Origin of the sequence: Streptomyces sp. SAI-170 (genome assembly GCF_049739565.1) — a bacterium.
Classification (GTDB): domain Bacteria; phylum Actinomycetota; class Actinomycetes; order Streptomycetales; family Streptomycetaceae; genus Streptomyces.
In genome coordinates, this window is sequence record NZ_JBMGQD010000001.1 from 8,735,105 (window position 1) to 8,787,731 (window position 52,627).

32 protein-coding genes and 9 pseudogenes are annotated in these 52,627 nt (G+C 69.4%); 22 read left to right on the forward strand and 19 right to left on the reverse strand.

Going from position 1 to position 52,627, the window contains the following annotated elements:
• Positions 1–69: 69 nt before the first annotated feature.
• From RKD23_RS39135 to RKD23_RS39150, 4 genes are all read left to right on the forward strand, one after another.
• On the forward strand, positions 70–204 hold the full coding sequence (locus tag RKD23_RS39135; protein ID WP_424858096.1) for a hypothetical protein: 135 nt from the start codon (positions 70–72) through the stop codon (positions 202–204).
• A gap of 85 nt (positions 205–289) precedes the next feature.
• On the forward strand, positions 290–679 hold the full coding sequence (locus RKD23_RS39140) for a hypothetical protein (protein WP_424858097.1): 390 nt from the start codon (positions 290–292) through the stop codon (positions 677–679).
• Between the two features lie 7 nt (positions 680–686).
• Entirely contained in the window at positions 687–1,661 is a 975-nt protein-coding gene (locus tag RKD23_RS39145; protein ID WP_424858098.1) for a hypothetical protein, read from the forward strand.
• Positions 1,662–1,706: 45 nt separating this feature from the next.
• A complete protein-coding gene (locus tag RKD23_RS39150; protein WP_424858099.1) occupies positions 1,707–5,213 on the forward strand; it encodes a CHAT domain-containing protein in 3,507 nt (1,168 codons plus the stop codon).
• A 25-nt stretch (positions 5,214–5,238) separates the two neighbouring features.
• Here the strand turns inward: RKD23_RS39150 and RKD23_RS39155 are convergent, their stop codons facing one another.
• The gene (locus tag RKD23_RS39155) at positions 5,239–6,483 is read right to left on the reverse strand and encodes a tetratricopeptide repeat protein (protein ID WP_424858100.1); all 1,245 of its coding nucleotides are present in this window, start codon (positions 6,481–6,483) and stop codon (positions 5,239–5,241) included.
• 454 nt (positions 6,484–6,937) lie between these two features.
• On the opposite strand from RKD23_RS39155, the gene RKD23_RS39160 reads away from it, so the two are divergent.
• From RKD23_RS39160 to RKD23_RS39170, 3 genes are all read left to right on the forward strand, one after another.
• Positions 6,938–7,153: a hypothetical protein gene (locus RKD23_RS39160; RefSeq protein WP_424858101.1), complete on the forward strand. Its 216-nt coding sequence runs from the start codon at positions 6,938–6,940 to the stop codon at positions 7,151–7,153.
• Positions 7,154–7,787: 634 nt separating this feature from the next.
• Positions 7,788–8,228 carry a hypothetical protein gene (locus RKD23_RS39165; protein WP_424858102.1) on the forward strand — a complete coding sequence of 147 codons (441 nt, stop codon included), beginning with the start codon at positions 7,788–7,790 and terminating at the stop codon, positions 8,226–8,228.
• Positions 8,229–8,555: 327 nt separating this feature from the next.
• Positions 8,556–8,717 (forward strand): hypothetical protein, encoded by a 162-nt coding sequence (locus RKD23_RS39170; protein WP_424858103.1) that lies wholly within the window; start codon positions 8,556–8,558, stop codon positions 8,715–8,717.
• Between the two features lie 788 nt (positions 8,718–9,505).
• Here the strand turns inward: RKD23_RS39170 and RKD23_RS39175 are convergent.
• A pseudogene (locus RKD23_RS39175) lies at positions 9,506–10,322 on the reverse strand (IS5 family transposase).
• Positions 10,323–10,659: 337 nt separating this feature from the next.
• Here RKD23_RS39175 and RKD23_RS39180 point away from each other — a divergent pair.
• The gene (locus tag RKD23_RS39180; protein ID WP_424858104.1) at positions 10,660–10,980 is read left to right on the forward strand and encodes a Mu transposase domain-containing protein; all 321 of its coding nucleotides are present in this window, start codon (positions 10,660–10,662) and stop codon (positions 10,978–10,980) included.
• Positions 10,981–11,449: 469 nt separating this feature from the next.
• Here RKD23_RS39180 and RKD23_RS39185 read toward each other — a convergent pair.
• From RKD23_RS39185 to RKD23_RS39195, 3 genes and pseudogenes are all read right to left on the reverse strand, one after another.
• Positions 11,450–12,257, reverse strand: a pseudogene (locus tag RKD23_RS39185) (IS5 family transposase).
• 194 nt (positions 12,258–12,451) lie between these two features.
• Positions 12,452–12,829, reverse strand: a complete 378-nt coding sequence (locus RKD23_RS39190) for a VOC family protein (protein ID WP_424858105.1) — start codon at positions 12,827–12,829, stop codon at positions 12,452–12,454.
• Between the two features lie 347 nt (positions 12,830–13,176).
• Positions 13,177–13,994, reverse strand: a pseudogene (locus RKD23_RS39195) (IS5 family transposase).
• A 266-nt stretch (positions 13,995–14,260) separates the two neighbouring features.
• Between RKD23_RS39195 and RKD23_RS39200 the strand changes: the two are divergent.
• The 3 genes from RKD23_RS39200 (at position 14,261) to RKD23_RS39210 (ending at position 16,730) form a co-directional block, all read left to right on the forward strand.
• Positions 14,261–15,373, forward strand: a complete 1,113-nt coding sequence (locus RKD23_RS39200; protein WP_424858106.1) for a PP2C family protein-serine/threonine phosphatase — start codon at positions 14,261–14,263, stop codon at positions 15,371–15,373.
• Positions 15,374–15,382: 9 nt separating this feature from the next.
• Positions 15,383–15,919 (forward strand): MarR family winged helix-turn-helix transcriptional regulator, encoded by a 537-nt coding sequence (locus RKD23_RS39205; protein WP_424858107.1) that lies wholly within the window; start codon positions 15,383–15,385, stop codon positions 15,917–15,919.
• Positions 15,920–16,097: 178 nt separating this feature from the next.
• Positions 16,098–16,730 (forward strand): hypothetical protein, encoded by a 633-nt coding sequence (locus tag RKD23_RS39210; RefSeq protein WP_424858108.1) that lies wholly within the window; start codon positions 16,098–16,100, stop codon positions 16,728–16,730.
• 1 nt (position 16,731) lies between these two features.
• On the opposite strand, the gene RKD23_RS39215 is transcribed toward RKD23_RS39210, so the two are convergent.
• On the reverse strand, positions 16,732–17,466 hold the full coding sequence (locus RKD23_RS39215) for a DUF4142 domain-containing protein (RefSeq protein WP_424858109.1): 735 nt from the start codon (positions 17,464–17,466) through the stop codon (positions 16,732–16,734).
• A 348-nt stretch (positions 17,467–17,814) separates the two neighbouring features.
• Between RKD23_RS39215 and RKD23_RS39220 the strand changes: the two genes are divergently transcribed.
• A complete protein-coding gene (locus RKD23_RS39220) occupies positions 17,815–19,899 on the forward strand; it encodes a peptidoglycan recognition protein family protein (RefSeq protein ID WP_424858441.1) in 2,085 nt (694 codons plus the stop codon).
• Between the two features lie 134 nt (positions 19,900–20,033).
• Here the strand turns inward: RKD23_RS39220 and RKD23_RS39225 are convergent, their stop codons facing one another.
• Together RKD23_RS39225 and RKD23_RS39230 are read right to left on the reverse strand one after the other, a co-directional pair.
• A complete protein-coding gene (locus tag RKD23_RS39225; RefSeq protein WP_424858110.1) occupies positions 20,034–21,431 on the reverse strand; it encodes an FAD-binding oxidoreductase in 1,398 nt (465 codons plus the stop codon).
• Between the two features lie 9 nt (positions 21,432–21,440).
• Complete coding sequence (locus tag RKD23_RS39230) at positions 21,441–24,548, reverse strand: ATP-binding protein (RefSeq protein ID WP_424858111.1); 3,108 nt, start codon at positions 24,546–24,548, stop codon at positions 21,441–21,443.
• A 621-nt stretch (positions 24,549–25,169) separates the two neighbouring features.
• Between RKD23_RS39230 and RKD23_RS39235 the strand changes: the two genes are divergently transcribed.
• Together RKD23_RS39235 and RKD23_RS39240 are read left to right on the forward strand one after the other, a co-directional pair.
• The gene (locus RKD23_RS39235; RefSeq protein ID WP_424858112.1) at positions 25,170–25,676 is read left to right on the forward strand and encodes a nitroreductase family deazaflavin-dependent oxidoreductase; all 507 of its coding nucleotides are present in this window, start codon (positions 25,170–25,172) and stop codon (positions 25,674–25,676) included.
• 102 nt (positions 25,677–25,778) lie between these two features.
• Positions 25,779–26,860, forward strand: a pseudogene (locus tag RKD23_RS39240) (IS110 family transposase); the annotation flags it as partial.
• On the opposite strand, the pseudogene RKD23_RS39245 reads toward RKD23_RS39240, so the two are convergent.
• A pseudogene (locus RKD23_RS39245) lies at positions 26,829–27,211 on the reverse strand (transposase); the annotation flags it as partial. The pseudogenes RKD23_RS39240 and RKD23_RS39245 overlap by 32 nt on opposite strands.
• A 66-nt stretch (positions 27,212–27,277) precedes the next feature.
• The gene (locus RKD23_RS39250) at positions 27,278–27,844 is read right to left on the reverse strand and encodes a GNAT family N-acetyltransferase (RefSeq protein WP_424858113.1); all 567 of its coding nucleotides are present in this window, start codon (positions 27,842–27,844) and stop codon (positions 27,278–27,280) included.
• A 1,173-nt stretch (positions 27,845–29,017) separates the two neighbouring features.
• On the opposite strand from RKD23_RS39250, the gene RKD23_RS39255 reads away from it, so the two are divergent.
• From RKD23_RS39255 to RKD23_RS39265, 3 genes and pseudogenes are all read left to right on the forward strand, one after another.
• The gene (locus RKD23_RS39255; protein WP_424858114.1) at positions 29,018–31,057 is read left to right on the forward strand and encodes an SPFH domain-containing protein; all 2,040 of its coding nucleotides are present in this window, start codon (positions 29,018–29,020) and stop codon (positions 31,055–31,057) included.
• Between the two features lie 76 nt (positions 31,058–31,133).
• Positions 31,134–35,996, forward strand: coding sequence for a DNA repair ATPase (locus RKD23_RS39260; RefSeq protein ID WP_424858115.1), 4,863 nt, complete (start codon positions 31,134–31,136; stop codon positions 35,994–35,996).
• A 920-nt stretch (positions 35,997–36,916) separates the two neighbouring features.
• Positions 36,917–37,205 (forward strand): annotated as a pseudogene (locus tag RKD23_RS39265) (hypothetical protein); the annotation flags it as partial.
• A gap of 47 nt (positions 37,206–37,252) precedes the next feature.
• Here the strand turns inward: RKD23_RS39265 and RKD23_RS39270 are convergent.
• Entirely contained in the window at positions 37,253–37,675 is a 423-nt protein-coding gene (locus RKD23_RS39270) for a hypothetical protein (RefSeq protein ID WP_424858116.1), read from the reverse strand.
• 639 nt (positions 37,676–38,314) lie between these two features.
• Here RKD23_RS39270 and RKD23_RS39275 point away from each other — a divergent pair.
• Positions 38,315–38,722 (forward strand): annotated as a pseudogene (locus RKD23_RS39275) (transposase); the annotation flags it as partial.
• 367 nt (positions 38,723–39,089) lie between these two features.
• Here the strand turns inward: RKD23_RS39275 and RKD23_RS39280 are convergent.
• Positions 39,090–39,296 (reverse strand): annotated as a pseudogene (locus RKD23_RS39280) (IS110 family transposase); the annotation flags it as partial.
• Positions 39,297–39,834: 538 nt separating this feature from the next.
• On the opposite strand from RKD23_RS39280, the gene RKD23_RS39285 reads away from it, so the two are divergent.
• Entirely contained in the window at positions 39,835–40,335 is a 501-nt protein-coding gene (locus RKD23_RS39285) for a hypothetical protein (protein ID WP_424858117.1), read from the forward strand.
• A gap of 89 nt (positions 40,336–40,424) precedes the next feature.
• Here RKD23_RS39285 and RKD23_RS39290 read toward each other — a convergent pair.
• Positions 40,425–41,239 (reverse strand): IS5 family transposase gene (locus RKD23_RS39290; protein ID WP_424858442.1). Its coding sequence is split into 2 segments (ribosomal slippage): positions 40,425–40,516 and positions 40,516–41,239, totalling 816 coding nucleotides; the frame shifts between segments, so codons are not numbered across the junction.
• Positions 41,240–41,298: 59 nt separating this feature from the next.
• On the opposite strand from RKD23_RS39290, the pseudogene RKD23_RS39295 reads away from it, so the two are divergent.
• Positions 41,299–41,586, forward strand: a pseudogene (locus RKD23_RS39295) (hypothetical protein); the annotation flags it as partial.
• A gap of 168 nt (positions 41,587–41,754) precedes the next feature.
• Here the strand turns inward: RKD23_RS39295 and RKD23_RS39300 are convergent.
• From RKD23_RS39300 to RKD23_RS39325, 6 genes are all read right to left on the reverse strand, one after another.
• Positions 41,755–42,276, reverse strand: coding sequence for an ATP-binding protein (locus tag RKD23_RS39300; protein ID WP_424858118.1), 522 nt, complete (start codon positions 42,274–42,276; stop codon positions 41,755–41,757).
• 99 nt (positions 42,277–42,375) lie between these two features.
• Complete coding sequence (locus RKD23_RS39305) at positions 42,376–43,710, reverse strand: L-serine ammonia-lyase (RefSeq protein ID WP_424858119.1); 1,335 nt, start codon at positions 43,708–43,710, stop codon at positions 42,376–42,378.
• Positions 43,707–44,717, reverse strand: coding sequence for a TolB family protein (locus RKD23_RS39310; protein WP_424858120.1), 1,011 nt, complete (start codon positions 44,715–44,717; stop codon positions 43,707–43,709). The genes RKD23_RS39305 and RKD23_RS39310 overlap by 4 nt, the downstream gene beginning before the upstream one ends.
• Positions 44,714–45,982, reverse strand: a complete 1,269-nt coding sequence (locus tag RKD23_RS39315; protein ID WP_424858121.1) for an MFS transporter — start codon at positions 45,980–45,982, stop codon at positions 44,714–44,716. Before RKD23_RS39315 ends, RKD23_RS39310 begins: the two co-directional genes overlap by 4 nt.
• 97 nt (positions 45,983–46,079) lie before the next feature.
• Entirely contained in the window at positions 46,080–47,786 is a 1,707-nt protein-coding gene (locus tag RKD23_RS39320) for an alkaline phosphatase family protein (RefSeq protein WP_424858122.1), read from the reverse strand.
• A 97-nt stretch (positions 47,787–47,883) separates the two neighbouring features.
• Positions 47,884–49,599 carry a S8 family serine peptidase gene (locus RKD23_RS39325; RefSeq protein ID WP_424858123.1) on the reverse strand — a complete coding sequence of 572 codons (1,716 nt, stop codon included), beginning with the start codon at positions 49,597–49,599 and terminating at the stop codon, positions 47,884–47,886.
• Positions 49,600–49,922: 323 nt separating this feature from the next.
• Here RKD23_RS39325 and RKD23_RS39330 point away from each other — a divergent pair, with 323 nt between their 5' ends.
• The gene (locus RKD23_RS39330) at positions 49,923–50,906 is read left to right on the forward strand and encodes a helix-turn-helix domain-containing protein (RefSeq protein WP_424858124.1); all 984 of its coding nucleotides are present in this window, start codon (positions 49,923–49,925) and stop codon (positions 50,904–50,906) included.
• Between the two features lie 764 nt (positions 50,907–51,670).
• Positions 51,671–52,602 (forward strand): IS5 family transposase gene (locus RKD23_RS39335; RefSeq protein ID WP_424858125.1). Its coding sequence is split into 2 segments (ribosomal slippage): positions 51,671–52,043 and positions 52,043–52,602, totalling 933 coding nucleotides; the frame shifts between segments, so codons are not numbered across the junction.
• The last annotated feature ends 25 nt before the right edge of the window (positions 52,603–52,627 follow it).

A 52,627-nucleotide genomic window follows, 5' to 3' on the forward strand; every position in this document is an offset into this window, starting at 1 on the left:
CCGTGCTGGGCGGCCTTTCCCCGGGTTCGCGGAAGTGAGTCGCCCCGTTCACCCGAGGGGTGCTCTTTCATGAGCCACGACGACAACGCGGCCTCGGTGGTGTCCGTCGCCTCTGTCATCCTGGCGGCCCCTGCCCTGGCGGCCGCGTCCTCGTCCGCCAGCGCGGTCTCGCCGGGTTTCGGTGTGGCGCAGGCTCTGGGATGAGGAGGCGGTGCGGCGCTTGAGTGAAGATCCGACGGGACCTCGGTCAGTCGATGCCTTGGGAGCGGAAGCCGTTGGGAGAGCTGGAATGAAGTACGCGATGCTGGTGGGACCGGACGCAGCGCCGGACGGCGCGGCCCGGCTCGAGGTGCCGGACGGCGCCACCCTGGACGACACCGCGGACGCGCTCGACCTGCTGCTCGCGACCCGGGCGACGCCGGACCGCGTGGTCCTCGTCGTGGGCGGCACGGTCGTCGGGGTCACCACTCGGGCCCACCTGAGCACCGTGCGCGCGCTCGGAATCGTGCGGGGCGCGGGCGAGGAGGACCGTGGCCGCCAGCCGGTCGAATCCACCCAGTACATGCTGCTGACCTTCCGCTGCCCGTACTGCGAGCGGACGGCCTGGACCGCCTTCTACGACGAGCGGTACCGGCCGACGTGTGAGACGGACGGCCACGGGCCGATGGAACTGCGGTGAGCCGCCGATGAGCCAGGCCGGCCTTGCCGCCGTCGCCACGGCGCCCGCGGGCCTCGCCTCGGGCAGCTCGGGACGGTTCTTCCTCGTCTCCTACCTCCCCACCTACGCAGGAGCGTTGAGCATCCTGTGGCTGGTCTGGGCGGGCGCACCAGGCGGCGCCCTCTCCATGCGCCGCGCATGGCGCACCGCTGCCGGACTCGGAGTCGGCGAGATCGTGCTCATCGCCGCCGGCATTACGGTCGTCGCCGTCGTCTTCCAGCCCCTGCAACTGGCCATGGTGCGGCTGCTCCAGGGTGGCTGGTCCGACGCCCTCGGCGCGGGGCTGTGCCGCGCCTGGCAGCGCCGCCGCAAGGCCCGGCTCGAACGCCGTACGGTCCTGCCCCCGGCCACGGGCGACGCGACGCCGGCGGAGGTGACGGCAGCCGCCGTGCAGCGGGCCGGTGCGGCCGCCGCGCGACTGCGCCGCCGGTACCCGCTGCCCGACCACCTCCTGCGGCCCACCGCCCTGGGCAACGTCCTGACCGCCACCTTCGACACCGCCGGCCGCGACCACGGCTGGGACGCGGCGGTGGCCTGGTCCCGGCTCTACCTGGTCCTCGGCGACCGGTCACGCGCCCTCGTCGACGACTCCCGCGACTCCCTCGACGGTGCCGTGCGGCTCGCCGTCACCGGGGGAGCCACCGCGCTCATCGCCGCCGTACTGCTGTGCTCCAGCGGGTGGTGGCTCGCCCTCGCCCTGATCCCGCTGGCCGTCGCCCGCCTCGCCTACCACGGAGCCGTCGAAGCGGCCGTCGCCTACGGAGACGCCGTACACACCGCGTTCGACCTGCACCGCTTCGACCTGCTGCGGGCTTTGCACCTTCCGCTGCCGACTGGCCTCGACGAGGAGCGCACCCGGGCCTCGGCCCTGTGCGCGTCCTGGCGACAGGGGCTGCCGCCCCCGGACACGTACGAGCACCCCGAAATACCGCCCGCCGTCTGACCCGTTGAGGCACCGGCCCGCGCCAAAGCGCCCTACCGTGGCCCCATGTCAGCGATGGGGGAGCGCCGCCGCAACGACCGCGTCCAGGCTCTGCACGAGCGCGGACTGCGGGAACTCGACGACTACCTCCGTTCCCGGGACCCCGCCGCCCTCGAACGGGCCCGGCTCGTGTTCCACACGACCGTGGCCTCCCTCGGCCCGCACACCCCCGACCGGCACGTCCATTTCCGCAACCTCGCCTACACCGAGGAACTGACGTACGAGGAGAGCGGCGCCCCCGGCCCGCTGCAGGACGCCGTCACCTTTTACCGCCAGGCCCTCGCCGAGGCTCCCGTCGACCACCCCTACCGGCCCGCCTACGCCTACGGGCTCGGACGCGCCCTGCGCCGGCTGTACGGAGCGACCGGCGACCCCGCTCCCCTCGACGAGTCCGTCGAGTGGCAGAGGCGGGCACTGTCCGGCGGACCGGGGGCCCGGCTGGAGGCCGCCGCCCAGCTGGCCGGTCTCGCCGAGACGCTCTTCGACCGCAACCTCCTGACCGGCGACCGGGGGGACCTGGAGGAGTGCGTGGCGCTGTACCGCCAGGCCGTACGGCTCACGCCCGAGGTCGAACAGGAGGACCTCGCGATCCGGCTGGTCAACTTCGGCTCCGCGCTCGGCGCGCTCCACCAGGCGACCCGGGACCCCAGCCACCGCGACGAGTCCATCGACGCCCACTCCCGGGCCCTCGCCCTGCTGCCCGCCGACCGACCGCAGCAGCGGCAGGCCCTTCTCGACGCCCTCGCGCAGGCAGTACAGGGCCGCTACGACACCACCGGCCGGCTGGAGGACCTCGACACGGTGATCGCCCTGCGCCTGCGCGCCGTCGCGAACACCGACCCCGGCACCACCGACCACGGCGAGGCCGCCCTGCATGCCGCCGACGCGCTCCTGGACCGGGCCGAAAGGACCGGCCGGCCCCACTTCGCCGACCAGGCGATCGCCGTACTCCGGCGCGCCGTCGCCGGCCGACCCGCCGACAGCGCCGAACGCGCCGTGTTGACCGGCGTACTCGGATCGGCGTACGGCACCCGGTACGACCTGACCGGGGAGGCCGCCTCCCTGGACCAGGCCGTCGCCCTGCTCCGAGCGGCCGTGGACACGCCCGGTATCGGGCACCACAACGGCTGCGGCCTGCGCACCAAACTCTCCGCCGTCCTGCGGACCCGGCACTTGGCGCGCGGAGACCTCGCCGACCTCGAAGAGGCGATTGCCGTGCACCGCGACGCACTGGCCACCGGGGCCGACCTGGACGCGGCACACCGGGCCCTCCACCAGGCGAGCCTCGCCGCGGGCCTGAACCAGCGCTTCGGCGTCCACGGCGACATCACGGATCTCGACCGGTGCGCCGAACTGTGCCGCCAGGCCCTGCTGGTACTGGCCGAGGGGGACACGAACCGTCCGGTCGTCCTCATGCTGCTCGGCGACAGCCACCTCGCCCGGTTCTTCCACACCGCCCGTCCGGAGTCGCTGGGCCCGGCGTTCGGAGCCTTCCGGCAGGTCCTCGACGCCGCCGACCCCAGGCTGCGGGCGGCCGCGATGGGCAACCTCGCCCGCGCCCTCCTCGCCCGCTTCGACCACGCCGGCGGCACACCAGCCGACCTGGACGAGGCGATCGGCCTGCAACGCCACGCCATGAGCCTGCTCCCCACCCAGCGGGACGTGAGCGGATACAACCTCGCCCAGTCCCTGCGCAGCCGCTACGAGATCACCCACGACCTCGCCGACCTCGAGGAGGCCGTCGCCCTCCTCCGTACCGTCATACGGGACCGCCCCCGCGACGATCCCGGCCGGAGCGCGCCGGGCACGGCCCTCGCCGAGGGCCTGTACAGCCTGCACCTGCGGACCGGGGATCGCGACCTGCTCACCGAGGCCCTCACCGTCGCCCGCGACATCACCACGGTCACCTCCGCCCCGGTGCGCGAACGGCTCGCCGCCCACGTCACCTGGGGCCAGGTGTCAGGCGTACTGGAGGACTGGGAGACTGCGTGGCACGCCCTGCGCACGGCCACGTCGCTGCTGCCCGAGCTGGCGACGCGCAGCCTCACCCGCAGCGACCAGCAGTACGCTCTGGCCCGCCTGCCGGGCATCGCGGCAGAGGCCGCCGCCTACGCCCTCCAGGCCGGACGGCCCCAGGAAGCTCTGGAAGTCCTCGAACACGGCAGGGGAGTGCTCCTCGGCCGGCTGCTGCGCACCCGCGACCTCGACCTCGACCGGCTGCGCCGACAAGCACCCGCCCTGGCCGACGAGTTCCTGCGGCTGCGCGAGGAGGAGACCGGCGGGCCGGCCGGCCCCTCCGTACCGACGGCCACCACCGAACAGGCCGTCGAACGGCGTCGTAGCCACGCCGCTGCATGGCAGCGCCTGCTGGGCCGGATCCGGGCACTGCCGGGGTTCGACGGCTTCCTGCGCCCGCCCCCGGCCGAGGAGATCCTCCGCCAGGCGGGCGACGGACCCGTCGTGCTCCTCAACATCAGCATCCGGTGCGACGCCGTCATCGTGGCCGATGGCACGATCGACGTCCTGCCGCTGAAGGTGCGCTCCGGCACCGTGGCCGAGCAGGTAGCCGTCTTCCTCGACGCCACCCGCGCCGCCTCCCGGCCCGGAGCCTCCCTGGAGGAAATCTGGTCCGCGCAGGAGACCCTCTCCGGCGTACTGGAATGGCTGTGGGACACCGTCACCGGACCTGTGCTCCAGCGTCTCGGCCGCACCGAACCGCCCGCCCCCGGGGAGTCGCCCCGGCGGGTCTGGTGGTGTCCGCAGGGCACGCTGGGCTTCCTGCCGCTGCACGCCGCCGGCTACCACGGCGCCCGGGCCGATCGGGACCGGCCGCGCTGCGCACTCGACCTCGCCGTCTCCTCCTACACCCCGACCATCGGCGCCCTGCACCACGCGCGCCGACGTCCCGGACCCGCCCCGTCAGAGGCGCGGCCGCCCCTGGTCGTGGCCATCCGCGACACGCCGGGGGCAGCGCCCTTGCCGAACGCCCCGCACGAAGCGGAAGTGGTGCGGACGCTGCTGCCCGGAACCACCCGGGCACCCCTGCTGGCCGACGCCGAGGCCACCCGCGACCGGGTCCGGGAGGCCCTGCGCTCCAGCCCGTACGTCCATCTCGTCTGCCACACCGTTACCGACCTGCACGACCCCTCCGCCTCGCGCATCCTCACCCACGACCACCTCGAAAGGGCGCTGACCGTCGCCGACATCTCCGCCCTGCGGCCGTCGGGAGCCGACCTGGCGTACCTCTCCAGCTGCTCCACCTCCGGGACCCGCCCCGAGCTCGCGGACGAGGCGATCCACATCACCAGCGCCTTCCAACTCGCCGGATACCGCCATGTCGTGGGCACGCTGTGGCCCGTGACGGACGAGATCGCCCCGTGCATCGCCCAATCCTTCTACAGCCGGCTCCCGCACGGCGCCGCGCACGCGCTGCACGCGGCCGTCCGCGAGGCGCACACGGAGCATCCGCTGCTCCCGTCGCTGTGGGCAGCGCACATCCACATCGGTCCGTGACGCCCGCCCGCGCTGGCCTCGTCTCCTAGCCGCGAGCGGCACGGACCATGCGCAGGTTCTCCCGGGCCTTCGCCGTGCGAGGGTCGGCCGCGCCGTAGAGCCGTTCGTAGCCGGCGACGACGAGGCGGCACTCCTCCTCGGCCTGGGCGTGCCGGCCTGTGTTGAAGAAGGTGGCGGCCAGGCTGGTGCGGTACTTCAGGACGTCCGGATGGTCGGGGCCGTGCAACCGTTCCATGCCCACGACGGCCGCCCGCAGCTCCGCCGCGGCCTCCGCGACCTTGCCGAGCGCCTGGAGCATGGCGCCCAGGGTGGCGTGTGCGGAGAGCGTGTCCGGGTGGTCGCCCCCCTTGATCTCCACCGACTGCCGCACCGCGTCGCGCATCGACCGCGCGGCCTGGGCGACATGCCCCAGGTGGTACTGGACGGCGGCGTGGTTGATCCGGGCCGTCAGGGACAGCTCCGACTTCCGGCCCAGCAGCCGCTCGGCGTCGCGCAGCACCGAGAGGTAGAGCGCCCCGGCCTCCTCCAGCGCGCCCCGGGCTCGCAACACCCCGGCCAGGGTGTTCCGGCTGCCGAGCGTGTCCTTGTGCTCAGGCCCCAGCACCCGCGTCCGGCGTTGGAGCGCAGTGCGCGCCAGTCGCTCCGCCTCCTCGTGCCGCCCCAGGGCGAGCACCACGAGGGCCAGATCCCCGAGGGCGGTGAGCGTGTCCGGGTGGTCCGGGCCCAATGTCGCCTCGCGCTGGGCGAAGACGGAACGGCGCAGCCGCTCCGCGTCCTCCGGCCGTCCACGCTCCCGTAACAGGGAGGCGAGAGCGGTCTCCGCCGCGAGGGTGTCCGGGTGGGCGGGTCCCAGGTCCGCCCTGCGCTCCGCCACGACCCAGCGCAGGACCTCCTCCGCCTCGTCGAACTCTCCTTCCTGGCGGAGGTGCTTGGCCAGCTCGAACGAGAGCCGTACGACCTCCGGATGGTGCGGGCCGTGTTCGGTCGCGAGATGCCCCAGCTTCATGCGCGTCATCCCGGACGGCGTCAGGGAGAGCTTCAAATTCACCACGGGGACGCCGTCCTCGCCCTCGTGATGGGTGATCCGGTACGAGCCCAGGCCCTCCAGCTCACCCTCGTCGGCCGTCCCGTCCGGTGCCGGTGACGGCCCGGGCACGGGGGCCGAGGAGGGCTGACTCCGTGCGGCCGGGCTCTCCGTCACCGAGCGCGTGCCCCGCCCGCGCCGACGGAACGGCCACCTGCCCCGACCCGCCCTGTCCGTCTCGGTCATCCCCACTCCTTCGTCGACCGAGGGAGTCGTTCCCCGTCCACCGACGGTCCACCCCCGCACGTCCGCCCTCATCACCGCACGTCCAGCCGGAGGATCCTGTCGTCACCGGGACCGGGCGCCCCCCCCGTGTATCGGTCTCGCTGGTCGTCAGCAGGAGCCCGCCGTCGCCCACCGCCACCACCGTGCGTAGCCAGCCGTACTCCTTTCCGAGTCCATCGGCGACATCGACGCCATCACCTGCGCGGCCCGGTTCTACGCCGCCATCGCCGAGGGCCAGTCCGTCCGATTGGCTCATCTGATCAGCCAGGCCGCCGTCGAAATGAACGGGGTGCCCGGCCATGACCTGCCGACCCTCGCCTGTGCGCCAGCCGTGCACCGGGCCGCTGCAAAGCTGGTGATACCGCCACAGGCGTGAACACCTCTGCGTATGCGCCCAGCCCGCGCGATCACGTGAGTGAGCCTCGGACCGGTGCGGTCCGAGGAGATCCTCGACGAGACGGTCGACTGCGCGATGACGACCGAGGTGCTGGCGTTGAACGGCGTGCGGAGCCTGCGCGACCCGAGCACAGCGGCGGAGCGCTGCCTCCGGGCCGTCCGGCACTTCGCCCTGGCGGTCGCTCTCGCCTCCGCCGACCTCGACGACACCACCGACGCCGCGCCCACGCGCTGACGGACAGGCCCTCCGGGCCAGCCCGGGCCCGGAGGGTGTTGCCGCGGACCCCGGCGGCGATGCTCTGCCCATGACCGTCTCCTGCCGCGGCCGCGATCGCTGCGGCCCCGAGCGCGACACCCCCCGCATCCGCCTTCAGGAGCACCATGTCTGAGATCACCACCCGGTCCGAACCGGGTACCGTCGCGCTCTCGCTGATCCGGAAGACGGCACTCGATGACCCGCTCGACACGCTTCCGGAGAAGACAGGCAGCCGCTAGCGAACTCGTCGACGCCGAAGGCGTCTCGTACACCGCTGCCCGCCGGCGCCCGGCCAACCGCGCCGCGAATTTACCTGGCTAGCCCGAGCCGCACGGCGGCCGCCGCATAGCTGGCTGTCCGGTGAGCTAACTGGGTCACCTTGCCCACACGGGGCGGATGTCTCCATGGGCAGCTGACCCGGGCTTTTGCGGCAGGGTGAAAGGGCGTTGGCCGTCACGCCGATGCTAGGCAGGCTGTACCTGCTCGTGAGCGAAGAGAGCTCGGCGTCCGTGGAACGCCGAGGCGATCAAAGAGACCGGGCGATTCGGCAGTTATCGCCCTCTAATCGACGGGAGGCGTCCATATGCGCGGCGCGATACGAACCGCAGTAGGCGTGGCAACCGCCGGCCTGCTGGTCCTGGCGATGGCCAACCCGGCATCCGCCGTCACAATGGAAAACGACACCGCAGTACGTGACACATCGGACGCCGGAGACGGCTGCATCACCATGGGCAACCTCTCGGCTACGGCCTGCTTCAAGCCGTATGGCGACGTCGTATTCGCCGTAGACATGCTGCCCGACGGATACTCGGTCTACGCCCTGTGGCAGAACGAGCTTCGTAACAGCGTCGGGACATGGGGGCTCTACCGCAACGGAAAGTGCAGCTGGTCGGGGAGCGCCCCCAGCAAGGGGTCCTGCAACAAGGACATGTACGAACACAGCAGCTCAAATGCATGGGGCGGCAAGGGGAGTCGGGTGCGCGTCAAGGCATGCACCAACGATCTCGGAGACGACACGTGCAGCGGCTGGAGCAGTTGGATCTACAACCAGTGAGATCTTTGCACCCTCACCGTATAAATGGCCCGCCTTGTGCAGCGCCCAGGGCAACCAAGCTCGTGAGCTGACGACGCAGTTGATGCCTCAGGCCGTGGCCCGAAGGCCCGGCACCGGGGAGCATCGGTACAGCGGTTGACGCTCAGTTTGGCATTGACGTCCGGAGCCGAACATGACTCGAACTTGATCGGGGTTCTCGCAGTTCAACAGACGTGACAGCGGCCTTCGTCCGATCCTGCGCTCCGTCACAGAGGCGGAGGAATCAGCGCGGAGGCCGTGGTCGTGCGTGTGGGGCATCAGGGCGTCCTTCGGGATACGTTCGCGGGAATGTCGCGCTTCCGGATGGAGCTGTACGCGAGTCTGACCGCGCGGAGCGACGCGTTGTTGGGCACGGACGGGCCGGTGCGGACGCTGGTCGACCTGGCGCTCGCGCCGGAGCACCGTCGCGGGCACGGGGCCCTCTACGGCGGCCTCACCACGGGCGGATGAACGTCGCCCGGCTGCGTCGCGCGCTGGCGGGGTGCTGCTGCCGATAGCAGCCGGCGGCCGGATCGTGCTGGCCGCGGGCGTCTTGCCCGGGCTGCGGCCGGACGCCAACACCTGCGCTGACCGGTCCTTCTGCCACACCTTCGGCAGCGAGTTCATCTTCGGCGATCCCTCGACGTGGGGCGCCGAGCAAGCCGTGACGGTCACCGATACCCGCAGGTACGGGAAGGTGACCGCGCAGGCGTGGGTCGGCTGCATCCGTGGAGAAGCTGCCGAGTGGCGGGGTGAACAAGCCGGTCCGGCTGTGGTGGTCGGGGACCGGTGCCCACGGCGGACGGTGTGAACAGCTGCTGGCAGTCTTTCCTCCGCCGCTTCGCTTTGGAGCACACGTTCCGCCTGTTCAAGTAAACGCTCGGCTGGACGAGACCCCGGCTGCGCAACTCAGAGGCGGCCGACCGGTGGACGTGGCTGGTGATCGCTGCCTCTGTCCAACTCCAGGCTCGCGCCACCGGCGAGGCATATACGCGGCCGGCTCACCGCAAGAAAGGCACCAAGCCTCGACGCACAGAATGACCTGCGGCCCGAAGCCCAGTCTCGCTGTCAGACACGCTCCGTTTGCGGCCGCCCATGAGCATGAGCGGAGGCACCTGCATGTCACACCGGCGGAACTGCACCGGGCCCTCAGGGACCCCGAATGGGCCCTGGATCTCGCCGAGGAAATTCAGGATGCGCAGGAGGAGAGCGAGCCAGCGCCGGAAGAAGCCCGGCACTTCACCACGCACTAACTGGCCCTAACAAAGCCTTCGGACATGACGATGGGTGATCAGGCAGACGGCAAGTCCGAGGAAGGTTCGTGGATGTCGTCGCGTCGTTCCCAGCGGATCCGCAGGCGGCGGAAGCCGTGCAGCCAGGAGATCGTTCGCTCGACGACCCAGCGGAACGTGCCCAGGCCGGTGCCGTGCGGCTGTCCCCGCTGGGCCATCGCGGGCCGGATCCCGCGCTGTCGCAGGAGCCGTTGGTATTTGTCGTGGTCGTAGCCGCGGACGGCGAAGAGCATGTCGGGCCGTCTGCGGGGCCGGCCGACGACTCTCGCCACCGCCGTGATCTTGTCCAGCAGGGGCAGGAGTTGGGTGACGTCGCCCACGGTTTCCGCCGGTCAGCGACACCGCGGGCGGGATGCCCTGGCCGTCGGTGATGATGTGCTGCTTGCTGCTCGGTCGTGCGCGGTCGACCGGACTGGGACCGCTTTTGGGCCCCGGCGTGCGGCCCGGACGTGGGAGGAGTTGATCACCGCCCGCGACCAGTCCGCTGATTCTTCAATCGCAGCTTGTTCAGCAGTAGCTGGTGGAGCTGGTCGCAGACGCCGGCCTCGTTCCAGGCCGCCAGGCGGCGCCAGCAGGTCATGCCCGAGCCGAAGCCGAGCTCCTGGGGCAGGTACTCCCACTGGATGCCGGTGTGCAGGACGAACAAGATCCCGCACAAGGCCTGACGGTCGAGTACTCGAGGCCGCCCTTCCACCTGCTTCGGCGGCGGCTCGGGCAGCAACGGCTCGATCTGCGACCACAGTTCGTCCGACACGATCCATGGCCGCGACTGACGCTTCCTCATGACCACATCAACGAACGATCAAGCCGACAGCACATGATCAACCCGCTTTTGTTAGAGTCAGTTAGGGGCGTTGGTGTGCTGGGCCACGATTCATTGCGGTCATCGCCTCCTGGTCGTCAACGGCGAATTGGTCAGGACGGCAGCATCGAACCTGGACGCCGATGACATGCACGTCTTTGCCCTGCGAGGCGCGCCCTGCGGGACCGGACCGCCCCCTGCCGCCGCAGAGCCGCGAGACTGAAGTCCCTGCCCCACTACGCAGTCATCGAGGTCGAGCGAGCCCTGAACGGCGACGGAGTGGCGGCACTGGGCGGAGGCAAACTGAAGGTCGGACGTCGTGCACAACGGAGTACTGGTCAAGACCCTCGCCTCTCCGATCCTCGCCGACCAGCGGACAAAACTGCGTGGCGCCCGGGCTCCTCAGGACGAGCTGCCGCCTACCGCACCCGGACCGATCAAGGTGGAGCGCAAGGTTCCAGCGGACGGCGTCGTTATGGTCACCCGCCAGCGACTACGCATCGGTCGCACCTATGCGGGCAAGATCGTGACGATCCACGTCGAAGACACTCATTTCCGCGTCACTCTCGACGGTGCCGAGCTCGCCGTCCACCCCCGCCGCGAGCAGCGGCCTGTCATCCGCTTCAAGGCAAAGATCTAAGCTCCAAGAATTGGACCAGCTGAGTCCTGCCGCCATGAGGCCGCCGGGAGGGCCGGGATTGCCCCTATCGCGGTTCGAACAGATGCCGACCACTGCCCGGCCGTCCAGGAACTCCTGCAACTGTTAGACAGGTCCGGAGACAGTCAACCAGCTCATGAGCCTGAAATGTCCACCAACTCCTGAGACCTCACACGACACTCGTTGGCTCGCAGCACAACGGCGCACTCATGGAGCGAGTCCAGCAGGAGCGGCTTTTCACCATCGGGTCGCGTCAATTCGGCGGAGCGACCGATGCAGCCATGAGGTTGAGAACACTGGCCGATGCAGTCATGCACTGATCGTCGGTCCTCCTGGTACACGCCTCACGATCCTGACCAGTTGTCTCTGCAGCCGGACGGCCACTACACGCCCAGTCTGGGTCGCTGCCAGATCAGGGGCGCCAACGCCTTGAGAGGCCTTAGACGTCATTTCACTTGGTCAGTCGGCGGTGACATATAAGGGTCGCGGCGATGGCTGTGAAGGCAAGGAAGTGTTCCGGCTTGCGCTCGTAGCGGCGGTGCAGGCGGCGGCAGCCGGACAGCCAGGACACTGTTCGCTCCACCACCCAGCGGTGCCGGCCCAGCCGCTGGGACGACTCGATGCCCTTGCGGGCAAGGCGGTGCCTGATGCCGCGGGAAGCGAGCCATCGCCGCAGGTGGCGGTAGTCGTATCCCTTGTCGCCGTACAGCTTGCCGGGCCGCCGACGTCGCGGGCCGCGACGCGAGCGGATGGGTGGGATGCCGCGGACCAGCGGGACGAGGGCCTGGCTGTCGTGAAGGTTGGCGGCGGAGATGCCGATCGACAGGGGCAGGCCCTGGCGGTCGACGATGAGTTGGATTTTCGATCCGTTCTTGCCGCGGTCGGTCGGATTCGGTCCCGTCAGTTGCCCCCTTTGAGAGCCCGGACGCCGACGGAGTCGATCGCGCACCGCGACCAGTCCAGCTCGCCCCGGGCTCCGAGTTCGTCGAGGACCAGGCGGTGGAGTTAGGCCCCCACTCTGGCCTCGGTCCACTCGGTGAACCGGCGGAAGGCCGTCACGCCTGACAGTCCGAAGCCCGGTGGCAGTTGGTTCCAGGTGCAGCCTGAGGTGCCACGAAGATGATGGCAGCCAGCACTTCGCGGTCTCCTCGTCGACGGTGTCCTCCACCCTGTGGGCGGCCCGGCGCCGGCGGCACCACCCGCTGGAACAACGTCCACAGGTTTTCCGGCGCCATCCGCTCGACAAGCGCAGCAGTCATCACCCCAGACTGCCGCAAGATCACGCCAACTGAAATGGTGTCTTAGATGCATCGCACAAGCCTCATCGCGGCTGCCTCACATGCGAGCGGAGCAGCATCCGCACTATAAATCTGTGCAACTAGATCCACGGACTTCGGCAAGAAGGCACTTGTCAACTGACAGGCGATGTTGGCCTCCTCACAATGGCGGTCTTTCACTCGGGAATAAGACAGAAGGGATGCCCCTCGGGGTCAAGCGCGACGATCCACGGCCCAAAGGGAGACCCTTCATCAGCTCCTGGCTGATGCTTGGGCACTTCACCGCCGAGCCGTGTCACGAGGGCGAGAGCCGCCTCCGTGTCGTCAACCAGCACGTCAAAGTGGAATCGCTTGGGCGCATCCAAGCCGTCAGGCCACGAAGGCGGACGGTACCCATCAACATGCGTGAAGAAGACGGTGGAGTGGCCATCACTGATTATGGCGTGACTCTGCTGCGAGGCCAGGATTGTCCATCCCAAGAGTTCACTGTAGAACGCAGCCATGGACTCGGGATTAGAGGTATCCACGGTCACCGCACTGAGCTTCTGGGCCATGAGGCCTACTTCCTTCACGCTAGACAACTAGTCTGTTCGCTGCTGCCGTCGTTGCGACGGCAAGCATGCACGATCACATGCGATTCCATTTCAACCGGCGGTGATACATGGGTGCATCCGGGATTCCCCCTAGTGACGTCCCGTTGAGTCCCCGGAGCATGGCCGCTCTGCCGTTGGCAGGTGCTGGTAGGCGTGCACGCAGCGATTCGCCGGGGTCGGTCACAGGAGCTTGTCGCCTCACAGCCGCGGGTTGATTCGCAAGTCGTAGGCTTCGCGGGCGTCCAGAACGTCGTCGATGTGCTCTTCGGCCCAGGCCCGCAGCGCCGTGAGGGGGCCTTTTACTGGCCCTAACAAAGTCTTTGGACGTGGCGATGGGTGATCAGGCAGACGGCGAGTCCGAGGAATGCCTCGTGGATGTCGTCGCGCCGTTCCCAGCGGATGCGCAGGCGGCGGAAGCCGTGCAGCCAAGAGATCGTCCGCTCGACGACCCAGCGGAAAGTTCCCAGGCCGGTGCCGTGGGGCTGGCCGCGTTCGGCGATCACTGGGCGGATGCCCCGTTCACGAAGGAGCCGTCGGTACTTGTCGTGGTCGTAGCCGCGGTCGGCGAAGAGCATGTCGGGCCGTCGGCGGGGCCGGCCGACGACTCCGGCCACGGCCGGGATCTTGTCGAGCAGGGGCAGCAGTTGAGTGACGTCGTTGCGGTTGCCGCCGGTCAGCGACACCGCGAGCGGGATGCCCTGGCCGTCGGTGATGATGTGGTGCTTGCTGCCCGGTCGTGCGCGGTCGACCGGACTGGGTCCGCTTTTGGGCCCCTGCGTGCGGCCCTGACGTGGGAGGAGTCGATCACCGCCCGCGACCAGTCCAGCTGGTTCTTCGACCGCAGCTTGTTCAGCAGCAGCTGGTGCAGCTGGTCCCAGACGCCGGCTTCGTTCCACGCAGCCAGGCGGCGCCAGCACGTCATGCCCGAGCCGAAGCCCAACTCCTGGGGCAGGTACTCCCACTGGATGCCGGTGTACAGCACGAACAGAATCCCGCACAAGGCCTGCCGGTCGGGCACTCGCGGCCGTCCCTCGACCTGCTTGGGCGGTGGTGCGGGCAGCAACGGCTCGATCAGCGACCACAGTTCGTCCGACACGATCCACGGCCGCGACTGACGCTTCCCCATGCCTCACCAACGAGCGATCAACCCGACAGTCACATGATCAAACCGCTTTTGTTAGAGCCAGTAAGGCCGAAGCTTGGCCCTCCATGGCGTCCACCAGGTCGGCGCGCCGCGAGCGGGCGCTGCAAGCGCGGTGCCCGCCGTCGGGGTATGTGGTGAGAAGGCTCAGGCCGCGAGCGATCTTTGCATAGTCTAAAGGTGGGAGGGTGTGCGTGCAGACGCACAGTGCGGCCTTCCGAACGAGCACCGCAACGTCGTTGGAGAGTGTCATGCCCGATCGCAATCAGTCATCGGATTGGACGGTGCTGTCCTGCATGCCGGTTGTAGTGATGGCGGTGGTGGCGGTGATGGACGTCGTGGCGGGGCCGGGGGTGGGCTTCCTGCCACTGGTCTCGCTCGGGCCGGCGTTCGCCGGACTGGCCGGCGGGTGGCGTCGTACGGCGGTGATCGGGCTTGCGGCGCTGGTGCTGTGCGTGGGACTCGGGCTCTACGACGGGCTGTTCGAGGAGCGCCGCGGATACACCGCGATGGCCTCGGTGGCGGGCGTCACCGGCGTGGGCATCGCCGCCGCGGTGACGCGTTCACGGCGGGAGAGGGAGCTGGCCGGCGTGCGGTCGATCGCGGAGGTGGCCCAGCGGGTGCTGCTGCGGCCGGTGCCGCTGACCGCGGGCCCGCTGCAGGCGGCTGTGTCGTACACCTCGGCCGTTGCGGAGGCGCGTATCGGCGGCGACCTGTACGAGGTCGTGGCCTCGCCGCACGGCATCCGGGTCATCGTGGGCGATGTGCAGGGCAAAGGCCTGGCCGCGGTGGAGACCGCGGCCGTTGTTCTCGGTGCCTTTCGGGAGGCCGCGCACGACGAGCCGGACCTCGTCGGGCTCGGAGAGCGGCTGGAGCGCAGTGTGGCCCGGGAGCTGGAGGGCGAGAAGTTCGTCACCGTGATCCTCGCCGAGATCGGCTCGCGGCACGAGGCGGTCTTCCTCAACCACGGCCATCCGGCCCCGATGGTCGTACGCCGGGACGGAACTGTCGACTTCCCGCAGCCGCCCGCCTACGCCCTTCCGCTCGGGCTCGGCGCACACGGGGCGGAGGGCCCGAGTCCCTACCGGGTGGACTTCGCACCGGGCGATCAGCTCCTGCTCTACACCGACGGCGTCACCGAGGCCCGGGACGCGGACGGCCGCTTCTATCCGCTCGGTGAACGGGGTCACCTGCTGAAGGATCCGGACGCACACCGTTCCCTGGAGGCCCTGCGCGCGGACCTGGCCAGGCATGCCGGCGGGCCGCCCCACGACGACGCCGCGATGCTGCTGCTCAGGTACCACGGTCATGGGGAGGGAAAATCGTCCCGGCCGAGTGAGGGAGAGGGGGTCACGTCACGATAGAAAGGAGCCATGCCGGAGCGTGAGACCCCCATAGGGGCATTGGACGATGTGGACGCGGTGACCAGCGCGGTGCTGACCGCCTCCCGCCTGCTGGTCGCGGTCTCCGCCCGTTCCCTCGCCGCGGTCGAGGAACGGGTGACGCTGCCGCAGTTCCGGATGCTGGTGGTGCTGTCCACGCGCGGCGCCACCAAACTGGTCGCTCTGGCCGAGCTGCTCCAGGTGGCACCCTCCACCGCGATGCGGATGGTCGACCGCCTCATCGCCGCGGGTCTCGCCGACCGCCAGGCCAACCCCGACAACCGCCGCGAGACCCTGCTCCGGCTCACCGATGAGGGGCGACGCACGGTCGAGGAAGTCACCGGCCGCCGCCGCGCCGAGATCGCCGGGATCGTCGAACGGCTCACGCCGACGCGCAGGCTGGCCCTCATCGAGGCCCTGACCGCCTTCAACGAGGCCGGCGGAGAGCCTCCGGCGCCGGCACGGGGCGGTGTGGAGCCGCATCCGCTGGGCTGGGTCGTGGATCTGCCGGTGACCCGCGACGCCTGAGCCGCCCGCCTGAGCCGCCTGGCCATGGGCGGCCACCGCTCCCATTTTGCATAATGCAAGGAAGAGGCGCGGGTGCGTAAGGGGACCTACCGGAAGGCTTGTTTTGGAGGGGACGCTGATGCGGCGGAGGCGAGGGTCCCCGCCCCGACCCCGGCCCGTTCCCCGCCTTGCCGCACATATGCGCGACACGGTGTGGGGGCCTGCCGAATTCCAGGGGCTGCCGCCGTGGTGGCTGGTGGCCGAGGGGCTCGTGGCCGGCGGGCTGACCGTGGCGGCGGTCACCGGGTCCGCGCTGGCCGGTGCCTGGTACGGCATCCCCGGCCTGGCCGACGGTGAGGGCGGCCTGCTCTGCGCCGCCGCGATCGTCCTCTACCTCGGTGTGATGCGGGCCGGCCGGGCACTGGTCGGCATCGTGGCCGTCCTCGGCGTCTGCCTCGCGCTGCAGGCACCCCCGGCCGCCGCGGGCGCGGTGCTGGCCGCGCGCGGGCGGCTGGAGTCCGTGGTGGTGACCTCCGTCGACGGCGCGCCGGCGGCCGGGCCCGGCCGGGGCCGTTACCTCTGCTCGGTCGCCGACCGGGACGGCTTACCGCTGGAGGTCCGTATCTGGCGCGGCTGCGGCAAGGACACCCGGCCCGGCGACGCGCTGGCGGTCGTGTACGACACAGGCGGGACGGTGCCGCCGCGCGGCGTCGCGGCGGGCGGGCTCTCCTCCGGGCCGCTGCGCAATCTAGGCGGCTGGGCGGCGGCGTTCGTCGCGGCCTGCGTGGTCGCCGTCGTGCGTTCCTTCCGCCTCGACCACGACATGAAGTGACTCATCCGACCGCCGGTGCCGGGGACGTCGTGTTCACATCGAGGTCGGGGCGTGGGGTGAGCGCCAGGACCGGGGCACCGGGCTGGGGCGGGGGAGGGGTGAGCTGGTCCTGGGGCAGCTTGGGCGGGGTGGTCTGCTGGAAGTTGACCTGGTCGTGGTTGACCAGGCCGGTCTTCTCCAGGACGGTGATGTGGTCCAGCACGGTGTCGTTGGCGAGGTCCGCCAGTCGGCGCACGAGGGTGTTCTGGGTGCTGGCCCGTATCTTCGCGATGGCCGGGAAGATCTGACCGTGGGTCACGCGCATGATGTTGACCGCGGTGGAGTCGAACTCCGTTCCGCTCTTGGAGGCCACGGTCGCCACGAACTGCTGCTGTTGCGGACTGGCCTGGTTGGGCAGCGTGATGCCGAGTTCCGGAGCGATCTGACGGCACATCTTGTCGAGGCCTGCGTGTCCGACGATGAGGTGTTCGCCGGCCTCCTTCATCTCCTTCGTCGTGCCGCGCCGCATGGTCAACTCCCCGAGGGGGTACTCCCACAGACCTGCCGCGCGGACCTTGACCACGAAGTCGCGGTCCGCCTCGGTGAGCGGCCCGTAGCGGGTGTTGGCGATGATCCGGGAGGTGTCGGTCGCCGTGTGCTCCACGCCGAGCATGGCCGGGTAGGCGAGCGCGGCGAGGGTGAGCACCATGGCCCCGCAGACGATGGCGGTGCCGAGCGTGTTCCGGGAGATGGGCATGGGGGCTCCTGACGAGTGCGGTTGTGCCAGGAGGTACGGACGAGCGTGCCGAAGGCGTCATTGCACTCAGAAAATTTTGCATTCGGTGTGCCAGACGAGAGGCGCCATAGGGATACATGCCTCAAACTATCTCGATTCAGAGTGATGTGAGTCACTCGTGCTCCCGGCAACGCTTGCACAGTGCAAAGCCCTGCGTAGAGTGAGCCGTTCGTGGGACCGGTGTGTCTCATGTGACTGCTTCTCCGAGAGCACCGATTCGGCCTGCATGGCCTTCTCTGGGGTGGGATTCGATTGAGTCGTCGTACTCGACGTGGTCGTTCTGTGTCGCACGCGTACAGGCCGTTGAGCCTGAAGCGGCGGGCGTGGCTGACGCTCGGCGCGGTCGTCCTGGGCGGAGGAGGTGTCGCGACCTACGCCGCGGCGAGCCCTTCCGCCGAACAGGCGGACGCGGGGCAGGACAGGAGGCCGGTGGAGGTCTATGACCTCGCGCTGAATGCAACTGCCGCCGGAGAGCGGGAACTTCCCCGTACCGACACCAAGCAGTTCTCCCTCGTCGGAGTTTCCTGGACCGGCGCCGCCCGGCCGCTGGAAGGCACCGCGCAGGTGCGCACACACAGCCTGGAGACCGGCGCGTGGACCGGCTGGCACGACCTGGAGCTGGACGCCGCCCCGCCGGAGAAGCCCGAGTCGGGCATGCGGGGAGCGTCCCACCCTCTGTGGGTCGGCCCGTCGGACGGCGTGGAGGTCCAGGTCGTCCACGAGGACGGCACCACGGCCGCACTACCCAAGGGACTTGAGGTCAACCTGGTCGACCCGGGTGTGGTGACCGAAGCGGAGACGAAGATGGACGCTCCGGCCCCGGCAGCGTTCGTCGCCGAGGAAACCCCGTCCTCGGCGCCCACCGCTCAGCCGTCCACCGTCCCCCAGCCGCCCGTCACCTCACGAGCCGACTGGGGCGCGGACGAGTCGATGAGCCCGGATCCGTCGGAGTACAACGCCGACGTGAAGGCGGTGTTCGTCCACCACACCGACGGCGCCAACGACTACGACTGCGCCGAATCGGCGTCGATCGTCCGGGGCATCTACGCGTACCACACGCAGGTCAACAAGTGGAACGACCTCGGCTACAACTTCCTGGTCGACAAGTGCGGCACGATCTTCGAGGGCCGCAAGGGCGGCATCGACCTGCCGGTGCTCGGCGCCCACACCTACGGCTGGAACCGCGAATCCGCCGGCATCGCCGTGCTCGGTGAGTACGGCACCACCAGCGCCGCCGACGCCGCGCTCGCCGCGATCTCCCGCCTGGCGGCCTGGAAGCTCGGCCAGTACGGAGCCGACCCGGCCGGGACCGTGCAGCTCACCGCCGGTGCGAACCAGACCAACTACTTCGGTACCGACTACGTCGCGGGCACGAAGTACACCTTCAACCGTGTCTCCGCCCACCGCGACGGCTACAACACCCAGTGCCCGGGCGACTCCCTCTACTCCCAGCTCCCGAAGATCCGCACCTGGGCGGCCGGCCCCGTGGAAGGCCTGAAGATCGCCTCGCTCGGTGACGCCACGGCGAAGGGCACGACGTACTACACCAAGGGCACGCCCCTCGTACGCTGGGCGGCCACCACGCCGGGTTCGCTCATCAAGAACTTCCAGGTCCTCGTCGACGGCCAGGTCGTCGCCACCACCTCGGGCGCCGGCTCCGCCAAGCGCATCACCCTCGCCCTGGGCAGCCACACCGTCGCCGTCCGCGCGACGCACCAGTCGGACAGGACCACGACCACGGCCCCGCTGACCGTCGTCGCCGAGACCACCGCGCCGACGTTCACCAGCGCGCCGACGCTCACGCTGCGCACCGGCACGGTCAACACCACCGCCGTCCCGGTCACCCTGAGCTGGAAGGCGACCGACGACCAGGCACTGCGCTACGTGAAGCTCCTGTCGCCGGCGACCGCCACCTTCAGCTCCGCCGCCTACCTCTCCAACCGCACCGCCCCGTCGGGCACTTCGGCCACGTGGTCGATGCGGGCGTACGACTACGCCGGCAACTACCGCAACGCCTCCGGCACGTACACCCCGGGGATCCTCCAGGAGAGCTCAGCGGTGAAGTCCGGCAGCTGGAGCACGCGTTCGTCCAGCAGCTACCTCGGCGGCAAGTCCTACTCCAGCGGATCGAGGGGCGCGAGCCTGACCTGGACGTTCACCGGCCGGTCCGCGTCCTGGGTGGTGTCCCGGGCATCCAGCTCCGGTCAGGCGTACGTCTACGTCGACGGCGTCCGGGTCTCCACGGTCGACCTGAAGTCGTCCACGACCCGGTACCGGCAGGCCATCTGGACGAAGACCTGGCCGACCAGCGCCAAGCACACCGTCAAGATCGTGGTCGTCGGCACCAGCGGCCGGCCCACCATCACGACCGACGGGCTCGTCTACATCAAGTAGGCATCCACACCGCAGATCAGTGACGGCTGCGGCACATGTGCGGACCGACCGTCTGCCATGTTGCCGCAGCCGTCGGCTGTTTTCCTGCGCGTGTTGTCCTCGCTGGGCGACCTCCTCGTTCAGCCGTGGCTCATTCAGCCCACTGGAGCGGCATGGCTGGGGCGGATGTTGTGGTTGAGGCGGAAGAGGTTGATCGGGTCGTAGGTGTTCTTGAGCGCCACGAGGCGGGCGTACTTGTCCTCGCTGTAGGCGTCGCGGACACGGTCGGCCTCCGGTGTGAAGTTGAGGTAGGAGGCTCCGGTGCCGAAGGGGCGCATTGCGGCGGCGAAGGCGCGGGCGGCCATGATCATCGGGCTGTCGTCCTGTGGGGTCGCCCACACGCAGATCGGGTGGAAGAGGTAGCGGGCGTCGCGGTGAGAGAACGCGGTCGCCCCGTCGGGCACCGCAGCGACCGCCTGCCCCACACGGAAGATGATCATCTCGCTCAGCGGTGCGCCGCGCACCGTCAGGTCGACGCCGTGCGCGAGGAAGGTGTCGATCGCCTCGTCGCTGAGCTCGCGCATGTACTCGCCACGCCAGTAGCTGCGCAGGCCCGGGGGCGCGAGCGGGTCCAGGGCCGACTGGAAGGCCGTGTACGGCATCGGCCCGATGCCGTCCATGGCGGGGCGGAGATCCTTCAGCGGCTGCACCACGTCGGCGCCCGTGCCGGTGTCACCGACGTACATCGCGGCCATGCCCAGGACCGGCTTGCCGCGCAGCTCCTCGGGAACGAACGGCTCAGGAGGTGCGATGAGCAGGACACAGGCAGACGAGAGCTCGTCGGGTGCGGCGTCGACCCGGTCCCGCCAGCCGCGCAGCACCTCGGAGGCGCGCTCGACCGGGAACATCGCCAGCCCCGCGAGGACGGTCGGGCCCAGCGGGTGCAGCCGGAACTCGAACTCGGTGACGATGCCGAAGTTCCCTCCGCCGCCACGGATGCCCCAAAACAGTTCGGGGTGCCGGTCCCTGTCGGCGCGCACGACCCTGCCGTCGGACAGCACGACCTCGGCAGAGACGACGTTGTCGCAGGCGAGCCCGTACTTGCAGGACGTCCATCCGTAGCCACCGCCGGTGGTGAAACCGCCGATGCCGGTGGTGGTGACGCGTCCGCCGGGCGTATGGAGACCGTGTGCCTGGGTGGCGCCGTCGAGCTCGCCCCACAGAACGCCTCCGCCGGCTCGAGCGGTCCGCCGCTCCGGGTCGACCGAGATCGTCTTCAGGCCGCTGAGGTCGATCAGCATCCCGTCGTCGCAGGTACTCAGCCCGGCGACGCTGTGGCCGCCGCAGCGGACCGCCACGACGAGGTCGTGGTCCCGGGCGAAGTCGACGGCCGCCGCCACGTCCGCGGTGTGCGCCGGGCGGGCGATGACCGCCGGGCGCTTGTCGACCATGGCGTTGAAGACTTGGCGCGCCTGGTCATATCCGGGCTCGCCCGGCCGCAGCACCTGTCCACGGAACCCGGGGCGCAGTGCGGTTGCCGGATTGGTGGTCATGGCTCCTCCTCACTCCCTGTCCGGCTCTCTTCCCAGGCCACCACCGTGGCCCGCGAAGCGTTCCGCGAGCGTTCCCCGGACCCGCTGTGCGAAGGCGCATGCCCGTTGGCGCCGCGCCACCGCCAGGGCCCGACCGAGTTCCGCCCGTACCTGGTGCGGGGGAGCGCCCTGTGTGGCCAGAAAGGTCGCGCGCAGGCGTCTGATCTCGGCCTCCCACAGCTCCGCGCCTCGGCCCATGCCAAGGGCCTCGTCAGCGAGCGCGAGACCGGCCGCCGGCTCGCCCGCCACCGCGTAGTCCTCCAGCAGCAGGCGTGTGGTCACGCCCGGCACGCCCGGTGCGGGTGCCAGACCGGGTCTCATGACGTGCTCCCGTACGGCCCGCACCCGTGCCAGTCCGGCGGCCGTGCGGCCGTCGACGACATCGAGGTGGCCCGCGAACGCCTCTGCCATCAGCGTGATCTGTGCGGGAGCGTCGTCCCGCGGGCCGGCGGCGAGCGTCCGCACACACCGGCGTATCCGTTCGGTGTCGCCGCGGTCCAGGGCGAGGATGGCGGACCACACCGAGACGGTCGCCCGGCTGTAGGGATGCGCGGACTCGCCGGCGGCGTGGAGGGCGTGCTGGACGAGGTCCTGCTGGTGGTCGGCGTCGTCGGGACGGCCCAGGAGCCAGAGCGTGTGGGCCAGCCGCAGCCGGACGAGGAGTTCGGGGTCCTGTCCGTAGCGCAGCACATGGGCGTGGCGCAGAGCGGGCCGGAAGCGTCGCATGGCGGCCTCGAAACGGGCGCGGGCCGCCGTCAGGTCTCCCGGCCAGTAGGCGGCGATTCCCAGGATGTAATCGCTCTCCACCGCTAGGACCGGGTCGTCGTCCCGTTCGGAGCGGGCCTCCAGCTGTGTACCGAAGGCGCGCGCCGACTCCCACTCGCCGCGGGTGAGGGCGGCCAGCGCGAGGGACCACACGAGCGGTGGCTCGGGTTCGGTGCCGAGCAGGCCCGCCAGGCGCAGGGCGCGTGTGTGAACCGTCGCCATCCGCTGGGACCCGTAGCCCTCGCAGGCCACGAGGGGTGCGGGCAGCGCCGTGAGCAGGCGCAGTCGGAGCCGGGCGGTGTCCGGCCCGGGCGGCAGGCAGTCGGACAGCGTCAGGGCGCGCTCGAGCGATCGGACGGCGTCGGTGTGGGCGTGCAGCCACTGGGCGTTCTCCGCCGCCCGCGCATACCAGCGGACCGCTTCGACGGTGGCGCCGGCGCTGTCGTAGTGGCGCGCGAGCTGCGCCGGGGCGGGGTCTGCCCTTCGTTCGAGGGCCCGGGCGATCGCCAGGTGGGCCTGGCGCCGGCGGGGTGGGCTGAGCGAGGCGTACGCGGCGTCTCGGATCCTGCCGTGGCTGAAGTCGTAGGCGTTGGGTCCGTGCGCGCGGATGATCCCGCGGTGCCAGAGCTCGTCCAGGGCGCTCACGAACACCTCCTCAGCGAGCCCGCTCGCCGGCGCCAGAACGTCGGCGGTGAAGGCGCGGCCGATCGCCGCGGCGACGCCCGCGAGGGCGGCGGCCGGCCTCGACAGTCGTGCCAGGCGCGCTGCGATCACCGCCTGCACCTGCGATGCGGCCGCGGGCGCGTCGCCTTTGAGTGCCTCGACGACGAACAGCGGGTTGCCCTCGCTGTCGTCGTGGAGGCGCTCAAGCCGGCTCTCGTCCAGCCGCGCGCCGGTGATGCGTTCGGCGAGCAGCGCGGTGTGCGCCCGGTCGAGCCGGTCGAGCTCGATGCCGGTGAAGCGTCCCGTCGCCTGCAGGACGGTGATCAGACCGGTGAGCGGGTGGCCTCGGTCAACCTCGTCGGGCCGGGCGGTGGCCACGACGAGCAGCCGTGTGGACGGCGCCGCACGCATGAGGTGGTGGATGACACGCAGTGACTGCGCATCCGCCCACTGGGCGTCGTCGACGGTCAGCAGCAAAGGTGTGCCTACGGCGAGCAGTGCCTGGCTGATCGTGTCGCACAGCCGTCGTCGCAGTTCCGCCTCGGGCAGTGGCACGGGCGGTGGCACACGGGAGGCAAGCTCGGGCAGCAGCCGCGCGAGTTCCGTCATGTGCGACCGGTCCAGTCGGGACATTCGCCTGGCGACCGGCGGGGAGCGCAGCCACGTGATCGCCACCCCGTACGGCACCTGGTCCTCTGCGGGATAGGCGCGTGCCGCTACTGTCACCGGGCCTGCCCGCGCGCGCATCTCCTCGACCAGCCGCGTCTTGCCGATGCCCGCCTCCCCGTTGATGAGCACCATCTGGGCTCGTCCGGACGCCGCGGCACTCCACACGGCGGTCAACCGGGCCAGCTCGGCGTCGCGCCCGACGAACGGCGACCTGCCGGAGGCCCTGGTGCGGGTGGGGGACGGCGTCCTCGGGGCGGTTGCCGGGTCGGCCGGTGTGGGGGCGACGAGCGACTGGTAGAGGGCGCGGGTCCGAGGCGACGGCTCGATCCCGAGTTCGCGGTCCAGCACCGTCGCGCAGGCGTGGTAGGCGCGGACGGCCCTGGCCCGATCCCCCGCCTCCCGGCACAGCGACATCAGTAGCCGGTGACTCTCCTCGCGCAGCGGATCATGCCCCACCAGCCGCTCGGCACAGCGGATGGCCTCAGGCCAGCGCCTGTCACGCCGGTACGTACGGGCAAGCACGTCGAGTGCTTCCAGGTACAGCGATGAGAGCCGCTCCCGTGCGCCTGCCAGCCACTCGTCGTAGTGGCCCTCCAGCAGGTCGCCGGCGTACGTCTCGACCGCCTCCTCGAACCTGCCCGCGGCCAGCGCCTGCTCGAAGTGCTCCACATCCAGCCACAGGGACCCGCCCGGCCGCCATTGGAGGCTGCGCGGCCCGATGTCGATCAGTCGGTCCGCAGCGGGCAGCGTACGACGCACTGTGTAGAGCACTTTGCGTAGATTCGTGTGCGCCTGGTGCTCGGTCGAACCGGGCCACAACAGGAAGGCGAGGTGCTGACGGGGCTGTGGTGCATCGCGGTGCAGCAGCAGGTAGGCGAGCAGCGATTCGGCGCGAGCGGAGTCCAGCGGGCCCAGTCGCTGTTGTCCGAGGCGCAGGTCCATGCCGCCCAGCAGACGCACGCGCAGGCCTTCACCGTCCATCAGCGGGCTCCTGGGCGTCGGCCCCGGTGCCCGGTGCCGTCCTCTGGCGCGCGGGCCTCTCCAGTACCCCCGCCCGTCTCGGCGTCCATAACTCCAAGGTGCGGCTTCTGGCGGGCTCCCGCGAGCCGTCGAGGACCCGCCATCTCCCTGTGAGGTGACTCCGTGGTCCACCGGGCGGACCGTGCCCACCGGCACCGACAGGCTCGCCGAACGGAGGAACAGGCGCGGGAAGCCACCGGTGCGGGACGCACCCGGCGCCATGACAGAGCCTGCCGCGAAGCGCTCAGTCAGCGGCGCGGCAGCTTGTCCAGATGCGGCTGCCGTTCGACGGCCAGGTGGGGAGCCGTCGCCCTCGCCCAGTGCGAGAGATCATCAGGCCGGCGCGTCGGTCGGACGTCGGAGTCCGTTCCGGGATGCCGAACGCGATACCGCTGACGAGCGGACGGGAGCGGAGAGGTCTGAGGCGCCTCTTGGTGAGCGGTGCGGTGGGCGGTCCTGGGGCTATGGCGGCGACCTCCGCCATGATTAGACTATGCAAAGGTTCCGTCTCGGGGCACTTGCCATGTGGCTTGCCTGCGCTGGTCCTGACCGGCGGGATTCCTGACCGGTGAAAGGGGTGTCGTGTCGCCTGGGAATGCCAGAGCCCTCCGCCGGCCTCAACTCCCCAGAGGATGGCGGCGCCTCAGCGTCCGACTGCCGATTCTTCTGTTCCGTGCGGGGCTCGGCCCGATCTTCCGGAAGCGGCTGCTCCTGTTGCATCACACCGGGCGTGTCACCGGTCTCCATCGCCTCGTGGTCCTGGAAGTCGTGTCGTACGACGCTGTCGAGAAGTCATGGACGGTCGCCGCCGGATTCGGCACGAGGGCCGACTGGTACCGGAATCTGAGGGCGCAGCCGAAGACCGTGATCCAGTTCGGCAACCGACACCATGCCGTCACTGCCCACTTTCTCGACGTCGAAGAAGGGGGCGAGCTCATGGTCTGCTACGCGCGGCAGCACCCGAGAACGGCTCGCCGTCTGTGCGCGTTCATGGGACTGCCCACATACGGCAGCGAGCAGGCGTTCCGGGAGGCCGGTCGGGCCATTCCCTTCGTCAGGCTGGATGCCTCCACGCCTTCTCGGCCCTGACGAGTGATCGATCGGGCCGATCCGGTCTTAGCTTGTCCTACCTTCCAAGCGTGGGTTTGAGACGGTCATTCGTAGGATCGTCGGAACCCAGGGGCTCGGGGTATGGCTGTCAGCTTGTCGCCGTTGGATGGCTTAAATTACTTGGCCGCCCGGAGCCCCGCGACGACTCGACCGCTGATTTGGGATACGCGACTCGATCGCTGTGTAGGACAACGTCGGCGAGGTCCTCTGCGGGACTGCTGTGACGACGAGCTGGCGGAGGTGACCGTGCCCGAGATCTGGGCCGGGGTGGACATCGGTAAGGAACACCATCACTGCGTAGTGATCGACGCGGGAGGCGAACGCCTCTTGTCGCGGCGAGTCCTGAATGACGAGTCCGCGCTGCTGGAGCTGATCGGTGACGTACTCGAACTGTCCGAGGACGCGTTGTGGGCGGTGGACATCAACCACGGCGGAGCCGCTTGCTCATCGGCCCGCTGCTCGGCCACGACCAGCCGATGGTCTACCTCACCGGGCTCGCCGTCCACCAGGCATCAGCCGCCTACCCAGGTCAGGGCAAGACCGGCGCCAAGGACGCCTTCGTCATCGCCGACCAGGCCCGCATGCGCAAGGACCTCGGCGTGCTCCGACCGGGCGATGAGATAACCGTCGACCTCAAGATCCTGGTCCGACGCCGCACTGATCTCGTCAACGACCGCACACGCCAGATCAACCGGCTCCGGGAACAACTCCTTGAAATCTGCCCAGCCTTGGAGCGAGCACTCAGCTTGACGAACAAGGGGCCGATCCTCCTGCTGACCGGCTACCAGACGCCCGCCGCCATCCGCCGCAGCGGAGCCAAGCGCATCGAGACCTGGCTGAAGAACCGCAAGGTCAAAGGCGCCTCGGTGCTCGCCCAGGCCGCCGTCGAAGCGGCACAGGCCCAGCACACAGCACTGCCCGGCGAGAGGCTGGCTGCCTCGATGGTGGCTCGCCTCGCAAAGGGAGTGATGGCCGTCGAAGAGGAGATCACCGAGCTCGACGCCCTCATCGAGGCCCGGTTTCACGAACACCCGCACGCGAACGTGATCCGCAGCCTGCCCGGCATGGGCGCCATGCTCGGAGCCACCTTCATCGCCGCCACCGGCGGTGACATGAAGGCCTTCGGCACAGCCGACCGGCTGGCCGCTTTCGCCGGCCTGTCACCGGTCCCACGCGACTCCGGTCGCGTCAGTGGCAACATGCGCCGAGAAGTCCAGGGCGTTCGCGCTGCGGAGTTTCGCAAGGAGAACCTCGTGCAGCCGGGACCACTCACCAGCCTCGTTCGACTCGGCCAGGCGCCGCCAGCAGGTCATGCCCGACCCAAAGTCCAGTTCCTGCGGCAGGTGCTCCCAGGAGATCCCGGTGTGCAGCACGAACAGGATGCCCTGGAACACCATCCGGTCCGCAGGCCGCTTGCGTCCCGGATGCCGCGTCCGACGCTCGACCCTGGGCAGCAGCGGCTCGATCACCGCCCACAGCTCGTCGTCAACTTCCCGCGGCTTCAGCCGAGCCACTGCGCACCCCCAGATCACCGGTCCCGGAGCGATCCAAACACCTTGAAGATCATTTCATCAGGAGTTCTAAGCCTGATCGGTTCGATCAGGCTGTGGTGTCCCGTCCGCGAAGCCATGATCCGCAGGTTGTGACGGGCGTTGAGCGAGCCAGCCGGAGACGCGCGGTCCGCCGCTGATGGCAGTACCTTCGAGCACGGTACGCACGTGTTCGAATCCCTGGCGGAGGTAATACGTCTGCAAGGCCGTGTTGGTCGTCCAGGCGTCCAGCCGCAGCCACTCGGCCCCGGCCCGCCAAGCGCGGTCGCCGGCCCAGTCGAGAAGGCGACCGCCGAGATTCTGGCGCGCGTGGGTGTGCGCCACACTGAGCTTCGCGAGGAACAGCGAGGGCTCCGCCAGCTCCTTGGCTGTCCACAGACCCTCCTCCGACTCCGGTGAGAGTGTGATCGTCGCAGCGGTCAACTCGCCGTCCTTCACCATGAAGACGGCTCCCGCTTCGACGCTTGCCAGCAGTCTCTCGACAGGATAAGGGCGCTGCCATTGATCGCTGCCGAGCTGGGACAGCCAGGCTGCCGCATCCGCCCGGAAGGCGAGCAGCACGTCGACGTCACAAGGCTGGGCAGGAATGATTCTCACGGGGACCAGCGCAACACAGCACTCCTTCGGGCGCCATGCTCCGGACGATGCAGACCGCATAACGAAGTGTCCCGCTCCAGAGATCCTTCAGGGCGCCTGACCGAGGCTGCGTTTTGCCATGTTGGAGGCAGCGATCCGTGCGGCCGCCGCCGGCGCCTGTGGCCGCGCTGACGCGCGTCACGGGCTCCTTGGACGCCCGATGGGGCAGCGGCAACACATGTTGATCACCGCCGCGGTTGTGCTTGCATCAGGATGCACGCCGAACGGTTACCTCGTCACCTTCGGACTCGTCATGACCGTGACGGAGTCCGCGGAGGGAAAGTAACGACATGACCGGATCAGGTCCGCACGAAGCACTTGCGAGCGGCCGCCATCGAGCTGCCCACGGCCGGAGCGGCACTTGCGCGCGATCGTGCCTCTCGGTGTGGGCGTATCGATGGCCTGTTCGGCGGCGGCGAGTACGTGACTTCCCGAGGTGGGCGAGAGGTTGGGTCGGGTGTCTCGGGCGGCGGACGGGCGCCGGAGTACAGGGACGCTGGCCGCTCGTGTACGCGCTCGGGGTTTCGCATCGTCCACGAGGACCGCTGGGGCCCTCCGAAACTCGGCTCTTTCCTGTTCCCGGCGGGCTGCCGAGGTGACCCTGGCCAGCAGGCCCGCCATCACACCGGCGGACAGAGCGGCCAGCCACGGGACGACGCGCCAGGCTGCGACCACGTGGATGCGCTGCCCCAGTACTGAGGGGCACAGCGGCTCGACCGTTCACTGGGTCGCGTTCAGGCATTAAGGAAGCGTAAAGATTGCCGGAACACGGCAATGCGCTCCCAGGCCTGCCCAGTTCAAGATGGCGATGGCAGAAACACGGGGGAGTGGTCCCGGTGCCGTGGCCTGGCAATGGGCACGCGCGCCGGGACCTGGCGCAACCGGATCGGGGGTGAGGACATGGCGCAGTCCGCAGACCATCCCTCGCTGTTGCCCGCCGCCCCCATCAGCCCGGCATCGGCGAGCGTTCGTGTCGACACGGCAAGCGGCACTCCGTACGACCCCGGCAGTCCTGGCGCCCGCGGCTGAGCCGTCGCTGGCCCCGCGTCACATCTGACGCATTCGCCCGCAGCAAGGCGGGCAGTTCGCCGCGCCGTCGAGGCGCCGACTCTTCGCAGATTCAGAGGACTTCCTATGACTATCTCCACCGCGGGCATTGGTGTGCTCGTCTGTCTTCTTCTCGCAGCCCTTGTGCTGTTCGTGGTTGCTCGCCTGTTCCGCAAGGTCGAGCAGGGCAAGGCGCTGATCGTGTCCAAGATGCGCAAGGTCGACGTGACCTTCACCGGCCAGGTCGTGCTGCCGGTTCTGCATAAGGCCGAGGTGATGGACATCTCGGTGAAGACCATCGAGATCACCCGCGCTGGCAAGGAAGGGCTGATCTGCAAGGACAACATCCGCGCCGACATCCGGATCACGTTCTTCGTCAAGGTCAACAAGACGGTGGAGGACGTCATCAAAGTCGCCCAGGCCGTCGGTACGGCGCGAGCGAGCGACCGGAACACCTTGCAGGAGCTGTTCCACGCGAAGTTCTCCGAGGCGCTCAAGACCGTCGGCAAGCAGATGGACTTCACCGACCTGTACACCAAGCGCGAGGAGCTGCGGTACCGGATCATCGAGGTCATCGGCGTCGACCTTAACGGCTACCACCTGGAGGACGCGGCGATCGACTACCTGGAGCAGACGCCGATCGGCCAGCTCGACCCGGCCAACGTCCTCGACGCCCAGGGCATCCGCAAGATCACCGAACTGACCGCGGTGGAGCACGTGCGCACCAACGAGGCGCAGCGCGGCGAGGAGAAGGAGATCACGCGGCAGAACGTCGATGCCCGTGAGGCGATCCTGGAGCTGGAGCGCCGGCAGGCGGACGCCGAGATCAAGCAGCGCCGGGAGATCGAGACCGTACGGGCACGGGAAGAGGCCGAGACGGCGCGCGTCGCGGAGGAGGAGCGGCTGCGGGCGCAGAGCGCGTTCCTCAAGACCGAGGAGCAGCTCGGCATCCAGCGGGAGAACCAGGCCCGCGAGGTCGCGGTCGCGCAGAAGAACCGCGAGCGGGTCATCGCCGTGGAGAGCGAGCGCATCGAGAAGGACCGCCTCCTGGAGGTCATCGCCCGGGAGCGGGAGACCGAGCTGACGCGGATCGCCGCGTCCAAGGAGGTCGAGGCGGAGAAGCGGGAGATTGCCGAGGTCGTCCGCGAACGCGTCGCGGTGGACCGTACGGTCGCCGAGCAGGAGGAGTCGATCAAGAAGCTGCGCGCCGTGGAGGAGGCGGAGCGGCAGCGGCAGGCAGTTATTATCGCCGCCGAGGCCGAGGCGCAGGAGCGGCTGGTCAAGGACATCAAGGCAGCCGAGGCCGCCGAACAGGCCGCCGTGCACCGCGCGGCGGAGGAACTCACCCTGGCCGAGGCCCGGTTGAAGAGCGCCGAACTCGACGCGCAGGCCAAGCTGCGCCTTGCCGAGGGCATTCAGGCCGAGGCCGCCGCCGAGGGCTTGGCCACCGTCCAGGTCCGCGACAAGGAGGCCGAGGTCATCGAGAAGGCCGGCCGCGCGGAGGCCGAGGCCACGCAGGCCCGCATGCTGGCGGAGGCCGAGGGCGCCAAGGCCAAGGCGCTGGCGGAGGCGGAGGCCATCGGCGGGAAGCTGAAGGCGGAGGCCGCCGGTCTCACCGAGAAGGCCGCCGCGATGGCCGCACTGGACGAGGCGTCCCGCACGCACGAGGAGTACCGGCTGCGGCTGGAGGCCGAGAAGGACATCCGGCTCGCCGGGCTGGAGGTCCAGCGGCAGGTCGCGGAGGCGCAGGCCACCGTACTGGCCACGGGGCTGGAGAACGCGGACATCAACATCGTCGGCGGCGAGTCCGTCTTCTTCGACCGGCTGGTCGGGGCGATCGCGCTCGGCAAGGGCGTCGACGGGTTCGTGCAGCACTCCGAGACCGCGCAGGCGCTGGCCAAGCCCTGGCTGGACGGGACGTCGAGCTTCACCGACGACCTGAGCCGCGCCTTGGGCTCCGTCTCCACGGCCGATGTGCAGAACCTGACGGTGTCCGCGCTGCTGATGAAGCTGATGAGCGGCGGCGGAGCCGACGCCGGACAGCTGAAGCAGCTGCTGGACAAGGCGGGCGAGCTGGGGCTCGCCGACACTCCACTGACCGCCCTCAACGGCCACGCCAGGGTCTGACCGGCCACGGTCCGGAGCTGCCGCACAGGGGAGGGCAGCTCCGGACCGTTCTTTTCGACGCGATGAGAGGGACCCCATGACCACCGGCCTGGACACGGGTACGTACGAGGTGCTGCGCGACCGGCTCACCGCGCAGGCGGCCGAACTCGCCCGCCGTGCCGAGGCGCTCAACAGCCGCCGCGCCGAGGAGTTCGGCTCCACCCGGCTCGAACTGACCGGCACCGAGCGGCTGCGCACCGAGCACACCTGCGTGCCCCGCGACATCGTCTCCGTCGGCGACACCCTGCTCTTCGGCCACAACGTCTTCCTCGGCCTGAAGCCCGAGACGACGGTCAGGGACGTCTTCGCGCTGCACGACCGCGACCTGAACCGGCTGCCCGACGACGCCGTCCCCGGCCTCCTCGACGACCCCGCCTTCGTCCGCGAGTTCACCGCCCTCTACCGCTACTACCGCCAGGCCCACCTGCTCCAGCTCCGCCGCCTCGACGGCAAGCTGCTCGCCGTCTTCCAGACCGGCGAGACGGCCGCCGACATCCGCGTACTGCGCTGGGCGCTCACCGACGACGGACAGGCGACGTTCCTCGACGCCCGAGGCGACCGTGACCACGTCTTCCCGCCCGCCCATGACTTCGAGTGGACCCCGGCGACCCGCGAGGACCACGTCCTGGGCCGTCATCCGCATGTCTCCGTCCAGGGTGAGATCTTCGTCGGGACGGTTGGTGGCACCCTCACCGTCAAGACCGAGAACGACACCGAGACCGGCGAGGGCATCTACACCGAACCCGTCGACGAGCCGCTGCAGTCCCTCGCCGACGCCGAGATCGCGCACGCGCGCGTGGGCGCCCTGATCCTCCTGCGCATCCGCCCCTACAAGGAGGACACGGACCGCTACCTGGTCTTCAACACCCTGACCAGGTCCGTCGTACGCCTCGACGGCATCGGACGGGCGTGCCGCCGGCTGCCCGAGGACCAGGGCATCGTCTTCCCGGGAGGCTACTGCCTGGCCACCGGCACCCATAAGACATACGAACTGGACATGGCCGACCTGGAGTTCGAGCGGGAGGTTCGCTCGCCGAACGGAGAGGACGTGCTGTACGTCTTCCACGCGCGCGTGGAGGGCCGCAGTCTGCTGCTGCCGTACAACGTGATCCGCAAGGAGGTCGCCAACCCTCTGTCCTGCCACGGATGGGCGCTCTACGACGACGGCGCGCTCGTCGTCCTGCGCGCGGACGGCGACGAGCCGCAGCGCGTGCACCCGGTCCAGTTGTGGACCTCCCCCTTCGTCTCCGACCTGCACGCCGCCTCTCGGCCCATCGGCACCGGCCCGCTGGCCCGTGTCGGCAACGCCGACCTCGTTCGCGGTATCTCGGACTGTCTGTCCATCACTCGGGCGGTTACCGAGACGACCCCGACGAGCGAGGTGTACGAGGCACTGGCCGCCGCCTGTGTGCGGGCCACTGACTCCTACCACTGGCTGGGAGAGCCGGAACTCGGCGACCTTCTGACCCCACTGGCACAGGTGCGGACAACGGCCGAGCAGGTGCTGTCGGAGTTCGAGACGGTCAAGGCCCTCACCCGGCAGGCGGCCGATGCCCTCGCCGAGGCCGCGGCGAGGGTCGCCGGAGTTGTACGACGCCTGCGCGGCGAGGCACCCCGCAGCGCCGACGCGTGGGTGTCCGGGCTCACCGAACTCCGCCACGCCCAGGGCCACCTGCTCACCCTGAAGGACATGCGGTACGCGGACACCGCCCGCATCGACGAACTCGCCGCCGACGTCGACTCCGACCTCGCCACCTTCGGCGGGCGGGCCGTCGCCCACCTCGCGCAGGAGGACGCCTTCGCCGGCCATCAGGCCGCCGTCGAGCAACTGGTCGCCGACGCCCAGGCGATCGCCACGGTCGCCGAGGCCGCGCCCGTCGCCGCCCGCATCCACGAACTCAGCGACGGGCTGCGCACGGTCACCGACGTCGTCGCCGGGCTCGACATCGGCGACGCCACCGTCCGCACCTCCATCCTGGAGCGCATAGCCGAGGTCCTCGGCGGCGCCAACCGAGCCCGGGCCACACTCGACGCGCGCCGCCGCGAACTCCTCGACCGTGAGGGACGTGCCGAGTTCGCGGCCGAGTCGGCCCTGCTCGGCCAAGCCGTCACGGGCGCGCTCGCGGCCGCCGACAGCCCCGAGGCGTGCGACGACCAGCTCTCCCGCCTGCTCGTGCAGGTGGAGACCCTGGAATCGCGGTTCGCCGAGTTCGACGACTTCCTCGCCGAGCTCGCGGACAAGCGCGACGAGATCCAGGCGGCGTTCTCCGCCCGCCGGCAGACTCTCGCCGACGCCCGCGCCCGACGTGCCGAGCGCCTCGCCGACTCCGCCGGCCGCGTCCTGGAGACGGTCAACCGCCGTGCCGCAGCGCTCGCCGACGCGGACGCCGTCACCACGTACTTCACCTCCGACCCGATGCCCGCCAAGGTCCGGCGCATCGCCGACGAGCTGCGGGAACTGGGCGACCAGGTGCGGGCGGAGGAACTGGACGGCCGCCTGAAGTCCGCCCGCCAGGAGGCGCTGCGCGCCCTGCGCGACCGCATGGACCTCTACGCCGACGACGGCCGCACCCTCCGCCTGGGCACCCACCGCTTCGCGGTCAACACCCAGCCGATCGACCTCACTCTCGTCCCGCACGGCGACGGCCTGGCCCTCGCCCTGACCGGCACCGACTACCGCGCCCCGGTCTCCGACCCGGACTTCGCCGCGACCCGACCGTACTGGGACCGGCCGCTCCCGTCGGAGTCCGCGGAGGTCTACCGCGCCGAGCACCTGGCCGCCCGGCTGCTGGAGGAGCACGGCCCGCAGGCGCTCGCCGAGGCCGACGACCTGGCCGCCCTGGTCCGGCAGGCCGCGGAGACGGCGTACGACGAGGGCTACGAACGCGGCGTCCACGACCACGACGCGACCATGATCCTCGCCGCGCTCCTGCGCCTCCACGAGGGCGCCGGACTCCTCCGGCACGAGCCCTCGGCACGTGCCGCCGCCCAGTTCTTCTGGGCGCATGGCACGACGGCCGAGGAACGCGACACCTGGACCCGGCGGGCGGTCTCCATGACCCGGGCCCGCGACACCTTCGGTCTCGCGCCCGCCCTCGCCGACCTGGAGGCCGAACTCTCCGACGCCATCGGCTCACAGGCCGCGGCCGCGTATCTCCTCGAGGAACTGACGACCGGCCCCGACGGCTTCGTCGTCAGCGCGGGAACCCGCACCGTGCTCGACAAGTTCCGTCGCACGGTGGGCACTTCGGCCTACGACGACGATCTCGCCGCCCTCGACGACCTGGCCGCACGCAGGCAACTGGTCGAGGTGTGGCTGACGTCGTACACCACCGCGACCGGTACGGACCTCACCCCCGGCGACCTGGCCGAGGCGGTGGCCGCCGAGCTCTGCCCCGACCTGCCCCGCTATGAGTCCGACGCGCCCCTGACCGAGACCGTCGGGGGACTGCTCGGCACCCACCCGCGCATCGACAACCGCACCCTCACCGTCCGCGTCGACGAACTCCTAGCACGGACACGGGAGTTCCGTATCCACGAGGTTCCCGCCCACCGGGCCTACCAGCGCCGCCGTACCGCCCTCGTGGCCGCCGAGCGCGGTCGCCTCCGGCTGGACGAGCACCGGCCGCGCGTGATGTCGGCGTTCGTGCGCAGCAGGCTCATCGACGAGGTCTACCTCCCGCTCATCGGCGACAGCCTCGCTAAGCAACTCGGCACGACCGGCGAGTCCAAGCGCACCGACATCGGCGGTCTGCTCCTGCTCATCTCCCCGCCGGGCTACGGCAAGACGACCCTCATGGAGTACGTCGCGGACCGCCTCGGCCTGCTGCTGGTGAAGGTCAACGGCCCTGCGCTCGGACACACCGTCACCTCGCTGGACCCGGGGGAGGCGCCGAACGCGACCGCCCGCCAGGAGATCGAGAAGATCAACTTCGCGCTGGAGGCGGGGAACAACACCCTTCTCTACCTCGACGACATCCAGCACACTTCGCCCGAACTGCTGCAGAAGTTCATCCCGCTGTGCGACGCCACCCGCCGCATCGAAGGCGTACGGGACGGCGAGCCGCGCACCTACGACCTGCGCGGCAAGCGCTTCGCCGTCTGCATGGCCGGCAACCCGTACACCGAGTCCGGCAGCCGCTTCCACGTGCCCGACATGCTCGCCAACCGCGCCGACGTGTGGAACCTCGGCGACGTCCTCACCGGCAAGGAGGACGCCTTCGCGCTGAGCTTCGTCGAGAACGCCCTGGCCGCCAATCCCCACCTCGCCCCGCTCGCCGGCCGCTACCGCACCGACCTGGAACTGCTGCTCCGCCTGGCCACAGGCGACTCCACGGCACGAGCCGACCGGCTGACCCACCCCTACCCGCCCGCAGAGGTGGAACGCATTACCACCGTCCTGCGGCACCTCCTGACCGCACGCGACACCGTTCTCGCGGTCAACGCCGCCTACATCGCCTCCGCCGCGCAGTCCGAGGCCACCCGCACGGAGCCACCCTTCCAGCTCCAGGGCTCTTACCGCAACATGAACAAGATCGCCCAGCGCATTCAGCCCGTCATGAACGACACCGAGCTGTACGCCCTGATCGACGACCACTACGCTGCCGAAGCGCAGACCCTGACCACCGGCGCCGAAGCCAACCTGCTGAAACTGGCCGAGCTGCGCGGAACCCTCACCGCCGACCAGGCCGACCGCTGGGCGGGGTTGAAGGCGGCCTACGCCCGCACGCAGACGCTCGGCGGACCCGACGACGACCCGCTCACACGCGCCGTCGCCGCCCTCAGTCTCCTCGCTGACCGGGTCGCCGCGGTGGAGACCGCGATCACCCGTGCCACTGACCCCCGCACCATGCTCGCCACCCCACAAGGCCGGCATGCCGCCAGCCGTAAGGAGCGATGATGACGCCTTTCCTGGTCCCGCTCGCCACGGCCGTATTCATCGTGGCGTTGAACACGGCCGTCCTGACACGTCGAGACCGACGCCGCTGGACAGCCGGTACGGGAGACATGCCGCCCGACACCACCGCGTGCGGAGGCCACGAGACGCGCAGCGGACCAGCAGGAGCTGGACCGGTGGCGGCAGGCCAGCGGAGCCGACGTGATGGAGTTCCCGACAACCAAGGTGCCGATGCCCTCAGCGCGACGCAGAAGGCCATGCTCGCGCGGTAGGCCCGCCGGTCGGTCGAGGGCGAGACGCTCGCGCAGGTCGAGGAGGCACGGAGATGGCCCGGCTGCGGTACCGGCTCGTCTCCAAAATCGTGCTGGAGCAGGTATGCCCGGACGTTGTTTGCTGTTTCCTCTGGCTCGCCGAGGTGGGACCAGGAGCGGAAGTCGTAGTGGTTCTCCCTATGCGGCATCTTCGCTACCTTGTAGACGAGCCTTCGCCACCGCGATGGGGGACTGGGTCGTGACCAGGGACAGGTCACCCAGCCAGTCGAGGTTCTTCGGGACCCGCACGCCGAGCGCCCACGCCGCGTGGTGGTCGGCATGCTCACGGCCGCTGTCGCCGTTCTGACCCCGGAACCCGCACCGGCAGTCATGATTGAGGGAAAGCCTCGGGCCGCGGGACATGGAACTGGACCGGGGTGGCGCGCTGACTGAGGTCCTGATGGCGGCCTCCGACCCAGGGTTCTCGGCCGCCGGCAGCGTGGGGCGCACCCACAACGTCCGGCCGTCGCCCGGCTGTTGAGATGCAGCCCGCTTCTCCTGGCCTTGCCGCGCAGGAGCCGCAGAGTCACGGCAGGGGGCGCATGGAAGTCAACGCCGTGCAGCAACTCCCGCTCACCCGGGGCCAACCAGTCGTCCACGGGCAGCTGCCGAATCGGCGCGTACCGGCTCGGTCGGCTGAAACTGTCACAGATCTCGCCGAACCGGATGGCGGCACTGGCTCGATTACGCATTGGAGTCGAAGGCACCGGTGCTGGAGCGGGCGGCGGAGCCCAAGCGCATGGCGATGCTCACCGCGGTGATGCGGCACCTGGAGGCAAAGGCGATTGACGAGGCCCTGGACCTGTTCGAGGTCCTCATGGCCACCCGGCCGCTGAACACGGCGAAGCGGAAGACGGAGAAGGAACGGCTGGAGACGCTGCCGCAGCTGGAAAAGGCGTCGTCACGCTTCCCACCTCGGTGGTCGTGCCTTCCTGAAACCTGGGCCTGTCAGTGCCCGTAGCGCTTGCAGGCCAGGTACGTGGTGTAGGGCTCGATGTTCCCGTCATCAAGGCAGACGCGGACGACGGCGGCTCCCCCTTCAACGTCAGCCGGCACATTGAAGCTGAACGTCTTGCTCTCCCCGCAGGCGACGTCGTCGCTGGAGACGTGGCTGATCTCGTGGTCGGCGCTGTTGAGGGTGAAGCCCGTGGTGCCACGGCAGTTTTCGGTGCTGACTGACTTGTGCTCACCGCTGATGGTGACCGAACGGTTGTACCAAGTGATGGTGCCCCTGGTGTATGTCTGGCCGTACGTCACGTCGAAGGTACTCGTGGGGTAGGCGGTGGTTGCGGCGTCGGCAGCCGGAGCCGCGCCCAGCACCCCTATGGCCAGCGTCGCGGCGGTGAGGGCTGTGGCAGAGCGGATACGCAAAACATCTCCCGTTGATGATGCGGCGCCGCCGTGCGGCGGCAGACGCCCAAGTATCGGCAGACGTACGGGCGTTGTCCACGGGGCGTCCCCCCCCCCCCCCCCGCAACGCAGAATGGCCCGGCCCGCTCCAGCGAAATCGGGCAGGGGGCCGGGCCTTGGTACTGCCTGGATCAGCGGCTCGCGACCACCCGGAAGTTGACCTCATTTAGAGAGATGGCTTTGCGCTCGCAGCCATGGCTGCGAGCGCAAAGCACACGGTCAGGGTGTCGAGGACGCCGCAGGTGCCCTGCGACTGGAGTTGGAGGCGGTGTGGGTCGCGGCGTGCACCCGCACCCGCCTGACGATCGCCCTCGCGGGCCGGGACCCGGATAGAAGGCCCGATCAGGCAGCGCGAAGACGAGACGCAGGCGCCCGCGCGTGCACCCCTACGGGCCGTAGATCTCCTCACAGAAGCACAGGTCGAGGAGGCCGCGCCGGTGACGTGCGATTCGAGCTCGACCTGAACGCCACCTTGCCGCAGGCGGCCGGATACCCAGGGTGCGCCCAGGCCACGCAGTACATCACCATCGCCAAGAGCACCTGGGCGCAGCAGATCGCACAGCTCGGTCCGTCCGCGGCGTTCGAGATGGCCGTGCGCATCTCGCTCTGGCGCCCGAACACCGCCGTGGGCACAGAGCTCTGTACGGCGGACTCAACCAGGGCCGGATCGACGTCGCCCGGCTGCGTCGTGCTCTGGTCGGGGTGCCGCTGCCGAGAGCGGCGGTCGGTCGGCTCGTGCTGGCGGTGGATGTCTCGCTGTGGCTGCGTCCGGACGCCAATACGTGTGCTGACCGGGTCTTTTGCCACACCTTCGGCCGGGGCGAGGGCAAGCATCAGATGGTGCCCGGCTGGCCGAATTCGGTGGTGGCCGCGCTGGAGACCGGCCGCACGTCCTGGACGGCGGTGCTGGATGCTGCCCGTCTGGAGCCCGGTGTCGACGTCGCCGCGGTGACCACCATGCAGATCCGTGAGGTCGTCGAGCGGCTTGTCGCGGCCGGTGAGGACCAGGAGCAGCGCGACCACCACAGCGAGCACGGCGATGACGGGCATACGAGCGAAGCCAAAGAGACAGAACCTAAAGGCTGTTGCAGATCCGGATCAGCGCTCGTTTCCCGCCATGATCTAGTCCGTCACGCGAGACGTTCTGTCCAGTTTCATGGCGACTGGCGACGCTCGCTGATCTCCCGTGCCCGGCATTGCACGATCTTCGCAGCCGTTCTGCAACAGCCTTTAGATGTGTTCTGCGCTTTCCTCCGGGAGATCGGGCGACGCTTGGGCAAGCCGGTCCTGATGGATCCGGAGGGCGACTACGGTCATCCGGTACTCGGCTTCGATGTCGGGGCCGATCGGGTCGTCCTTCTGGCTGAGCCGCTGGTCATGTGACTGCGACCGCAGGCCGGGGCTTGTAGAAGGTGCCGTCACGGAGTATCGCGAAGAGGACATCGGCCCGCCGTCTGGCGAGGCAGAGCAGAGCCTGCGTGTGAAGTTTGCCCTGGCTGATCTTCTTGTCGTAGTAGGCCCGGGACGCCGGGTCGCCCAGGGCGGCGTACGCGGAGAGGAAGAAAGCCCGTTTGAACTGCTTCCTAGCACCCACGTCTCCGCACCGATCTGCTCCGCCACCGCAGCCCCTGCCCCTTGGCTTGCTGACAGATCGTCCATTCAGCGGCGTGCCTGCAGCAGTTGAAGGCGCCTCGGTACGCTTGTCGGAAGGGGGCGTCATGAGCGATCAAGGTTGGTATGACGACAGCAGCTACGGGGCCGCACTCCAGCAGGCTGCGCGAGCGACGCGGTGGGGCTGGGCAGCGATCGCCGGTGTGACCGGGCTCCTCGCTGCCGTTGCCGTAGCCCTGGTCGTTTTCCTGCTGGTCGTTGCTGTTGTTCTCGGATACACGGCTGTTTCTGTGTGGTAGAGACTGCTCGACTGATCCGAAACGGATCGGGGCGCGACGATCTGAGGCGAGCCGGCGGCGGGGAACGGCGCCGCTACGCAACGTCGAAGCCAGTCGCCATCGACAGCTAAGAAGGCTCAAAGCGACAGCTTCAGTGGATGGTTACGTGCGCGGGTGCCTCCATGGTCGTCTCCGCCGTCGCCCCGGGCGACTTGTGAAAGGTGACAGTGCGTGGGAAGCCTGTTGAAAGGCATCTCCGGCGTCCGCTGGCGACAGCTGCGCGACGCGCGACAGCTCACCGCCGGGGACATCCCGCCGCTGCTCTCCCGGATCGCGTATGGAAGCGAGGACGCTGCCCGCCTTGCGATCGATGAACTGGGGGACCGCGTCTGCGCGTTGGGTTTCGTGGTCGGCGAGGCGACCGCCTTTACGGTCCCATTCCTTCTGGAACTCGCTGAGGCCCCCTATGCGCCCTGCAAGGCCGAGCTGCTCGATCTCCTGCAGAGCATCTACCAGACCGACAACTGGCACTCTTCGGCCGCGGCGGCTGGCGGCCCGAACCGCACGAACTTCCGGGAGCAGCCTGCCTGGGAGGCGGCCGCCAGGGAAGCCGTGCGTGCAGGCCGACCGGTCATCGAGGGCCTCGCCTCATCCATACGACCGGAAGAGGCCGAACCAGCACGGAAACTGCTGTTGACGATGGACGAGGCGCCACCGTTCCCGGACCTCTGAAAGGGAGTCGCAGGTCCCGAACCGCACAGCCTCGAAAGAGCCCAAGGATGACGCTCAAAGATCATTGCGGGACGGGCTTACTGATCGTTTCAGAATGAGGTTCGGAGTCGTCTCAAGCAAAAGATCCTGCAAGCGAGTTGAAGCAGACCGAGGTGGAGGTCGGCACGAATCTCGTAGCGGTCCGGAGGCGCTTGAACTGGTGGAGCCAGGCGAAGGTTCGATCGACGACCCAGCGGGTCCTGCCCAGACCGGAGCCGTGGGTTGCGCCCTTGCGGGCGATCTTCGGTGTGATGCCGCGGGCCCGCAGGATGCGGCGGTACTTGTCGTAGTCGTAGCCGCGGTCGACGAACAGCCGGCCCGGCCGGTGCCTCGGGCGCCCGCGGACCCCGCGGATGCGCGGTATCGCGTCCAGCATCGGCATCAGCTGAGTGACGTCATGACGGTTCCCGCTGGTCAGCGAGATAGCCAAGGGCGTTCCGTGGCGGTCGGTGATCAGGTGGTGCTTGCTGCCCGGACGTGCCCGGTCGACCGGCGAAGGTCTGGTGTGAGCCCCCCCTTCGAGGGCCCTGACATGGGAGGCGTCGATGGCCGCGTCGTCCATGTCCAGCAGGCCCGCGGCCCTCAGCTCGGCCAGCAGCACCTCGTGCAGCTGCGGCCAGACACCAGCCTCGGTCCAGTCCCGCAGACGCCTCCAGGCCGTCACACCGCTGCAGCCAACCTGGGCAGCCGGAACATCCGGACAGCGCACGCTCTTGCACAGCACGTAAACGATGCCCCGCAGCGCGGCCCGGTCATCCGCCGGCAACCGCCCGGGATACCGGCGCCGCCGAGACGGACGAGCAGGCAACAGCGGGGCCACACGTTCCCACAGGTCATCAGGCACAAGATCAGCAGAAACCCAAATCCTGCCGACAGAACACCCAACCGCCAAGCCTTACAAAGAACTTCATTCTGAAACGATCAGTTAACCGGCTGCCCGTCCAGCCCACACCCGGCGGCTATCCCATGGTGCAGATGCCGAAAGAGGGCGTGGAAGATCTTGGGCTGATCAGGCTGGACGTGCTCGGCATACGGATGCAGTCCGCGATGGCCCACGCCGTCACCGAGATCGAACGCGCCACCGGCCGACACGTCGACCTCGACGACCCCCAACAGGTCCCGCTCGACGACCACTTCGCCTTCAAGCTCATCCAGGACGCCCAGACCCTGGGTCTCTTCCAGCTCGATTCTGTGTCAAGTCCAGGCGTGTTGCCTTCTACTGATTGAATTAATGCCTGCGGGGTTGCCGTGCTGGTGGGTCTGCTGGCGCGTGGAGTCGTAAGGGCTGGGTGGGGTGACTGCTGGGGCAGGATGCGGCTTGCTCCTGTCTCATCCCAAAGTCACCCGCGCGAGGGCAGCAGAGCACGCGCGAAGGCCGGATCATCTTCTTGTTGGGAGGATTTGTGCGAGCAGGCGGGTTCCGGCAGGCGTGATCGACCAGCGGACGGTGTCGGACAGGTCGTCCGCCGCGGCGCTGTCGTCCGGCGAAGCTGCCTCCAGGGCGGGGGTTGGCGAACGTGGGGCGAGGATCGCCCAGCAGCGTTTGCCCGAGGCAGTGAGTTCGCTGCCGTGGGTGAGGCAGAGCGCGTCCACCAGGGTGAGGCCGCGTCCGCTTTCGTCGTACGGTCCTGCTGTTCGTGGTTGCGGCGGCGCCGGGCTTGGGTCGGACACCTCGATGACCAGGAGGTCTTCTTCCAGGGTGATGACGGCGGTCAGTCGGCTGCGGACGTGCAGGGCCGCGTTGGTCAGCAGTTCGGATGCCACCAGTTCGAGTCGGGAGTGCAGGTCCTCGTCGAGGGGCACGTTCCAGGTCCGCACGGTTTGTGTTATCCGGTGTCGTGCTGCGTGGACTGCTTCGGGTGTGGGTGCGACGTGGAAGCGGGCTTGGGCGGCGTGGTGCATGAGCTGGTGTCTCCGAGGGGGAGGGTGCGGCGCCGGGTGCGAGCGGCTGTGCGGATCGCGGCTTGGTCATCTGTCATGGCTGATTGCGCGAGTGAGGGGTCAGCACTGGATGACGTGGATGGCGAGGCCGCCGCGGGCGGTTTCCTTGTAGTCGGTGCTCATGTCGGCGCCGGTTTCCCGCATGGTCTTGATCGCGGTGTCGAGTGAGACGACGTGGTGTCCGTTGCCTTGGATGGCCAGTCGGGCGGCTGTCACTGCTTTGACGGCGGCGACGGCGTTGCGTTCGATGCAGGGGATCTGGACCAGGCCGGCCACGGGGTCGCAGGTCATGCCGAGGTGATGTTCGAGTGCGATTTCCGCCGCGTTTTCTGCTTGGCCCGCGGTGCCTCCCATTCTTTCGGCCAGTGCGGCTGCCGCCATGGCGCAGGCCGAGCCGACCTCGCCCTGGCAGCCGACTTCTGCACCGGAGAGGGAGGCGTTCTCCTTGATGATGCTGCCGATGGCGGCCGCGGTGAGCAGGAAGCGGACGACGCCTTCGTCATCGGCGCCGGCGACCCGCTGGCGGTAGTAGTGCAGGACCGCGGGGATGACGCCGGCGGCTCCGTTGGTGGGCGCGGTGACGACTCGGCCGCCGGCAGCGTTCTCCTCGTTGACGGCCAGGGCGTGGAGCACGACCCAGTCCATGGCCCGCAGAGGGTCGTCGCCAGCGGCTGTTTGCAGGGTACGGTGCAGTGCGGGGGCGCGGCGGGGGACGTTGAGACCGCCGGGCAGGGTGCCTTCGCGTTCGCAGCCTCGGCGTACGCAGCCCTGCATGACGTTCCAGACCGCCAGCAGGCCGGAATACACCTCTGTCCGGGGGCGCCAGGTGGTCTCGTTGGCGAGCATGACATCGCTGATGTGGCGGTCTCCGGCGTGTGCCAGGAGTGTATCGGCCGATCCGAAGGGGTGGGGCAGGTGCCGGTTGCGCGCGCCGATCGCGGGCTGTTCGCCGAGCAGGAATCCGCCGCCCACGGAGTAGTAGGTGTGGGTGTGGATGGTCTGTCCGCCGGAGTCGCAGGCGGTGAAGGTCATGCCGTTGGGATGCAGAGGAAGGGCGCGGGAGCGCAGGACCAGGTCGTAGTCGGCCACCGGGCCGCCCAGGAGGGGGACTCGGCGGTCCGCCCGGAGACGGTTGACGCGTTCGTCGGCGGTGGCGACGTCGACGGTGGCCGGCTCCTCGCCCATCAGTCCGAGCAGGACTGCTTTGTCGGTGCCGTGGCCGAGTCCGGTCGCCCCGAGCGATCCATAGAGGTCGATGCGTACGGAGGCGACCTGGGCGAGCAGGCCGGCGTCGGCCAGGTGGGTGGCGAAGAGACGGGCGGCGCGCATCGGCGCCACAGTGTGCGAGCTGGACGGCCCGATGCCGATGGTGAATAGGTCGAACGCGCTGATCACTGGGCCCCCACCTCGGCGGTGCCCAGGGCGGCAGGTGACTCGGCGTCGGGGATGAGGATCTCCGGCCTTCCCGTGCCGTCGGCGGGGACCTTCCAGATATCGGAGTGATTGCGCCCGCGGGGGATGGCGTAGGCGACGGTGTGCGGGTCGATCCAGGCGGCCTGGTCGTCGACGTTGCGGGTTTCTGCGAGGGGAGTGACCCGGCGGGTGGCCACGTCCAGGACGGACAGACGCCAGCCGCGGGCCGGGGTGCCGCCGTGGGCGGACTTGAAGGCGATACGGGTGCCGTCGGGGGAGAGCGAGGGGCACTCGACGTTGTCCATCAGCGCGGTGAGGCGATGGGTGGCCATGTCGCCGAGGACGAGGTAGCGGTGGCCTTTGGTGGACATGGTCGCGTAGAAGCGGCGGTCGTCAGGGGTGAAGGTGACGCCCCAGAAGTTCAGGTCACGGGCCCGGTAGGGCCTGTCGGCAACAGTGAGGGCCCAGTCCTCCAGAGTGGGTGTCAGTTCCTGGGTGTGGGTGTCGAGGATTCCGGCACGGGTGGAGAAGCGTCCTCCGTTGTAGGAGTCACCGGTGACGAAGACGGTCCAGGCGACCATCCGGCCGCTGGGTGACACCCTGGCCCGGTTGGGCACGCCCACGAGGGGAATCTCACGGATCGTCTGGAGATGGTCGTCGACCACGGCGAGTTGGTAGGTCGTCAGCCCTGGGTCCAGGCGCAGGCAGACGCCGGTGCCGCCAGCCGCGTACAGCCTGCTGCAGGACAAGGGGGAGACCGTCCTGCGGCCGCCGGGGGCTTCGGCGGGCACGGAGACCAGGTGGCCCCGGCTGCCTGGGGCGGTGCTGCGTGCCACCAGCCGCGGGCCCGGGTCAAGGGAAACGTAGCCGGTCGCCGCCTGCGCAGGTGATCGCGAGGGCGTGGCGACGACAATGGCCGAGGTCGCCAGCCCTGCCAGTGCCACGAGACCGGCGACGGTGGCGGTGACGCGGATGCTGCGGCTGCTCATGCTTCGGCCTCCTCGGGCTTGCGGCCTGTCAGAAGTGCGCCGGTGGTGGTGACGGCCAGCAGCACGAACCCGGCGGCGGCCCCGGTCGCGGCGGTGCTTCCCCACGTGGCCCAGGCGAAGCCGAAGGTGAGGGAGGAGAGGAAATAGGCGAGGGCCTGAACCGTCTGCACGCAGGCCAGTCCAGTGGTGCGCAGGCCGGGGGGCAGCAGCGGGCCGGCCAGGGCCATTAGTACGCCATCGGTGGCTGCGTAGAAGGCGCCGTAGCAGCACAGCACCGCTATCGTGACGGGGGCGCCAGACAGGGGGCTGCACAGCAGCAGGTAGACCGCCAGGAGCGCGCCGTACCCGGACAGCAGCACGGTGCGGCGGCCGTGCCGGTCGGCGAGCGCGCCCAGGGGTGCGGCCAGCAGGAGGTACACGAGGTTGGCACCGACGGCCAGGACCGGGAACCAGCCAGCCGGCGTGGCCTGCCGTCGCATCAGCAGGAGGTAGACGAAGCCGTCGCCGACGGTGGCCAGTCCCAGCAGTCCGGCCGCGTACATCAGTCTCCGCACGGGCGCGGCACGCAACAGGCCTCCTGCGGCGCGGAGGCTGACGGGGGTGGCCGGGCGGTGCTCGCCGCGGGGGTCGCGGGTGAGGGTGGCCAGGGCGAGCAGCCCGGCGGTGGCGATGCTGAAGCTGGTCAGGAACAGGGCATCGAAGGCGGCCGGGTCGGTCGTGCCGACGGCGGCCAGGACACCGAGCGCGGCCAGGGGGCCCGCGAAGGCGCCCATACTGTCCATCGCCCGGTGCACGCCGAAAGCCTTACCCAGTACGGGCTCGGGGACGGAGAGGGTGATCAGCGCGTCGCGGGGCGCGGTGCGCAGGCCCTTGCCAGCCCGGTCGGCGACGATCACCGCGCCGAGGGCGGCTATCGAGGAACCAGCCGCTGCCAGGCCCAGCTTGGCCAGGGCGGAGATCCCGTAGCCGGCCGCGGCGACGGCCTTGCGTCTGCGGAAGCGGTCGGCGACATAGCCGCCGACCAGACGCAGCAGAGCGGTGGAACCGGTGTAGAGGCCGTCGATCAGGCCGTAGGCGGCCGGGCTCATGTGCAGGGTGAGTACGAAGTACAGCGGGAGGACGGCGGTGACCATCTCGGCGGAGACGTCGGTGAGCAGGCTCACGAGGCCGAACGCGAGGACGTTGCCGCCGACCGCGGTGGCGGTGTGGCACAGGCCCCGGCCTGAGCCCTCACGCGGGGATCGGTCGATGGTGGACAGGTACACGGCCGGACTTCGCCTCCTCGGGGCGTGCGGTGGGTGAAGGGGTGCTGGAGGCCGAAGCGAGTGGGGCGCTGCGGCCTCCAGCCGATGGAGGGATGCGTCAGCCTTGGGTGAGGGTGAGGTTGTCGAGCTGGGCTTCGAAGAGGCTGGCGGTGCCGGCGTCGGCGGCTTCCAGGAAGATGCGGATGGTCTTGCCGGCGAAGGCGGACAGGTCGGCGGTGGCGGTCTGCCACTGTCCGGCGACTTCGGTGGCGGAGCCGGTCTTTTCGAAGACGGTGGTGGCCGTGGTGCCGTCCAGGACGCGGATGCGCAGGTAGTCGTCGCTGCTGGAGTTGTCGCCGTGGGCGACGTTGTAGGTGAAGCGCAGGGTCAGGGGGCCACTGGAGGGCAGGGTGGTCTGCGGGGAGAAGATGGTGGTCTTCCCGCCGTCCAGGTCGTTGTCCCCGTAGGCCGATCCGGCTGCCGCGCCGGTGGTCAGTGCGTACGAGCCCGACGCTGCGGTCAGCTGCTTGACCTGGTTGCTGTAGGTGGAGGTGGTCTGTTGTGGGATGCCCCGCTCGAACACCCCTGATGTCGCCGTATCGGTGCCCGCCGCGTTGACGCGCCAGCCCTTGTCGGACTCGAAATCGTCCGAGAACACCGTGGTGCCTGTGCCGGTGGTGGTCACCGTCCAGATGAAGGTCGCCGATGCGGTGGCGCCGGCGGCGTCCTTGGCGGTCACGGTGACCGTCGAGGTTCCGGCCGCGGGCGGGGTGCCGGCGATGCGGCCGCTGGTGGAGTCGAGGGAGAGTCCGGCGGGCAGCCCGGCGGCGGACCAGGTGTAGGGGGTGGTGCCGCCCGATGCGGCCAGCTGGAGGGAGTCGGCTTGGCCGGCGGTGCTGGTCTGGTTGCCGGGGTTGGTTACGGCCAGTGCGGAACCGGTGGTCGTCCAGGCGTCGGTGACGGGCGACTTGTTCGCTGCGCTGCCCAGCGGGGGCAGGCCGTACATGTCTTCGAGGGTGCGCAGCACGTTGTAGTGGTTGATCTGGGTGCTGGACTGGTAGCCGGCCTTGACGTGGGCGCCTGCGAAGACGGTGTAGATCTGGTTGACGGAGGTGAAGTTGTCCTCGTCGAAGGTGGCGATGAGGAGGCTGTTGTGGGTCTTGGCCCACTGGACGTACCCGTCGAGCTTGTTCTTGATCCAGGTGTCCCCGGTGCCCACCGAGCAGTCGTGCATGTCGTTGCACATGTCGGGGATGACGAACGACACCGTGGGCAGCTTGGTGTAGTCGCTGGGGAAGGTGGAGTACGGCACGTTGTACGCGGCGCCGCTCACGGTGGGGAAGTCGACCCAGGGGGCATGCTTGCGCCGGTAGTTGCCGCTGCTGCAACCGGTGTACCCGGCGCTGGGCAGGCCCTCGGAGTAGCCCTTGAAGGTGCGGCCGGCGTTCAGCAGCTGCTGTCCGAGGTTGCCGGTGGAGAAGGAGTTGGGGCAGTCGTCGTTGGTGACGCCCTGCTGGGAGCCGGAGAACAGGGCGATGTAGTTCGGCTGGCTGGGGTGGGTGATCCCGAAGGCGTTGGTGAACAGGGTGCCCTGGGAGGCAAGGGAGTTGAGGTAGGGGGCGCTGGAGCTGCCCTTGATGGACGAGTAGTTCTTGTTCTCGAACATCACCACGACCACGTGGTCGTACTGCGGGACGGACGAGGCGACGGGAGCCGCCGCGAGGTTGTCGGAGATGTGGGCGGAGTGCGACGTGAGCGTGCCTGCCGCGGTCAGTAGGGCGAGGGCCGAGGCCCCGGCCAGGGTTGCGATGCGGGAGCGCCGCATGGTGCAGACCTCCTCATGAGGGGGTGGGGTGGTGTCCCGCCCGGGGCCGGTCGGGCCGCACAACGTGCCGAGGCGGGCGGGCGGGCGGGGGTGAGGGTCAGCCTTGGGTGAGGGTGAGGTTGTCGAGCTGGGCTTCGAAGAGGCTGGCGGTGCCGGCGTCGGCGGCTTCCAGGAAGATGCGGATGGTCTTGCCGGCGAAGGCGGACAGGTCGGCGGTGGCGGTCTGCCACTGTCCGGCGACTTCGGTGGCGGAGCCGGTCTTTTCGAAGACGGTGGTGGCCGTGGTGCCGTCCAGGACGCGGATGCGCAGGTAGTCGTCGCTGCTGGAGTTGTCGCCGTGGGCGACGTTGTAGGTGAAGCGCAGGGTCAGGGGGCCACTGGAGGGCAGGGTGGTCTGCGGGGAGAAGATGGTGGTCTTCCCGCCGTCCAGGTCGTTGTCCCCGTAGGCCGATCCGGCTGCCGCGCCGGTGGTCAGTGCGTACGAGCCCGACGCTGCGGTCAGCTGCTTGACCTGGTTGCTGTAGGTGGAGGTGGTCTGTTGTGGGATGCCCCGCTCGAACACCCCTGATGTCGCCGTATCGGTGCCCGCCGCGTTGACGCGCCAGCCCTTGTCGGACTCGAAATCGTCCGAGAACACCGTGCTCCCGCCCCCGGAAGAGGCGCCGGTGTAGAGCAACCGGTTGGGGGTGTTGGTGCCTGCGTCCTTGATCTTTCCGACCGTGGCGCTGTTGATCAGCGCGGTCTGGACGTCGGCGGGTGTGGCGGTGGGGTGGGCGGAGAGCCACAGCGCGGCGGCGCCGGTGACATGCGGGGCCGCCATGGAGGTGCCGGAGATGGTGTTGGTGGCCGTGTCGCTGGTGTTCCAGGCGGAGGTGATGGAGGTGCCGGGGGCGAACAGGTCGGTGCAGGACCCGTAGTTGGAGCTGGAGCGCCGAGTGTCGGTGGAATCGGAGTTGTTCACCACGATCGCCGGCGCGATGTCGCCCGGTGAGTTGTTGCAGGCGTCGGTGCTGTTGTTTCCTGAGGAGACCACCCAGGTGACGCCGGAGGCGATGGAGTTCTTGATGGCCGTGTCCTCGCTGCTGCTCACTCCGCCGTTGATGCTCATGTTGACGACGGCCGGCTTGACGGCATGGGCCGTGATCCAGTCGGCGGCGGAGATGATCGACGAGGTGCTGGCGGAGTCGTTGCAGTTCAGCACCCTGACGGCGACGAGCCTGACACTCTTTGCGACGCCGTAGTCCTTGCCGCCCACGGTTCCGGCCACGTGAGTACCGTGGCCGAGGCAGTCCTGGCCGTTGCGGCCGTCGCCGACCTCGTCCACGCCGATGCTCGCGCGGCCCTGGAACTGGGTGTGAGTGGTGCGCAGGCCGCTGTCGACCACGTAGACGGTGACATTGCTCGCCGTCGTGCCGTAGGTGTAGCCGTGGTCGAGAGGGAGGCTGCGCTGGTCGATGCGGTCCAGGCTCCATGACGGGGGGTCACTCTGCGTGATGGAGCCGTGGTGGACGGCGTCCTGTTCCACATAGGCCACGCGCGGGTCGGCCGCCGTCCGGCGCGCCTGCTCGGCCGTCATCTCGGCGGCGTAGCCGTGCAGCACCCTGCTGAAGGTGTGCCGGACAGTCGCACCGTGGGCCTGGGCGATGCGGGCGGCCTCCTCCCGCGCTGAAGCCGAGGGCGTGGCCGGGCCCTTCAGAACCACCACATAGCGGCCGGGAAGGGCGCCGGCGACGTTGCGGACCTGCCCGGGTGGGGCCGTGTCTGCCGCATGGGAGGGCTGTACCAGGAGAACGGGGAGGGCTGCTGCCGCCATAGCGGCAAGTGCAGGTATGCGGGCACGTGGACGCACGTCGGCTCCATGGAAGAGGGAAAGCTGGGCCCCGGGGAAGGCCGGGTGCGACTGGTGTACAGCGTGCCGGCCAGGCGTGGTGGCCACTTGTCGCCAGTGGCCGGATCGGGCGTGAGCCAGCCATCACCTTCGGTGAAGCTTCCAAGTAACAACCGCATTTTTCTTGACCGTTTTCTGTCCGGCACTGGCCGAGACATGGCACTATCGCAGCCCGGAAGTACCGGATCCGGATGGCCGGCCGCCTCAACTCACACGGCCCAGCCCGTGCTCGGCAGAAAAGGATCCCTGTGAGCAACGACGACCTGCCAGCGCATCTGCACCGCCTCGGACTGACGCCGGAAGAGGCCGAGATCTACTTGGCCATGCTGCGTACCGGCCACACCACGGCCGCAGACCTCGCCGGCCACCTCGGCTGGAAACCCAAGGAGGCCGAGCAGGCCATCACCCGCCTGACCGAGCTGGGCCTGGCCGCAGGCGGCACCCCAGACGGGTCCGAGGCCACTCCCGTCGACCCGGCCATCGCCCTCGACCACCTCTCCCACGCCCGGTCAGCCGAACTGCAACTGGCTCACACCGCGGCCATCAACGCCTACCGGGACTACCGGCGCTCAGTCAGCCCACAGGCCCGCGATGACCTCGTGGAGGTCGTCACCGGCACTCAGATCACCGAACGCATCCTGCACATCGAGGGAGTAGCGGAGTCCGAAGTCCTGCGCTTCGACTCCCCGCCTTACCACATCCCCGCCAGCGCCAACCCCACGGAGGTACGCAACCTGGAACGCGGCGTCGAATACCGAGTCGTCTACTCCAAGTCCGCGGTGCAGAACCACTCCTACTACACCAGCAACATCCAGCCCTGCGTCGCCGCCGGCGAAAACGCCCGTGTACTGCCCACCGTCCCTGTCAAACTCACCATCTTCGACCGAAGGCTGGCCATCGTGTCGATGTCCTTCGTCGAGGCCGAGGTCAACGACTCCCTGCTGCTGGTGCGCCCTTCCAGCCTGCTGTCCGCACTCACCGGCCTCTTCGAAACCTCCTGGCGCTCCGCCTTCCCCATGCATTGCAGCAACCGCGTCCCGTCCGCACTGCGCCCCATACAGGCGCGCATCCTGGAACTGCTCGGAGCCGGCGTCACCGACGACACCATTGCTGATCTCCTCGGCATAAGCCGCCGCACCCTGTCGCGCAACCTCGAACAACTCAACTACAAAGCCGGAACCGCCACTCGCTTCCAACTCGCTCTGCACGCAGCGCGCAACGGATGGATCTGATGTCCATGCTCGGCGGAGCCCGCCAGATCATGAACAGCCTCGGCCATGGACTGGTGTTGTCTGCTGGACAGCGGCCTTGGGGAACAACGGTTCTGTGTCAAGTGCAGGTGTGTTGCCTGCGGTCATGCGACGCGACTGCCTACGGGCTGCGGAGGTCATCAGCTGGGTCGGGGCAGCTGCGCCGTACCCGCAGGTCCTCGGCTCACTCGCTGGGGCGATCTCTAGCTCAGTGACGTTCTCATTTCCGGATCCTGGCAAACCTCTTCGGCGATAATGTACGACGGGCAAGGGGGCTCATGCGGAGCGGGATGGCGTTGGGAGCCCTCGGGCTCAGCCCATGAAGCTGGCCGGTGGAGGGTGGTCGTACACGTTCGCCTTCAGCGCGGCCCTGGATTTCCACGCGGGCACGAGCGAAGCCGCCCTCCATCCGGCCCAATCGCACTGCGGCCAGCCCGATGGGTGTGGCGTCGAACGGCCTACCGACGGGCCTCGAGATCGACGCGCCTGCCGGGGCCGACTGCACACTGCTCGCACTCGGGCTGACCCTGGACGAAATCTGCGGTTGAAGTGCCGCGAGCCCCTGCACGGCTCGCGCGACAGCCGGGGCTCGGACACACCGTTGGCGAATGCTCTTCTTCACTGCGCCCTCGCCGGGCTCATCTGGAGGGGCGCAATCTGCGGAGCATGGGGTGTGCCGAGCGGCGCCCTAGGCGCGGTTCTCGGATCTCCTGACGTGAGTGGGGAGTTGGGGTCACGCTGGCTGTATGGGCCGTGGTGATCTGACGAATGCGGTGTGGGATCGGCTGAAGTCGTTCTTACCTCTTGGTGGTGCCCGTGGGGGCCGGTGGAGTGATCACCGTCGGGTGATCAACGGTGTCCTCTACCGGGTGCGAACGGGGGTGCAGTGGCGGGATCTGCCGGAGCGGTTCGGGCCTTGGGAAACGGTCTACAAGCGGCATCGCCGCTGGTCAGCGGACGGCACGTGGAAGATGCTGCTGTCGCGGATCCAGGCTGCCCAGGATGCCGCGGGGCAGATCGACTGGGAGGTGTCGGTGGACTCGACCGCGGTCCGTGCCCACCAGCATGCCGCCGGCGCGAGGAAGACACCGGCGGCCGCGGTCTCTCAAAAGGGGGCCGAGCGAGGGACGAACCAGGTCGATCCGGTGTTGCGGAAACTGACGGTCCGGCTGGAGGAGGTGGTCAGGTCGGCGAGTGTCTGGGACGTTCCCGAGGCGGCTTCACCACCAAAATCCATCTCGTCGCCGACGGACGGTGCAGGCCTCTGGCCTTCGTCCTGACGCCTGGACACTACGGTGACGGCCCCCAGCTCGCGCGGGTGCTCGAGGAGGTCTCCGTGCCGCGTGTCGGGGTCGGGCGACCTCGCAAACGGCCCGACCGCGTCCTGGCGGACAAGGCCTACACCTCCCGCGGCAACCGCCGCTACCTGCGACGACGCGGAATCCCACACACCATCCCGGAACGTCTCGACCAGCAAAGACATCGGCAGAACCGAGGTTCCCGCGGCGGGCGGCCCACCGAGTTCGACAGCGAGCTCTACAAGAAGCGCAACACCGTCGAGCGCGCCATCAACCGGTTGAAGAGCTTCCGTGCCGTCGCCACACGCTACGAGAAACGCGCCTACACCTATCTCGGAACTGTCACCGTCGCGGCCCTCATGGTCTGGCTCAGAACATGATCCGAGAAACATGGCCTAGCCGTCC

Bases quoted from the DNA above. Each gene is read 5' to 3' on its own strand.
- RKD23_RS39135 (WP_424858096.1), top strand. From the start codon at position 70: ATGAGCCACGACGACAACGCGGCCTCGGTGGTGTCCGTCGCCTCTGTC.
- RKD23_RS39140 (WP_424858097.1), top strand. From the start codon at position 290: ATGAAGTACGCGATGCTGGTGGGACCGGACGCAGCGCCGGACGGCGCG.
- RKD23_RS39145 (WP_424858098.1), top strand. From the start codon at position 687: ATGAGCCAGGCCGGCCTTGCCGCCGTCGCCACGGCGCCCGCGGGCCTC.
- RKD23_RS39150 (WP_424858099.1), top strand. From the start codon at position 1,707: ATGTCAGCGATGGGGGAGCGCCGCCGCAACGACCGCGTCCAGGCTCTG.
- RKD23_RS39155 (WP_424858100.1), bottom strand. From the start codon at position 6,483: ATGACCGAGACGGACAGGGCGGGTCGGGGCAGGTGGCCGTTCCGTCGG.
- RKD23_RS39170 (WP_424858103.1), top strand. From the start codon at position 8,556: ATGTCGCGCTTCCGGATGGAGCTGTACGCGAGTCTGACCGCGCGGAGC.
- RKD23_RS39190 (WP_424858105.1), bottom strand. From the start codon at position 12,829: ATGGCCCAGAAGCTCAGTGCGGTGACCGTGGATACCTCTAATCCCGAG.
- RKD23_RS39200 (WP_424858106.1), top strand. From the start codon at position 14,261: ATGCCCGATCGCAATCAGTCATCGGATTGGACGGTGCTGTCCTGCATG.
- RKD23_RS39205 (WP_424858107.1), top strand. From the start codon at position 15,383: ATGCCGGAGCGTGAGACCCCCATAGGGGCATTGGACGATGTGGACGCG.
- RKD23_RS39210 (WP_424858108.1), top strand. From the start codon at position 16,098: ATGCGCGACACGGTGTGGGGGCCTGCCGAATTCCAGGGGCTGCCGCCG.
- RKD23_RS39215 (WP_424858109.1), bottom strand. From the start codon at position 17,466: ATGCCCATCTCCCGGAACACGCTCGGCACCGCCATCGTCTGCGGGGCC.
- RKD23_RS39225 (WP_424858110.1), bottom strand. From the start codon at position 21,431: ATGACCACCAATCCGGCAACCGCACTGCGCCCCGGGTTCCGTGGACAG.
- RKD23_RS39230 (WP_424858111.1), bottom strand. From the start codon at position 24,548: ATGGACGGTGAAGGCCTGCGCGTGCGTCTGCTGGGCGGCATGGACCTG.
- RKD23_RS39255 (WP_424858114.1), top strand. From the start codon at position 29,018: ATGACTATCTCCACCGCGGGCATTGGTGTGCTCGTCTGTCTTCTTCTC.
- RKD23_RS39260 (WP_424858115.1), top strand. From the start codon at position 31,134: ATGACCACCGGCCTGGACACGGGTACGTACGAGGTGCTGCGCGACCGG.
- RKD23_RS39300 (WP_424858118.1), bottom strand. From the start codon at position 42,276: ATGCACCACGCCGCCCAAGCCCGCTTCCACGTCGCACCCACACCCGAA.
- RKD23_RS39310 (WP_424858120.1), bottom strand. From the start codon at position 44,717: ATGAGCAGCCGCAGCATCCGCGTCACCGCCACCGTCGCCGGTCTCGTG.
- RKD23_RS39320 (WP_424858122.1), bottom strand. From the start codon at position 47,786: ATGCGGCGCTCCCGCATCGCAACCCTGGCCGGGGCCTCGGCCCTCGCC.
- RKD23_RS39325 (WP_424858123.1), bottom strand. From the start codon at position 49,599: ATGGCGGCAGCAGCCCTCCCCGTTCTCCTGGTACAGCCCTCCCATGCG.